Genomic DNA, 55,451 nt, shown 5'->3' with positions numbered 1-55,451 from the left:
GTCCTATCTCGATCTTTTCGGCAATCGCGTAACACGTCTGGAAGCGCCGCCGGGCCTGGTCACCTTCAGCAACCGCTTCGTGATCCACGATTCCGGCCAGCCGGATGAAACGCCGCCCGACACGGGTTTGACGCCAATCTCCTGTCTTCCCGATGATGTGTTGCTGTTTCTGGTTTCGAGCCGCTATTGCGACAGCGACAAGCTTGCTGATTTCGCATGGTCGACGTTTGGAACAATAGCTGGCGGCTACAGGCGCGTTCAGGCTGTCTGCGACTTTGTTCATTCGAAAATCCGCTTCAGTTATGCCGACGCGCGCCCGACGCGTAGCGCCAGCGACTCGATGCAGGAAGGCGTCGGCGTTTGTCGCGACTTCGCCCATCTGGCCATCGCGCTTTGCCGCTGCCTGAACATTCCCGCGCGTTATTGCACAGGCTATCTTGGCGACATCGGCGTGCCGCCCGACATCAGCCCGATGGATTTCAGCGGCTGGGCCGAGGTCTTTCTAGATGGGCGGTGGTGGACCATAGATCCGCGACACAACCATCCGCGCATCGGCCGCATCGTCATGGGACGCGGCCGCGACGCCGCGGACGTCCCCTTATCGACAGCCTTCGGCGTCGCAAATCTCGTGCGCTTTGAGATTCTGACCGACGAGCAGTCTCCGTCGCGCATTCCGTAAAGTGAATCGCCACTCATTCTTGACGCGGCGGCTTGAGTAACGCCGCCCCGACTTCACAGGTGCTGACATGAAAATTCTGATGGTTCTGACCTCCCACGACCAGCTTGGCGGAACCGGCCAAAAGACCGGGTTCTGGCTGGAGGAGTTCGCTGCTCCCTATTACGTGTTCGTGGATGCGGGCGCCGAAGTCACACTCGCTTCACCTCTCGGCGGGCAGCCGCCGGAAGACCCGAAAAGCGACGCGCCGGAGGCGCAGACCGACGCCACCCGGCGTTTCAGAGCAGATGCCGCCGCAAAAGCCGCTCTGGCGGGCACGCTCAAATTGAGCGACGTTTCCCCTAAAGGTTTCGACGCAATATTTTATCCCGGCGGTCATGGCCCACTCTGGGATCTCGCGGAGGACAAGATGTCCATCGCGCTCGTCGAAGGCGCACTTGCCGCAGACAAGCCGGTCGCCGCCGTTTGTCATGCGCCGGGTATTCTCCGCCATGTGCGAACGCCGCAGGGGCGATCCGTGGTGGAAGGCAGGAAGGTCACAGGCTTCACCAACAGCGAGGAGCAGGCGGTCGGGCTGACTGCGGTCGTTCCCTTTCTTGTCGAGGATATGCTTCAGGCAAACGGCGGAATTTATTCCAGGGCCGGCGACTGGCAGCCCTACGTCGTCGTCGATGGGCGGCTGATCACAGGGCAGAATCCGGCGTCATCGGAACTTGCGGCGAAGTCCTTGCTCAACGCGCTCGGCGCCGAACCGCTTGTCAAACCGTCGCCCTGATTCTGAATATGCCGGCGCCACATTTCAAGGGCGCCGGGCTGACGGTGGCGGCATAACCAACGTTATGGCACGATCATCTGCGATCTGGAATGGCGTCAAGCAATCGTCTTGCCACATGACCGAGAACCCGCGATTGGCCAATGTATACTTATCCTCCAGGCAGCTTCCCTTGAAGGCGCCTTGGCAAAGGGATTTTGATCGGAAGCAGCTTCCGTGTTTCGGCGAAGGATGGGGCCCAGCTTGACCATGCTGCAAATCCGCCACAAGACGACGTATCGCTACCGCCAGCCCGTGAGCCTCGGACCGCACCGCCTGATGCTGCGCCCGCGCGAAAGCCGCGAATTGCGGCTGATTTCGAGCGCGTTGAAAATCGAACCGCAGGCGACCGTGACTTTCGCGCATGACGTGTTCGGCAATTCCATTGCGACCGCCCATTTCAATGGCGTGGCCGACACGCTGACGATCGACTGCGTGACGCAGCTGACTCTCGACGCCGTCGCCTGGCCCATCTTCGATGTTGCGGCCTCGGCCATTTTCTATCCGTTTCATTATGCCGAAGACGAGCGAACCGATCTCGGCGCCCTGATGTTCCAGCAATATGCCGATCCGACCGGACGCCTGCGCGATTGGGCCTGGGCCTTCGTGCGCGGCGCGCAGACTGACACTTTGGCGCTGCTGAAGGACCTCAGCGTCGGCGTGTCGGCCTGGATCAATTATCAGAGCCGCGAAGACGAAGGCGTGCAATCTCCGGTCCAGACGCTCGATCGCGGCTGGGGCTCGTGCCGCGATTTCGCGGTGCTGTTCGTCGAGGCCGCCCGCTGTCTGGGCTTTGGCGCGCGGATCGTCTCCGGCTATCTCCATGGAGCCGAACCGGGGACCAACGGTTCAGCCGACGCCGGCTCGACGCATGCCTGGGCGGAAATCTACGTGCCGGGCGCGGGCTGGATCACGTTCGATCCGACCAACCGCAGCTTCGGCGGCTTTAATCTCATCCCCGTCGCGGTCGCGCGCGACATCCGCCAGGCCATGCCGGTGGCGGGCAGTTTCGTTGGCGCCAGCGACGCCTTTATCGGCATGGCGGTGCAAGTCGAGGTCGCGGCTCTGGCTTGAGTGCGATCCTGCCGCGATCGGAGGGGGAAATCGCGCAACGAAAAGGGCCGCCAGTCGGCGGCCCTGTTTTGCATAGCCTGAAGCCAAATCCCGCCCTTGACGGCAAATCCCGCACAACGTGGATAGACGGTTTCAGTAGTGGCGATAGTGGTGATGATAGTGGTGATGGTGATGGAACCCACGGGCAATGGACGGCCCCGCCACATAGCCAACCGCGCCACCCGCGACCGCGCCAACGGGTCCGCCGACAATGGCGCCGGCCCCAGCTCCCATCAATCCCTCATTCAGCCGTTCCCCGGCCATCGCCGGAGCTCCGGAGAGAGCGACTCCGAGAAGAAGCGCTAGAACAAAAAAAGTGTGTGTCATTTTATTTCCTCCGTGCATGGCGTTATAAAATAACTTACAGCACCGATTTAAATTACTAATAACACTTATATAACAATATTGCAATTATTTTATTAGAGCGATTGTGATATTTCGTAATTTACATGTTTGTTTTGTTACCAATATCATCGGTCACTTGTATTTTAAACAATCGTACCCAATTACGCTTTGCAGGCTTTTGCGATCTTTTTTAGCGCATAATATTCCTGACTGGCTTTCGAATAAGCCAAATGACGCACAAGAACACTGGGCGATCAGTCATCTATTTTGTGTGAAGCCCGGATCGGCGTACGCCAATCTGGAACCGTCAACACAGTGAGACTTCTTTCATGACCAATAGCCCTATGAAGTCCGACCCAGCCAAGCCCGCCGCGCCGCATGCCGCGCCGTCGCCCGCGAACAGTCCTGGCCGGCCTGCGACCCCCGCAGCCGCCCCGGCGGCCAAGCCGGCCGAAGTGAAGAAATAAGTTCCCTTTTGTCGGCTCGCCGGAACAAGGGACGATGATTTTGGGGCGCGGCGGTCATTCGCCGCCCGTCCCTTCAATTCGCCCGAAGCGCCCGGAATTCGGGCGTAATGGGAGTTCCAGACATGGCCCAGATCATTCGCTTCGGACGACGCGTTCCGCTTCCTGCAACCGTTCAGATCCTCCACGACCTTCTCGTCATGGAGCGCGACGAAAAAGCGCGGCTGAAGGCTGCCCCGGAGCCCAGGCTCAACGCCAGCCCGCCTGGCGTCACACTCGAAAATTAGCGCATCCGCTCATGTGGCTCAGCTGCGACGGTCCCCAATTCACGGGACCATCGCGGCTTATTCGTGCGAGCGGCCCAGCGAGCCGATGACTATGCCAACGCCAAGGGCGATCAGCACGGCCGTCAGCGGGTTCCGCTCGATGCCGCCCCAGAACTGGGAGCTCGCCGCTTTGACACTTTTCTGGGCGTCACCGGCGGCATTCGAAATCTTGCTCCGGGCGTCCTCAACCGCGTCGGAGACTTGAATCCCGGCGGCCTGGGCTCGATGTTCCGCCGTCCCGCGCATCGTTTCCGCCAAATGCGCGATGTCACGCCGGAGGGCCGCCAGATCGGCCCCGATTTCGGCGACGGAACCTGCAACATTGTTGGTCATTTTTACCTCCTGATCATTCGGTCGGCGACGCGAAACGGAAGGCTTCTCGCGCCTCCGTTCGCAGAAGTCGGCGGCAAGCGCCTTCGATGAGCCGCCGAAGCGCTCTGGGCTATATCCGGCCCATGAGCAGGAGGACGACAACGACAACGAGGACGAGGCCTATTCCGCCGCTTGGGAAATAACCCCAATCGGCGCTGTGCGACCAGGTCGGCAACGCGCCAACCAGAAACAGCACCAATAAGACGAGCAAGATTGTGCCGAGCATGGAAAAAACTCCTCAATGAGCGATTGGGGCGGCGGTTTGGACGGCTTCGAAGCCGCCGCGCGAAAATTGTTCGGGTTGACGATTGGAAGGCGGGGACAGCCTTCAACGAGACTTTGGCGGAGCATTGTCCATCGTTCGCCTTCTGAGCGTTTTCCGCGCCGCGACATTTTTTCGTGGCGACGCTCTGTCCCGGTCGTCAATTCTTCAGGCTTTTCCTCAGCACGTCCTTTGCGCCGCCAACGGCGTTCTGAATCTTGCCTTCAGCCTTGTCATGCTCGCCTTCCACGACGAGCTTGGCGTCGCCGAGGGCTTTGCCGGCGGCTTCCTTGATAGCGCCCTTGGCCTGTTTGGCGACTCCGGCGATGCGATCTTTGTCCATTTTGATGGCTCCAGTTTGTTGAAATCTTGCGAGCAAGTCGCGACGGCGAAGCGGTGGCGGTCGCTTGAGCGCGCATCGGTTCCGCTTGGGACGTCTTGCGTAACTCGTCAGGTGCGGCGGATTGTTTTGCGCCCCGTTCGACTTGCGAATTTACCGCTCCGGGAAGCCGACCGGACAGAATCGGAATATACTCACGCCGGCAACGCCCATGCGTTTTCCCCCCATGATTTGTGTGCGACGAGATCAGAATCCGTCAGCTCGGCACATCGATCTGGCCGTGTGAGGCAAAACGCGCCTCGTCAGCGAGGTCTCCGAACCAACCGGGTCTGAGTGTATTCCGACGCTGCCGGAGCACTTTGCGCCATGAGATGTTTTTCGCACGGGCTCAGGCGCTCCGCGAAAGGAAAGCTTGCGGCCGTCCCCGAGCGTCGACGCCATCGTCCGAGCCACGGTGAATTGTCGCGCGACGGCGCCCGCGTCGATTCCGCCTTTCGCAAGAATTCCTGGGAGCACGAGATGCGAAAATTTCTGATCACTGGCCTTGCCGGCTTAGCCCTGACAGGCGCCGCAGGCCTCAACGCTTTGCACGCCCAGACCAGCGACAAACCTCCGCCCCCGCAAGCGGAGCCGATGATGAAAACTTCACCTTTGCAAGCGGCGCCGACGACGGCGCCGGCGGACAACCAGATTGCTAATGACGTCGACGCCAGGGTTGCCCAGCTCAAGGCCAGCCTGCATCTGACCGTCGGCCAGGAAAAGAATTGGCCAGCCTTGCGGATCGCATTGCACGACGACGGGATCGCGCAGCTGAAAGCCGGCCTGGAAAGCGCGGAGCGCCCCCGTCGTCAGGAGCGCGGCGACCAGGACCGCAGCCAGCGCCCCAACGATGTCGCGCTCTTGCGCGAAATGGCGGCTAGCCTCACCGCGAGGGGCGCTTCGCTTAAGGAACTCGCCGACGCCGCTGATCCGCTCTATGTCAGCCTCGACGATCGGCAGAGACGCGAATTGTTCCAGTTCCTGCGGAGCGACTTTGAATTGCGCCGCCGCTGAAACAATTTCACCGCCATCAAGACGGTTGCGCGAGCCTGGACGACGAGACTAGGCTGGCGGCAAGCTTCAACGAGGCTCGACAAAGCCTCCCTTCAGGCAGGTCATGCGCCGGGCGCCCGAACGCCATCCGGCGGCAAGGAAACACCAGGAATGCGCGGACAGCACGGTGAACGCCATTGGACGGGAAATATCGGCTGGCTGCGGGCTTCGGTCCTGGGCGCCAATGATGGGCTGCTCTCAACAGCCAGCCTGGTGTTGGGCGTGGCGGCCGCGCACGGAACACGAAGCGCAATCCTGATCGCGGGCGTGGCGGGACTTGTCGCCGGGTCGATGTCGATGGCGGCGGGCGAGTATGTGTCGGTTCATTCGCAAGCCGACGCCGAAAAGGCCGATCTGGCGCGCGAGAGTCTCGAACTCAAGACGAACGATGATGGCGAACACCGTGAGCTTGCCGACATCTATGTCGAGCGCGGTCTCGATCCCGCGCTCGCCAAGACCGTCGCCGCGCAGCTCATGGCCCATGACGCCCTTGGGGCCCATGCGCGCGACGAGCTCGGCATTTCCGAAACGCTCAGGGCGCGGCCGATTCAGGCGGCCTTCGCATCGGCCGGAGCTTTCGCCGCCGGGGCGGCGGCGCCGCTCGTCATTGCCGCGATGGCGCCCATGGCAGAGCTGATCCTTTTCGTCGCCGCCGCGTCCCTGGTCTTTCTCGCCATTCTCGGCGCCCTGGCGGCGCGATCGGGCGGCGCGCCAATGGGGCCGAGCGTCTTGCGCGTCACATTCTGGGGCGCGCTGGCCATGGGGCTTACGACGGGCGTCGGGGCCTTGTTCGGCACGACAGTATGAACGCCCACGCTGTCCGTCGGCTCGACGACGCAGTCTCGTCGACCTCATCGTCACGTACCGCATAGGTAGTTTCCGGCGCTCCCGCGCGGAACTTCTCTTCGCTAGCATTTTCCCGACGCAATGATCTTTTGCGCCCCTCGCATATTGATTCAAGACGACCGGAAAAGTGTCGATCTTGACGGTGTCAGCGGCGAGGCCGAAGCTGGACCTGACGAAAGGGCGTCCCATGAGCACTCTTCTGATCATCATCATCCTGATCGTCTTGTTCGGCGCAGCCGGAGGCTATTACGCGCACGGCCGCTACGGCGGTGCGGGGCTTGGGGGCGTTCTCGGCACGGTTCTGGTGATCCTCGTCGTCGTCTGGCTCCTTGGCGGCCTCCACTGAACCTTTGCCTTCGGCGCAAAGCGGCACAGGATTTCGGCATGACTGACACGGATCGGGAGACCGAAACGAACGCCGAGGCCGAGCCGCCGTCGGAAATGCCGTTGCCGTCCGAACCGCAGGTGATTTTCCTTGGTGGCCTTTTCGCGCTCGCCGTGCTGACGGCTGCCTATGTTGCGCGGGAAATCGTCCTGCCCCTGGCCTTCGCCATAACGTTGAAACTCCTGCTGCAACCCCTGATGCGCCTGCTGGAGCGGGCGCACGTTCCCAGAACCGTCGCGTCCCTGCTGATCATCCTGGCCCTGTTGGGCGGGGTCGTCGCCCTGGGCGCAGCGATCGCCGGCCCGGCCAACGCCTGGGCGGCCAAGCTTCCCGAGGGCGTTTCCAGGCTGCAGGAACGGCTCGGATTTTTTCGAGGCCCGATCAATACGTTGCGTAACTTCCTTCAGCAGGTGGAAAATATCGGCTCGACCGGCGCGCCGAACGCCGCGAACGGCCCCCTGGTGGGCGCGGGATTGTTGTCTTTTCTTTTCGCGGGCGCCCGCAGCTTCGCGGACGCATTGTTCACCACAATATTGTTTCTGTATTTCCTGCTTTTGGCGGGCGACAGCTTCCTGCGGCGGCTGGTCGAAATTCTGCCGGGTTTCCGCGCCAAGCGCCAGGCAATCGCCATCTCGCAACAGATTGAAAGCGATATTTCCGCCTATCTGGCGACCATCACCGTCATGAACGCTCTCGTCGGCTTCGCCACGGCCCTGGTCATGCAACTTACGGGGGTAGGAGACCCGATCCTTTGGGGCACTTTGGCTTTTCTGTTGAATTACGCGCCGATCATCGGCCCCGCCCTCTGTACATTCGCCTTCCTCCTTGCCGGATTGCTGACCATCGACGGACTGTGGGGCGCGCTGGCGCCGGCCGGACTCTATCTGGCGATTCACATTGTAGAAGGCGAGACATTGACGCCGTTGATTCTGGCGAGACGATTCACCCTCAATCCGGTGCTCGTAATCTTCTCGTTCGTGTTCTGGTTCTGGATGTGGGGCATTCCCGGCGCGATCCTGTCCGTGCCGATGCTGGCGATCACGAAAATCGTCTGCGACGGAATCAGGCCCCTCGCCGCGCTTGGCCATTTTCTGTCTGGCTGATGTATTTGCTTATAGGAATTCGCAATATTTATTTTGGAGAACGCGAAATACAATTTATATTATACATTCATAATATTTCTTGCAAATGGCGTGAGTGCTTCCCGAGCCGATCGGCCCATGCCTGCCGGGGTCGTCAGCGGGGCTGTCGCTGGCGTGCTCGGCTTGGACCAGCGGCCCCGTTTCAGGGATTACGCGGTTCACGAACACCATCGCTCCTACGCCTATGGTCACGCGGTCTCGATCGGCGCCGAACACACCGATAGCAGGGTGAGCTATTATGAGGTTCCTTCCGAATATGGCGTGCAGGATTATCGCTACGCCATCGTCAACGATCAGACCGTGCTGGTCGATCCGCGGACCCATCGCATCCTCGATGTGATTCAATAGGTTCCGGTCATGCTTGATAGGAAAAGGCCGCCTCATCGGGCCGCTTTTTTTGACGTCGCGCGGGCGCCGATGTCTCAGTCGACCCGGCCGGCGTCCGAAAGCCTGGATGGCTCGGACCGGGCCTCCGCCGTCAGCCGGAAATAATGTTCGGCGTGCTGGAGAAGATTCTCCGCGGCGACAGGATCATTGCCAGTGAAAGCGTCGCGCGCCAGTTGAAGATATTTTTCCGCCACCTGTTGCGCGCCGCCACGGATCTTGACGTCCGGACCATTGGACTCATAGGAACGCTCGTGCGGGCTGGACTCGCGGCGGCCCTTGGGGAAACCGTTGCGAAACAGGCTGTTCTGATCGGATTTCATGCTCGTTTTCGGCCTTTCGAGGCTCATATTCGGAAGCAATTCAAGTTTTGGCGGAACGGTGGCGCATGATCGAGCCTATCGAACCACGAAACCGGCAGCAGCTCATACGAATTATGTTTCCTTTCAGCATGCCTCCGCCCGGAAAGGTCAAAAAATCCATGGCTGGACTGCGAACGCATTAGAGCGACAATTGTGCAAAAATATCGTTCTCCGGCCAGTCTCTAGTCGCATCCCGGCGAGTGGCTTTTTTATGATGGCGTCGAGCACGGATCGCCTATCGGCGGTTTGACCCATGGTTTCAGCTTCCGGGTCGAGCCGATCGCGAATTTTGGTCGGACGAGGCGATTTCGAGGCTTCCGATTGGCGCGAGCGGCGCTCAAGGAAGCCCGCGAGGGGCGCGAGATCGACATCGCCAAATATTTGCTGAGGCTTCCCATGTTGCCGGATTATCTGGAAGACGTCCTCTCCGCCTTCGATCAATCCTGCCGGGGCTTCGAGGAGCGGGAAGAGCCTGGAATCTGAACGTTTCCGCGCGCCCATTCCTATCAGGATGCCCCCGAAGCACCTGAAAACGATAGCGATATTTTCTCTGAGTAGTTTCCGAGTCTGTCGTCGCATGAGCGTCAACGCTTATCGTCCGACGGATAGAGAATGCAGAAGGCAAGGCCTCAACAATGCTCAAGCTCGGATCGACCCTGAAGGGATACGCCATAGAGGCGAGCGACGGAGCGATCGGAAGCATTTCCGATTTCCTGTTCGACGACAGGACATGGCTGGTGCGCTGGCTGGTCGTCGACACCGGAAATTGGCTGACGGGGCGCAAGGTCCTTTTGCTTCCGACGGCGCTCGGCAAAGCGGAGCACGACCGTCGGGAACTGCCGGCCGCCCTGACCCGGGCGCAGGTCGAGGCTAGCCCGGAGCTTTCCGAGCACGAACCGGTATCGACCCAGATGGAGCGCCATCTCTACGACTATTACAATTGGGAGCCGATTGTCGGCGACAGCTATTTCAGCGAGAATCCGATCGCCTCGCGCTTTTCCGCGCCGCCGCTTTTCGGGTCGCCGCCGGCCGCCGGGACTCCCGCTATCAGTCGCGACGACAGCGATCCACATCTGCGCAGCGTCGCCGCCATCGCCGGCTATCACATCCTCGCCAGCGACGGCGCGATCGGCAAGGTCGGGGACCTCCTGATCGACGATGACGGCTGGGGCATTCGGTTCCTGGTCGTCGATACTGGAAACTGGTGGTCAGGCGAGCATGTGCTCATATCACCCCATGCCGTGAAGGAAATCTCCTGGGCGGAACGAGAAATTCGCCTGAACGTCAGCCGGGATCAGGTCAGGTCGAGTCCGCCGTGGAGCCCGCTCGGGGACATCGATCCAGTCTATGAAGCGGATCTCCGCAAGCATTATGACTGGCCCGGCCGTTCCTGAGGAACCGATCAAAATCCGTTTGATGAAAGCCGGATGCTTCGTCGTCCGCGAACGCGCTTCGGCGCCCGAAACCCGTCGAGCGCGCTGAATTTGCGGCCGTATTCAGGCGTCGGCGGCAGGGGAGTTTTGATCGGAAGTTGCGACGGCATTGCTTTCATCAACGCCGCCCAACGCCCCCATCGAAGCGCGGGACGCCGACGCCGGCGGCCCGGAATCGAACGTCGATGGTCAGCGGAGAGGAACCATGGAGCCGCACGAATTCATCGGCCAGATCGGCGATACCCGCAAAGGTCGGGCGTTCGGATTTCTCCGCCCCCTCATCGCCTGACTTCGCCGCCGGCGCCGCCTTCATTCACCCAAGCGGCGATTTGCGCCTCGACTTGCGTTGAAGCCTCGCGCTCGTGCGAATTCGCGAATTGCAACGTGACCATGTGGCAGCGCCCCAGGCGCTCGACCGACACTTCAAAAGGCCTTCTGGCCGACAGGCGCTCGTTCATTGCGGAGCCATATGGGATTCGACGAGCCAGAGCTGTTGATCGACGCCGCGCGAAATCCCGGTGAACAGATCGGCTGTCTCCGGATCGCCGTATGTCGCCGCCTCGGTGATGGCGTCACGCGTCGATTCGCCAAAGGCCGCAAGGGCGCCCGAAACGGCGAAGACATGGTCCTTTTCATTTGCGATTCCGAACGGATAGCGCGTGAGAAAAGTGCGTTCCGCCGCATTCTGCACTGTGCCCTGCGCGGTCCCGCCCAACCCGCCGGCGCGCTCGGCGATGAGATCGGCATAGCCGGCGGCCTCAATGGCGACCTTGTCGAACAGCATGTGAATGGCGATGAAACCCGGCCCGCGCACGTTCCAATGCGCCTGTTTCATTTGCGCCTGCAGATCGATCGCCGCCGCCAGATGCTTGTTCAGGAGCCCAACGGATTGAGCGCGGATGTTTTCCGATAAAGTGTTGCGTGTCGGCTGCATGGCAGGGTCTCCAGATTGAGGGGCAAAGGCGCCGGCGGCGCGAGCAGCCCGGCATGACGTTCGGCAAGGGGCCGTAACGAGATCCTCTCGATGACGTCGGACCCTAGGCGACCGACGCCGCTGGCGGCAGCGTCGGAAATTACTCACGCCGCATGCGTCAGGCGAAAACACCGCTCGCGTTCAGGGCGCCGCAGTACCGAGCGCCGACTGGATGGCGAGCAGCAGATCGAGTTCGAAATAGGGCTTTTGCAGCACGGTTGCGTTTGGCTTCAAAAGCTTGACCGCGGACGGGTTCCCGCTGACGAAAATATGCGGAACGGGATCGATATCCGTGATCGTCTCGACGGCGCCGATGCCGCTGCCATCCTGCAAATGCGCGTCGACGATCATCAGATCCGGCTTGGATCGACGGGCGGCGGCTACGGCGCCGCTCTCGCCGGACTCGATGGCGCAAACCTCATGCCCGAGCGCCTCGATCAGTTCGGCGAGCAGCTTGGCGATAATTCCGTCGTCTTCCACGATCATCACGCGCAGTTTTTTCATGAGGCGATTCCCTCGGGTGCTGCGCTTGGGTTGGCGCGCGATCCCCATTCCGCGTCGGTGGCGATCCTGCCGATCCTCAGCATAGGCGGCGGGCCGGGCCCGCGCAGAGTCGGAAACTACTCATGCGCCGACGAGCAAAAAAATCGGCGGGGGAGGTGGCGTTTAGGTGATAATATCCACGAGTATTGGCTGCGCGGGCGATCGTCCGAGAAGGTTTCGCATGCGAGATGTTCGAAAGCGCTCCGCAAAAAAGTCCGAGGCGCCTTCAAGCGAGCCGGAACAGCGGCCCGCCGCCAAGGCCGAGTCGTTTCCGGTCGTGGCGGTCGGCGCCTCCGCCGGGGGGCTCGACGCCTGCAGGAAGGTGCTGGACGCGCTGCCTCCCCACGCCGGCTTTGCCTTCATTCTGGTCCAGCATCTCGATCCGACCCATGAAAGCATGCTGGTGGAGCTGCTGGCCGGCCATACCTCGATGCAAGTCTGTCAGGCGACCGACGGCCTGAAGATCGAGCGCGAGCATCTTTATGTCATTCCGCCGGGGTCCTATCTCTCGGTCAAGGCCGGCGCCTTGCGCCTTTCGCAACCGCGGGATCGTCACGGCGCGCGGCGGCCCTTCGATTTCCTGCTGCATTCCCTGGCCGAGGAATATGCCGCCCGCGCCATTTGCGTCGTCCTTTCGGGAACGGGCACCGACGGCAGTTCGGGCCTGAAGGCGATCATGGAACAAGGCGGGCTGGTCATTGCGCAGGACCCGGAAGAAGCCGGATATGACGGGATGCCGCGCAATGCGATCCTGACTGGCGCGGTGGATCTCGTGCTGCCGGCGGCGAAAATTCCCGAAGCGATCCTCAAATATGACGCGCGCGCGGGGAGAAATGCGCCGGCGCAGGAATCGGCACGGGATTGGCTGGCGGAGATCATCGACCTTTTGCACACAAAGACGGCGCATGATTTCAGGCCGTACAAGCAGGGGACGTTGCAGCGCCGGATCGAACGCCGGATGGCGCTCCAAACCGGCGGCATGGTTCTTTATCTGCAAAAGTTGCGTGGCGATCCGGAGGAGCTCGATCTTCTGGCCAAGGACCTGCTGATCAACGTCACACGTTTTTTCCGCGACCCGACAGTATTCGAATTTCTCGCCGAGAAAGTCATTCCAGGCCTCGTCGCCGATCAACCGGCGGACCAGCCATTGCGGATCTGGATCGCGGGATGCAGCTCCGGCGAGGAAACCTATTCCCTCGCCATGCTTTTCCGCGAGGCGATCGCCGCCGCCAACAAGAATGTCAAGCTTCAGGTCTTCGCCTCGGATATCGACGCCGACGCCGTGGCGCAAGCGCGCGAGGGCTTCTATCCGGCGTCGATCGAGGCCGACGTGTCGGCGGAGCGGCTGGCGCGTTTCTTCGTCAAGGAGGAGCGGGGCTACAGAATATTGCCCGAATTGCGCGCGGACGTGGTCTTCACCGTGCAGGATTTGCTGGCCGACCCACCGTTCTCGCGTCTCGATTTCGTGTCCTGCCGCAACCTGCTGATCTATCTGGGTCCGGAGGCGCAGGCGAAAGTCATGGCTTTGTTCCATTTCGCGCTGCGCGAGGGCGGCGTGCTGCTTCTTGGCGGCGCCGAGACGGTCGGCGAGCCGCATGGCTGTTTCACGGCGATTTCCAAGAGCGAGCGTATTTTCCGCCATACGGCGCGGGGGCGGCCGGGAGATTTCGGCTTTCTGGGCGGCGACGGCGTGCGCATTCCCGCGCGCCAGGGCCAGGGCCAGGGCCAGGGGCGGGCGCCGACGCGCGAAACAATTCTCGCCGAACTTTGCCGGCGGCTGGTGCTGGAGCATTACACGCCGGCGGCGGTGCTGATTAACCGCAAGAACGAGCGCCTGTTTTCGCTGGGGCCAACGGATCGCTATCTGTTTGTACCGCCCGGGCAGCCGACGCACGATCTTTTGGCCACGGCGCGACAAGGTCTGGGCGCCAAGCTCAGATCGGCGATCCAGAGGGTCTTTCAGGAAAACGCGCCCGTCACCGTCGCCGGCTGCCGTGTCGATCACGACGGCGGGACTATATGCTTCAGCCTGTCGGCGCGGCGGGTTGAAAGCGAGGGCGAGGAACTGGCGTTAATCTGTTTTCTCGACGAAGCGACGCAGGAGCGCCGGCAGGGCGGCGCTGTCGCGCCGGGCGACGTTTCGCGGATCGCCGAACTCGAGCAGGAGCTGGAAACGACGCGGATCGAGTTGCAGGGCGCGATTCGCAATCTGGAAATCTCGGGCGAGGAGCAGAAGGCGATCAACGAGGAAGCCTTGTCGGTCAATGAGGAACTCCAGTCGACCAATGAGGAGCTGCTGACCTCGAAGGAGGAGTTGCAATCGCTCAACGAGGAATTGACGGCCCTCAACAACCAGCTTCAGGAAACGCTCGATCGGCAGCGAACCACCGCCGACGATCTTCAGAATGTTCTGTATAGCACCGATGTCGCGACGATCTTTCTCGACGCGGCTCTCAAAATCCGTTTTTTCACGCCCGCGACCAGATCGCTGTTCAACGTGATTGCGAGCGATGTCGGCCGCCCGCTGGCGGACCTCGCCTCGCTCGTGGCCGACAGCGCGCTTCTGTCCGATGCGCGCGCGGTGCTGGCCAAGCATCTGCCGATCGAACGCCAGATCGAAGCGCGCAGCGGCGCCTGGTACATGCGACGAATCCTGCCCTATCGGACGCAGGGCGGCGGCGTGGAGGGCGTGGTCATCACCTTCGCCGACATCACGGATCGCAAAGACGCCAGCGACGCGCTCGAGGCCGCCAAGCGCAAGGCGGAAGCCGCCGACGCCGCGAAATCGCGCTTCCTCGCCGCCGCCAGCCATGACCTTCGCCAGCCGCTGCAAACGCTGGCCCTGCTGCAGGGGCTTCTGACACGAGCGGTGGAAAGCGAGCGAGAGCGGCAACTGGTGGCGCGGATCGGGGAGACCCTTGGCGGGATGACGGGCATGCTCAATGCGCTGCTCGACATCAACCAGATCGAGGCTGGCGCGATCCGCTCCGAGATGGCGCTGTTCCCGGTCAATGATCTGCTCGTGAAATTGCACGACGAGTTCACCTATCAGGCTCACGCGAAAGCGCTCGACCTGCGCGTGGTTTCCTGCGGCCTGTCGATTTTCAGCGATCCCCGCCTGCTCGAAACGATGGTGCGCAACCTGCTCTCGAATGCCTTGAAATACACCAAAAGCGGCAAGGTGCTGCTGGGCTGCCGTCGCCGCAAGGGGATGTTGAGCATCGAGGTCTGGGATACAGGGATCGGTATTCCCGACGAGGAAATTCAGGCAATTTTCGTGGAATATCATCAAGTCGGCAATGAGGCGCGCGAGCGCAGCCTTGGCCTTGGCCTCGGCCTCTCGATCGTGCGGCGGATCGGCAATCTGCTTGGCCATCGTGTGCGCGTGCGCTCACATGACGGCCACGGCTCGGTCTTCAGTATTGAAGTCGCGCTGCCGCAGGTTGCGGCGCCTCCAGAGCTTCCGGAGCCGGGTCCAGATTTCGGCCCCGCAAGCGGCGAAAAGGCGGCCCGCAAGGGCGCGATCCTGGTCGTCGAGGACGATCCAGAATTGCGCGAATTGCTCGCTGCTTCTCTCAGCGAAGAGGGGCATCGCATGGCGCGCGCCTACGACGGTTCCGAGGCGATGCAATTGATCGAGCGCGAGGATTTCCGGCCGGACGTCATCCTGGCGGATTTCAATCTGCCCAACCGCATGAACGGTCTCGAAGTGGTCGCCAAGGTGCGCGAAAAGCTTCATCGCGCCGTTCCCGCAATCATTCTGACCGGCGACATTTCGACCAGGACATTGCGCGCCATAGCGGACGCCGACTGCGTGCTGCTCAACAAGCCGGTGAAACTGGACGATGTGACGCGCGCCGTGCAGCGGGCGCTGGCGTCGAAGCACGCGCCGCCGCGCGCAAAACTTCAACGCCCTGTCGAAACGGTCGAGGTTCCCAGACCCCCGGTCATTTACGTCGTCGATGACGACAGCCACATTCGCGCGACGATCCGCAGCGTGCTTGAGGACGACGGAAGGACCGTCGAGGATTTTGCCGATTGCGAGGCCTTTCTCAAGGCCTACCGGCCGGGGCGGGAGGCCTGCCTGCTGATCGACGCCTATCTGCCCGGCATGAGCGGCCTCGAATTGTTGCGGCGGCTGAACGACGAGGGCCATCGGTTACCGGCCATCATGATCACCGGCAATGCTGACGTGACGATGGCGGTTCAGGCGATTAAAGCCGGCGCGTCGGATTTCATCGAGAAGCCGGTTGGCCGAGACGAACTGCTGGCCTGCGTCGAGCACGCGCTGGAGCATTCGCAGGATGAGAGCAAGCTGATCGCCTGGCGCGAAGACGCCGCGAGCCATCTGGAGGGCCTCACGCCGCGGCAGAAGCAGGTCATGGAAATGGTTCTGGCCGGTCATCCGAGCAAGAATATCGCGGCGGATCTTGGCATCAGTCAGCGCACCGTCGAAAACCATCGCGCCGCGATCATGAAACGGACCGGGGTGAAATCGCTTCCGGCGCTCGCGCGGCTGGCGGTCGCGGCGGAGAATTGATCGGCGCCGAAATCGAAAACCGCGATCGAGTCGAATGCGCGCATTGATGTGGGTAGATGCCGAGACCCTTCCGCTGACCCCGCCGTCGCGACAAAGCAACAGGCTCTGATCGGCGCGACGGCGCCCTGTGCTCGCAGCCAACCCTGTCGCGGCTTGAAAATGCCACGGGGCTGAAGGACGTGATCCGTCTGACCTAGAGCGGCCTCCGATCAAACTGGATTGTATCCGCAGGCTGTGAAATAGTTTTCGCATTCTGTGGGCTTGAAGATTTCGGCGCAAGTTTCGAGCGCGCGCATCAATCCGCCGACGGTTCGCTCGGCGATTTTGCGCAGATGCGCCTTGAGCTTGGAGAAGGCTTTCTCGATCGGATTCATGTCAGGGCTATAGGGTGTCGATTCCGACGAAGGCGCCCGGCAATTACGAGATAATGGCGCCCCCCAATTCCTGGATGATGGCGCCCCCGTGACGGAATGATCCTGCCCCCCATTCCGAGATGATGGCGCCCCCAATTACGAGATGATCCCGCCCGGGTGATTTCGTGAAGGACGGGGCCGCCGCTGGCATGTTCAAGTCGCTCTTTTGGCGATCCAAGGGAGCAATCGATGCCAGCGGAGCGAATTTCCATGCGCCAGGCGCGCGCAATCATTCGACTGAAATTTTCTTCTTTCTCGGCGCACGAAATCGCCCGGCGGCTCGGCATGGCGCGTTCGACGGTGCGCGAGATGCTGCAAAGAGCCGAAAGCGCGGGGCTTTCCTGGACGCAGGCGGAAGGCATGAGCGACATCGCATTGGAAGGCGCTCTCTACGCCAATCGCCGCAGCAGGCGGGGGCATCGGCGTGTCGCCGAGCCGGATTGGGTGATCGTCCATCGCGAGTTGAAACGCAAGCACGTCACCCTGACGATTCTTTGGGACGAATATATCGCCGTCAATCCGGGCGGCTACAGCTACTCGCGGTTTTGCGACCTCTACCGGGGCTTTGCGAAGACGCTATCGGTGACAATGCGGCAGACCTATGCCGCCGGCGAGCGGCTGTTTGTCGATTACGCCGGCGACACCGTGCCCGTCGTGATCGATCGTCTGACCGGAGAAGTTCGCGAGGCTCAGGTCTTTGTCGCCGTTCTCGGCGCGTCGAGCTTCACGTTCGCCTGCGCCGGCTGGACGCAGGCGCTGCCGGATTGGATCGACGCCCATGTCCGCGCTTTCTCGGCGATTGGCGGCGCCCCGAACTCCTCGTTCCGGACAACACGAAGACGGCGGTCATCAAGGCCTGCTTCTACGATCCCGACGTCAACCGAACCTACACTGAGATGGCGACCCACTACTCAACCGCCATTCTGCCGACGCGGCCCTACAAGCCGCGCGACAAGGCCAAGGTCGAGCGGGCGGTGCTGATCGTCGAGCGCTGGCTCCTGGGGCGGCTGCGGCGGCGCACCTTTACAGCCTGGCCGAACTGAACGCCGCCATCGTCGAAATGATGAGGCAACTCAATGACGAACGGGCGATCCGGCGCCTTGGCGTCACCCGACGGCAATTGCTGGAGGACGTCGATCGACCGGCGCTCAAGTCCTTGCCGGTCGAACCTTACGAGTTCGCGCAATGGAAAACCTGCCGCGTCGGCGTCGACTACCATGTCGAAGTCTCCAGCCATTATTACTCGGTTCCCCACCGCTTCGCCCGCGCCGAGGTCGAAGCCCGGATCACCGTCAGGACGGTGGAGATATTCCTCCGGGGCGAGCGGATCGCCGCCCATCTTCGCATGAGCGGCAATCACGGCCACACCACCGTGGCCGACCACATGCCTTCCAGCCATCGCCGCTACAAGAACTGGACGATCGACAAAATCCGCGCCGACGCCAAGCGGATCGGGCCGACGACGGCGGCCTTGTGCGAGCAGATCATCGAGCGTCGCCCCCATCCCGAACAGGGCTTCCGCGCCTGCCTGGGCATCGTTCGCCTGGCGAACTCCTATGGAGACGAGCGCGTCGAGGCGGCGGCCGAGCGCGCCATCGCCATCGGAGCGCGCACCTATTCCTCCGTCAAATCCATCCTCGACAAGAAGCTTGATCGTCGGCCCGCCGAAAAGCGCGCCGCGGAGGCGCCGACGATCCTGCACGCCAACATCCGCGGCCCGCGCTACTACAATTAGGAGAGAAGCTTTTGCTCAAACATCCAACCCTCGACCAACTCCACACCCTCGGCCTGCACGGCATGGCCAAGGCCTTCGTCGAAGTCGCGGCGTCCGATGAGGCCGGCGGCCTCAGTCATCCGGAATGGCTGGGCCTTTTGCTCGATCGCGAGGCCTCCCTGCGCCAGGACAAGCGACTGGCCGCACGGCTGCGCGTCGCGAAATTGCGCCAGCAGGCCTGCGTTGAAGACATTGATTATCGCAGCCCGCGCGGCCTCGACCGCGCCATGATGCAAAAACTCATCAACGGCGGCTGGATCGACGCCCACGACAATCTGGCCCTGATCGGTCCGACCGGGGTCGGCAAAGTTGGCTCGCCTCGGCGCTTGGCCATAAGGCTTGCCGGGATAATAAGTCCGTCATTTATCAGCGGGTCCCCCGGCTGTTCGAGGAACTCGCCCTGGCGCGCGGCGACGGTCGCCATGCACGCCTGCTGCGCTCGCTCGGGCGCGCCGATCTCCTGGTGCTGGACGACTGGGGCTTGAACCGCTCGACGCCGCGGCGCGCCATGACCTTCTGGAAATCCTCGAAGAGCGCTATGGCCGCAAATCCACCCTCGTCACTTCGCAGCTTCCCGTCGATCGCTGGCATGAAATCATCGGGGATCCGACTTATGCCGACGCCATCCTCGACCGACTGGTCCACAACGCCCACCGCATCGAACTGACCGGAGAAAGCATGCGGCGCGCTCGCGCCAAGAGCACGATCGCCTCTTGACCAGGCGCCGTCTCAGGCGCCAAGAAATTGTCAGCCAGCAAACCCCACGACCCGGGCGCCATCATCCCGTTACCGGGGGGGCGCCATCATCCAGGAATCGATGGGCGCCATTATCTCGTAATTGCCGGGCGCCTTCGTCGGAATCGACAGCGCGTCACGCCGGAGGGATACACAGCAGAAGGTCGTCGGCGCGATCGAGCGTGGCAACCGGCGAAATATCCACTCCGACCGAGGCGGCGATACCGAGACCCCCAAGCATCCCCGACAACGCGGGGCGGCGCCGGAGCCGACGACACAGGGCGTTATCCCCTGGATCAACCGCAGGCGCCATGTGGGCCAGGCGTGCGCCATGGCCAAGGCGGCGGCTATGTCAACCTGTCGCCGAGATAGCGCACAGCGCCGCCGAGCGTGACGAGGTTCGGATAGTCGAGTTCAGGAATATCGACGCCGAGGCGGCGATGAATCGCTGTCACGAGATTGAGGAAATCCATCGAGTCGATGTCGAGGGTTTCGCGCAGATCGGCGGCGGAATCGATTTGCACCAAATCCATTTCCGGGGCGATGTTCCCCAGCTCCTCCAGAAATATCGCGCGAATCTCGTTCTCGTTCATAATTTTTCCGGCTCCTGAAGAAGCTTGCCGATCTCGGCGAGGAACAAAGCGCCCGCGTGGCCGTCGCTCACTCGATGATCGCCGGCGAGCGTGACCGTGACGATGGGGCGCGCCTGAACGATATCCCCGACCAGCCAGGGCCGCCGCGTGATCGTCCCGAAACCAACGAGCGCGACCTGCGGCGGATAGATGATCCCGAACAAGGCCTCAACGCCGCGCTCGCCAAGGCTGGAAACCGTGATGGTCGCGTCGACGATCTCAGAGCCGCGGATGCGGCCGGCCCGCATTCTTTGCACGAGATCGCGAAGCCGGGTCATCAGTCCGTCCAACGAAAGCTTATCCACATTGTGAAGCGCGGGGGCAGCAAGCCCGCCACCGCGAATGGCGATCGCCGTTCCGACGTGAACGACGGAGGAGGGTTCGAACTTTCCTTCCCGCCAGAATCCGTTAAAATTTGGAAAGCGCTTCAACGCCAGAGCGACCGCTTTCATCGCCACGGCGACAAAAAGGAGCCGGTCGGCCGGCGGGCGCCCCGCGTTGCGTTGCGCAAGCCATTCTTCGGCCGGGGTGACGTCGATCTGGTGCTGGAGATAATAATGGGGAATCTCGCGTTTCGATCGCGCCATGGCGGCTGCGATGGCTTCACGCATCGCGCCCAGGTCAAGTCCGACCGGCCTCTTTCCCTCCGTGGCGGGTTGGCTTCGCAAGACATCCTCGCGAACGATTGCGCCGTCGGCGCCGCTGCCGGCGATCGTCGCAAGATCGACGCCCAGCGAGCGCGCGAGTTCGCGCGCGGCGGGTGAAGCGGGGACGCGGCCGCCGGTCTCGCGGGAGACGCCCGCGCGCACAGGCATAGCCGGCGGCCGTTCAGTAAGCGCTGCATGCGCGGCGGCGGGCGCGCTCGGCTCCCGGGCCGCCGCCTCCGCTGCAACGGCCACGCGAATGCGCGCCAGCGGCGTTCCGACCGGAACCTTCTCCCCCGGCTTGACCAGGATTTCCGCGATCTCGCCGCTTTCGAAAACCTCGATCTCGATAGCGCCCTTCTGGGTTTCGACGACAGCGACAATGTCACCGTGTTTGACGTTGTCGTTCGCCTTGACGCGCCATTCGACAAGCGTGCCCGCCTCCATGTCGGCGCCGAGCGACGGCATTCGGAAATCGATGACGCCGCCGGCCATCACGCTTTTCCGAAAATGGCTTTGACCGCGGAGACGATCTTCGGCGTCTGCGGGATCGCCGCCTCTTCAAGATGGCGGGCGTAGGGAATGGGAACCTCTTCGCTGCAGACGCGGCCGATGGGGGCGTCTAGCTCGAAAAAGGCGCCCTCGACGATGCGGGCGCAAATCTCCGCCGCGAGACTGCCGGAGCGCCAGGCTTCGTCGACGACGAGCGCCCGGCGCGTCTTGCGAACCGACGTCAAAATCGCGTCGTTGTCGAGCGGCCGCAGGCTGCGCAGATCGAGCACTTCCGCGCTTATGTTATCGCCCTCCAGCGCCGAGGCCGCCGCCAACGTCTTCCACAACGAGCCGCCATAAGTGACGAGGGTGATGTCCTCTCCATCCCGTCGAACGGCGGCCTTGTCGATATCGACGGCGCCCGCGTCGCCCTCAAGGCGACCCGTCATGTTGTAAAGCATGACATTCTCGAAAATCAGCACCGGGTCGGGGTCTTGCAGCGCCGTCCACAACATGCCCCGGGCGTCTTCGATGGTCGCCGGCGCCAAAACCTTGATGCCGGGGATGTGAGCATACCAGCCCTCAAGGCTGTGTGAATGCTGGGCCGCGAGCTGGCGGCCCGCGCCTGTCGCCATGCGGATCACCAGCGGGACGCCGAATTGATTGCCCGACATGTGGCGGACGGTCGCCGCAGTGTTGAGGATCTGGTCGAGCGCGAGCAGGCTGAAATTGACGGTCATCAATTCGACGATCGGCCGCATCCCCGCCATGGCCGCGCCAATCCCGGCGCCTGTGAACCCCGATTCCGAAAGCGGCGTGTCGCGAATCCGCTCGGGCCCGAATTCGGCCAGCAGCCCCTTGCTGACGGCATAGCAGCCACCGTAGCGGCCGACATCCTCTCCCATCAGGAAAACGCGATCGTCGCGGCGCAACGCGTCGCGGATCGCTTCCTTCACGGCCTCACGATAGGTCGTCTCGACCATTGCGGGAAGGTCCGATTCTTGTTTCGCGGCGTCGCCCATTTCGTTCATTTCGGCGTCTCCGCATAGACGAAACGCGTCAGATTTTTGACCGACTCCCATGTTCCCGCCTCGGCGAAGGCGACGGCTTGCTCGATCTCGCCGGCGGCAGCGCTCTCTATGCGCGCGATCTCTTCCGCGTGGACCATGTGATTGACTTGCAGCCATTCGCTGAAGCGCAGTATGGGCTCTCTGCGGCGCCAGGACTCCACCTCGGCCTTGTCGCGGTAAAGCTGGGCGTCGAACATGGAATGCGCGCGCAGCCGGTAGGTGCGGCATTCGAGAAAATAAGGCTTTCCGGTTTCGCGCACGGCCCGCACGGCGCGGCGCGCGGCGGCTTCGACGGCCACGACGTCCATTCCGTCCACCGCTTCGGATTCGATGCGATAGCAGGCGGCCTTGTGCTCGATGTCCGTCTCGGATTCCGTGAGCGCCAAGGCTGTGCCCATCGCATAGAGATTGTTCTCGCAGACGAACAGAATGGGCAGGGACCACAGCGCGGCGAGATTGAGGCTCTCGTGAAATTCTCCTTCGGCGACCGCCCCGTCGCCGAAGAAACATGCCGTGACCTTGTCCTCCCGCCTCATGTGGTCCGCGAGGCCGAGGCCGACCGCCAGCGGCAGTCCGCCGCCCACAATGGCGTTGCCGCCATAGAAATTCCTCGACCGGTCGAAAAGATGCATCGAGCCGCCGCGGCCGAGGCTGCAGCCCTCCTGTTTTCCGTACATTTCCGCGAGTACGGCGCCCATCGGCACGCCGCGCACCAGCGCGTGGCCGTGCTCCCGGTAGGTCGCCACGATCCGGTCGCGTTCTTGCAGAACGGGAATGACCCCGACGGCGACGGCCTCCTCGCCGTCGTAAAGATGCAGGAAGCCGCGGATCTTCTCCTGCGTGTAAAGCTCCGCGCATTTATCCTCAAATCGCCGGATGCGGATCATCTGCCCGAGAAGATTCAGCGCGTGTTCCCGTGTGATGTGCGGCTTGTCCATTGTCGCACTCATCGTTCCTCACTTTCCAGCGTCGAAAGGTCGCCTTCCGGCAGGCCGAGTTCGCGGGCCTTGAGCAGGCGGCGCATGATCTTGCCGCTGCGGGTTTTCGGCAAATTCTGGCGAAAGGCGATGTCCTTGGGGGCGACCGCCGGCCCGAGGCGTCGCCGCGCATGGCCAAGCAGTTCCTTACGCAAGCTCTCGCTCGGCTCATAGCCGTTCCTCAACGCGACGAAGGCTTTCACCACTTCGCCCACCGTCGGCTCGGGCACACCGATGACCCCCGCCTCGGCGACCGCCGGATGCTCCATGAGGGCGCTTTCGACCTCGAAAGGGCCGATGAGATGGCCGGCGCTCTTGATGACGTCGTCCCCGCGTCCGACGAACCAGAAATAGCCCTCGTCGTCCCGCATGGCGAGATCGCCAGTGAGATACCAGCCGCTGGCAAAACATTTGCGGTAGCGCTCCTCCTCGTGGAGATAGCCGCGCATCATTGAGGGCCAACCCGGGCGCAAGGCCAGTTCGCCCTTGGTCATCGGCGTTTCGATCTCTCGCACGGCGCCATCGCCGAGACGCTCGACGATCCCGGCGGCGACGCCGGGCAGCGGACGCCCCATGGAGCCCGGCTTGACGTCCATCGCGCGAAAATTGGAGATCATGATGCCGCCGGTCTCGGTCTGCCACCAATTGTCGTGAATCGGTTTGCCGAAGGCCTCGGCCCCCCAGGCGACCGCCTCGGGGTTCAGAGGTTCGCCGACACTGGCGATCAGGCGCAGGCGCGACAGGTCAAACCGCCGGGCGATATCGGCCCCGGCCTTCATCAGCATGCGGATCGCCGTCGGCGCCGTGTACCACACGGTCACTTGTTCCCGTTCGAGGGTCCTGTACCAGCGTTCGACCTCGAACTCGGCCTGATCGACAACTAGCGCGCATTGGTTGCTGAGGGGAGAAATGACGCCATAGGATATGCCCGTCACCCAGCCGGGGTCCGCCGTGCACCAGAAGACATCTCCCGGTTTCAGGTCGAGGGCGAGACGGCCGGTGACATGATGCGAAACCACCGCGTCGTGCACATGCACGGCACCCTTCGGCCGGCCGGTGGTTCCGCTGGTGAAGTGCAGCAGGGCCAGGTCTTCCGGCGCCGTCCGGACGGTTTCGAACGCCGCCAGACAGTCCGCCATGGCGGCCGAGAGGTCCATCGTCCCTTCCGGCGGTTCGCCCGAGCATTCGGTGAGGAAAACATGCTCCAGCGTCGCCAGTTCCCTGCGCCACGGCTCGACCTTGCGGCGATAGAAGGCTTCCGACGTGACCAGGACCCTGGCTTCGCCGATAGTCATGCGCGCCTTGATCGGCTCTGGTCCGAAGGCGGAGAACAGCGGCGAGAAAACGCTGCCGTTCTTGAGCGTCCCGAGCGCAACAACGTAAAGCTCCGGGACGCGCCCAAGTAGCGAAAAGACGCGATCGCCCTTAGATACGCCTCGGCGCGCCAGCACATTGGCGAAGCCATTGATCGCGGCGCCGAGCGCGGAATAAGTGAAATCCCGTATCTGGTCGTCGCGCCCGATCCAGCGCAGGGCGTGCTTTTCGCCGTGGCCAGCCACAATGTGCCTGTCGACAGCCTCATGGGCGATGTTCAGCCCGCCGCCCGGAAGTCCGTCGAGTTGGCCGCGGGCCTTGTCCCACGAGAATTCCCGAACGCCCTCTTCGTAATCGACAAGGTTGGCGTCCCGGCATTCCCCCGGAGGCTTGCGAATTCGCCGCCATTCCATCGAGGACCATCCACAAGTTGTTTGAAAATGATCTGCGCAAGGCCGAGAAAAAGCAATGACACGCGTCAATTGGCGGCCCGCCATGCCGTTTGAGCGTTCAATTCTCCGTGAGCGCCGCTTTTCAAGCGGGTTCGGCCCGCAACGACCCGCGTCGGGTTTTCTTGGGCGGCTCTATTCAGATTAGGGTCTGGACCCATAAAGTGGTTGGCATGATCATCGGTTTGTGATTCACGGCTTCCGAAGGAAGAACCGATGAATCGGGATCAATTTTGGCTGACGGACGAACAATTTTCGAAGATTGAGCCGCTTCTGCCGACCGACACGCGCCGCAAGCCTCGGGTTGATGACCGCCGCGTGATCAGCGGCATCGTTCAAGTTCTGAAGTCTGGCGGTCGATGGATCGACGCGCCACCGGAATATGGACCGAGGAAGACGCTCTACAATCGCTTCGTCCGATGGGCGGAAAAGGGCGTATGGGTAGCCTTGTTTCAAGCCCTTGCGCAAGCGGGTGGACCACCAGCCGAGGTTCTGATCGACAGTTCGGCGGTCAAGGCGCATCGCTCGGCCGCAGGCGGCAAAGGGGGGAGAAAAATTAGGCGGTTGGTCGCTCGCGGGGTGGCGAACGACAAAAATCCACACGCTGACCGATGCTCTGTGTCGCCCACTGGCCTTGATGCTCAGCGGCGGGCATGTCGCCGATTGCACCGTTGGCGCGGCGCTGCTCGAACAGCTTCCTGCCTGCAACATTCTACATGCCGACAAGGGCTATGACGCCAACGCCATCCGTCGTCAGGTCGAGGAGCGCGGCGCAATGCCGAACATCCCGCCCAAGGCGAACCGGAAATGGAAGAATTGCTTCTCGCCAGTCCTTTACCGAAACCGGAACGCCATCGAGCGCATGTTCTGTCGGCTAAAAGATTTTCGGCGCGTCGCAATGCGATATGACCGAAACGCCGCCAACTTTCTCGCCGCCGTCTTCATCGCTGCGACCGTCAGCTACTGGTTATGAGTCCGAACCCTAGCGTCATGACAAGAAATGCCCCATCGTTATATCAGCGATGGGGCGTTTTTTGCTGGCCTTCACTCGTATTTCTCTCCTGAAACATGGAGCATAAGATGGCTGTTTTGAGTTCGACCTCGAAGCCGAGGGCTGGAATTCGTTCGACGGGTTTCTGGGCGGCATAGGTGACCTTCGCCGAATTTTGTGACGGGCGGAATCTGACCGTGAACCAGCATTTCTAATCGCCGCACGACACAGAGGACGCCCGCCACGGATGAACTGGCGGGCGTTTTTCATATCGTCACGACGACGATCAGGGATCAAAAATCTTGCACGGCCGCATGTCCGCACGGTTCGGTCCCGCGTTTCCCTAAATGCCGTTTCGCCGTCGCTATGTGGTCCGCGCCCTCGCCTCGGTCTGGACGAACACGCCACGATTGCTTGCGTTACAGGTCGTGCTCGCCTCGCGCCGCGCAATGCCATTCTTTGACCGTCCAGTCCGGGTGTTGGCTCTGCCACTCTGCCATGCCAAACATGCCGGCGACGCTCTGGCACTGCATCCGCGTCGCGGCCTGGGTCCGCTGGCGGAACGAAGCACAGCGGCCGTCGGCGTTACACGCGATGCCTCGAATGTCAAAACCCTCCTCGATAGACGCTTGCTGCGCCATCAAGCGGGATGGGGAAGCGCCCCAGATGGGCACGGCGAGAGCCACGCCAGCCAGCAGCCTTACGAACATAGACCGCCCTCCCTGCAGCGGGAAAATTTCCGGCGCATATCTTCATAGAAGGCTGCGTCATTCTCAAGGCCGCCGATCCGGAGACAGGATCACGGCCGAAGGAGGGGGCGCCTACGGTTGCGCGGGCGTCGGCACCCAAACCTCAAATTCGCGCGTTCCGGATACGTTCCAATTTCAATTCTGCTTTCGCGCCCCAGCCGCTGACGTCATCGGGTACTTCGGGACGGAACCGCTCATAAAGGTGGAAGCCTAAGCGGTTAAGCTCATCGGGCGGATATGACGCCGCCAACGCCAACATCGCCGCGCGCACGGCGTCGAGATTAGCGCCAAAGGCCCGCCGGATATAGGTCAGGGTCGAGCGCTCGGAGGCCGGCTTGCCGTGATCCTCGGCGCGAATCTCGCCCTCGTCCGTCGCCATGATCGGAATGCGCCGCCCGAGCAAAAGGACGGTCTCGCGCGGGATGCGGGGCTGTTCCCTGCGCTCCGGCTCCCTCGCGCTTCTCGGCGAGCCCCAGGCGCCTCGCCTTGGCTTGGGCGCTGTAGCCAGCGACCGCGCGCCCAAGCGTCAGCGCCGTGGCGGCCGGAAGCCCAAGTCGCTCGGCGACGATCGAGGTCCAAAGTGTGAGCACCGGCGCGCGGTTGATGCGGATTACATCGCTGCTGGCCATCGCGGCTCCTTCGCCGCGCCGTTCCAATGGATCGGCGCTTTACCAGAAAGCGGGCAGGTGCGGCAGCTTGGAAAGGCGCTTACAGATACGCCGGGATTTGACGTCGGCAATTTTTCGCGATGGAGCCAAGGGGCCTCCGAGCGCTAATCGTTACCCTATGAGTTACCCGAAACATAAACGAGGGCGACGCGCCTCCGGCTTTTTTGTTCTAACTCATTGAATGTTATTGGTGCCGGTTGCAGGAATCGAACCCGCGACCTACTGATTACAAATCAGTTGCTCTACCAGCTGAGCTAAACCGGCCTGCGCGCTGGGGCGGTTCGGGTTTGCTAGCAGTCCGGGGCGGCAGGCGCAAGGGGTGGCCGCCGCGCCGTCCCTTGCCTATTGCCTCAGTCGCTGGCGTAGATGTTGCGATCCTTGGTTTCGGGCACCAGGAAGAAGCCGACCACCACGGTCATCAGCGCCACCGCGATCGGATACCACAGGCCGAAATAGATATTGCCGCTGGCGGCGACCATGGCGAAGGCGAGCGGCGGCAGGAAGCCGCCGAACCAGCCGTTGCCAATGTGATAGGGCAGCGACAGCGAGGTATAGCGGATGCGGGTCGGGAAAAGCTCGACCAGTTGCGCCGCGATCGGGCCATAGGCCATCGCCACGAGAATGATCAGCAAGGTCAGTAGGCCGAGCGCCGCCGGCTTGTTCATCCGCGCTGGATCTGCCGCCGCGGGATAGCCGGCGGCCTCGATCGCGGTCAGGACCTCAGCCTCGAACGCGGCGCGTTTCTGCGCCAGTTCCTCCTTGGACAGTTTGCTTCCGTCAAAGGCCGCGATCTGTTTGCCGCCGATCGTAATGTGCGCCACTGCGCCCGCCGGTCCCACGGCGTTGGAATAATTCACCGCCGCACTGGCCAGCGCGTTCTTGGCCAGATCGCAGGAGGTCACGAATTGGGTGCTCTCGATCGGGTCGAACTGGAACGAGCATTGCGCCGGATCGGCGACCACCGTCACCGGGGCGGTCGCCTGCGCATGGGCGAGCGCCGGATTGATCGCGACGGTCAGGCCTTTGAAGATGGGGAAATAGAGCAGGGCGGCGAGCAGGCAGCCGCCCAGGATCACCGGCTTACGGCCGATTTTGTCGGACAGCCAGCCGAAGAACAGGAAGAACGGGGCGCCGATGATCAGCGCGCCGGCGAGCAGCATGGTCGCTATGCCGAGATCGACCTTCAGGATGCGGGTGAGGAAGAACAGGGCATAGAACTGCCCCGTGTACCAGACTACCGCCTGGCCCGCGACGCCGCCAAACAAAGCGATCAGGGCGATCTTGGCGTTGCCCCATGTGCCGAAGGCCTCGGAAACCGGCGCGCGCGAGCCGCGCCCCTGAGCCTTCATCATGCGGAAGGCCGGAGTCTCTTTCAGCTGAAGGCGCATCCATACGGAGCCGACGAGCAAAGCGAAGGACATCAGGAACGGAAAGCGCCAGCCGTAGAGTTCGAAATCCTGCTCGCCGATCAGGGCGCGGAAGGCCAGGACGACGATCAGGGACAACAGGAACCCGAGCGTCGCCGTGGTCTGGATCCACGAGGTGTAATAGCCGCGCCGGCGCTGCGGCGAATGTTCGCCGACGAAAATCGCCGCGCCGCCATATTCGCCGCCGAGCGCCAGGCCCTGCAGAAGGCGCAACAGGACAAGCAGAATCGGCGCGACGAAACCGACGCCGTTGAAGGTGGGCAGCAGGCCGACCAGAAAGGTCGAAATGCCCATGATCAGAATGGTGATCAGGAAGGTATATTTGCGGCCAACCATGTCGCCGAGCCGGCCGAACAGGATGGCGCCCAGCGGACGCACCGCGAAGCCGGCGGAAAAGGCGAGCAAAGTGAAGATATAGGCGGCGGTCGGGTTGACGTTGGAGAAGAAATGCTTGGAGATGATCGAGGCCAGCGAGCCATAGAGGAAGAAATCATACCATTCGAAGATCGAACCCGCCGACGAGGCGAAAACGACGCGTTTTTCCTGCGCCGTCATGGGACGGCTACGGTCGTCCGCCCGTGCAAAGGCAGCCTGGGTCATATCTGCATTCCTCCCGCGAGAAAGTTCTTTGTTCGCTTTATGTTTTTTTTGATTCAGATCAATTACGCGACACTATGACGCGGTTGCGCGGGCGAGGGCAAGCCCTTGCCGAAGGCTGTTCGGCGCGATTCAGCAAAAAGTATAAGATCATTCTGAGAGTCTGGCGCGCGTCAAGGCGAGGGCGACGGCGCAGGCGTTGGAGACGTTCAGGCTTTTGATCGCGCCGGGCATGTCGAGCCGCGCCAGGACGTCGCATTTCTCGCGGGTGAGTCGGCGCAGGCCTTTTCCCTCGGCCCCGAGCACGAGGGCGACCGGGGCGCTGAGAACGGTCTGTTCGAGACTCGCCGGGCCGTCCGAATCGAGGCCGACGCGCAGATAGCCGGCCTCGCCCAATTGGTCGAGCGCGCGGGCGAGATTGACCACTTCGACGAGCGGCGCGTGTTCGAGCCCGCCGGAGGCGGTCTTGGCGAGCACGCCGGAAAGTTCCGGCGCATGGCGTTCGGTCACGATCACGGCGTCCACGGCGAAAGCGGCGGCGGTGCGCAGGATGGCGCCGACATTATGGGGGTCGGTGATCTGGTCGAGCGCGAGCACCAGCCCGGATTTTCGCGCGATCTCGCTCACATCGAGCGGCGGCAGCGGACGGGCTTCGAGTAAAACGCCCTGATGCACTGCCTCGGCCCCGAGCCGCGCGGTCAAAGCCTCCGGCTCGACGATATGAAGGGCGATTCCCCGCGCGGAAAGGTCCGGGCCGAGCTTTTCCGCCGCCGCCGGGGTCGCGAAAAGATCGAGGCAGTTGCGCTGCGGATTGCGCAAGGCCTCGCGCACGGCATGAAAGCCATAGAGCGCCGCGAGTTCGGCCGAGGGTCGCCGGAAAAGGCGCGCGCCGGGTTTATCCTCGCCGGCGCGGGGCTTGTCCTCGCGCGCGCGAGCTTTGGGCGCGGGCCGCGATTGAGGCGAATTTTTGGGGGCGCCCGGCCCAGTGCGGGAGGGGCTGGGACTCCTTTCCTGCCGACGTCCTCCGTGCTTTTTCATCCGCGCCTCCGCCCGCTTCGCCTCCGGTCTGTCGTGTCACGGGCGAAGGGCTTTGACAATCGCCCCGGCGCTCGCAGCGCGTTTTTGCAGTTGACATGAAAGGCGCGCGAACGCATAAGCGCCGCAACGAGCAGCCCCGTTGCACGGGGCTTTTTCGTCGCCGGAAAGAGAATTTTCGGTCAGGGAGAGTGTCCCGAGCGGCAAAGGGGGCGGACTGTAAATCCGCTGGCTATGCCTTCGTAGGTTCGAGTCCTACCTCTCCCACCATTCCCGATTTGTTCGGGAATATGCGCCAGAAATTAAACGTCATTTGGCGAGCGGCTCTCGCCTTCGCAGGGCGCTGATCATTCGAACCAGGAGCGGGGAACGTCTAGGGCGTTGGCTATCGCCTCCATCGTCTCCGGCGTCCCTTTGCGGCGGCCGGATTCGAGGTCGCTCAAATAGCCTTGCGACATGCCGAGCCGCCCCGCCAGATCTTGCTGGGTCAGCTTCTTCCATTTCCGAACGGCGGTGAGAAGGCTCGCGCCGCGCAGCACGGCGGCGCTGACGTCCTCCGGCAAGGCCGCGTGCGCATCGCGCGCCAGCTCGGCCTTGCGGGCGTCATAGATCGCCACGTCCGCGGCGTCTTCTTCCGCCTCCGCCAGCGCCGCGATCATGGCGTCATATTCAGCCCGAGGGATGACGACAAGTTCTTCGCCGCTGGGGGTTGTGATGATTTGGGGTTTCATCAATGCCTCCGATAAGTCGTGGTTTCACGTCTGCCGATATAGATGGCGAGGATCGTCTCTTGATCCTCGTCAAAAATAATCCTGTAGCGTCCGACGCGAAGCCTGAAGCCCTCGCGTCCTGAAAGCCGCTTCACGTCGCCGGCTCCCGAAACCGCGTAAGCGATCAGCCCTTCGCAAACTGCCGCGCGCGCGTCGGGCGGCAAGGCGTCGAGGTCCCTGGCGGCTCGATGCGTGAGGACGATCGTTTTCATAGCGATAAAGATAGCGATAATTTTGATCGAAGCAAGCGATATTATCGCAACTCGCGTTTAGTGCGCTATCAATAGAGGAAGCTCTAGTGGCCTGCCGCTGGTTTCGTGGACACTGAGAATGAGGTGTTTGATGAAACGGGCAACAGGCCAGGATCGCGGGATTATGATCCGCGCGGATCAGTCCTCGATCCGGGTCTGGATCGTCCAGATGTCGTAAGGCGGCGCGTCTGGGGCATTGGCGTAGGAGGTCGGCCCGAAAAGCGCCGCGCCTTCCGTGGTCAAAGTGTGACGCGGCGTTTTGCCGATATCGCCGCCGAAAACCTGAATGGCGATCGAGACGCGATCCGAATGCAGATTGGCGAGTTGCGCCGCGCCTTGCGCCCGCGAAGTCAGGACGGCTCCACGGTCGAGCTCTTGTTCCTTGTCGCTGCGCAAAACCTTGCCTTCGGCGTCGAAATCGAAGCTGCGGCGCGCGAAAGCGCCGCGCAGGACGCCGCAAATCTGCCAGAAGGGTTCGACGCCGACCGCCGTCGCCTGACCGGGCGCGAGAACCGTGCTGACAACCGTAAAGCGGTCCATGGCGTCGGCATAGAGCTGAAATTGTTGTCCGCAAGCGGGATCAGTAGCGGAAAAGGCGGACGGGAGCCAATCGTCCGCCGCGATCAGCCGGGTCATGAGATCGCGGCCGATCACAAGAATTTCCCGTTCGCTGTCGGCGAGTTCGACCATGGACTGAATGTCCCAGATGAATCTTTTCAGCGCTTCCGGCGGGGAATGGGTCACCAGGGTCTCCGATGCGAAAATGCGCGGCCGAATCGCCGGCCGCGCGTTTGTCCCGCGAAAGAAGCAAAAACCGCGCCCGCAGCGAGCATGGGCCAGCCCGACATCGATATTTGGATTTGCGCGAGATATCGCCTGCATTAATCTGACCGCCTGTCCCAAGGAGTCGCCATCGGGCGGCGCAATTGGCTGGCGCGGCAAGTCGTGCGGAATCGATGAAAGACTATATCCCCGAGCTGAGTGAAATTCGCATGGTCCGGCGCGCGCCGGACCATGCGGTCAAGCTTTCCACGGAGGACTCCGCTTACGTCGAAAATTGCCTGCGGCATGTCGAAAGGGCTTTTGGTTTCGACGCTTTTCCGGGGCTGAAATTCGGCCAGATTTCCGCCCGCGCGCTGATAAAGTCTTTCATCGATTGGTGGCGCGGTCTGGAGCCGGCGGACGAAGACCAGCGCGAAGCCCTGGCGAAATTGCCGTCCGCGATAAGGCTGCTCGACACTTTTTCCGCCTTGCTGGAAGAGCAGGCGCGACGATGATCGTGCTCGCCGGGGGGCAAGGCACGCGCTCGATCTCGGCAAGAGCGCACAAAACCCAGCCTTGCCCGGCCTCCGCCCTGAATCCGTGACGCATCCGGCGGCGCGGGAATTGCTCGAAACACGAAATCCGTATTCAAGATCGCGCGCATATCGGCTGGCTCCCAATTTTCGGATTCAATCATGCGGGCGTTTGTCGTCGGCAATTACATGAACGCCAATTTCCTCCATGTCCCGCATCTGCCCCGCGCCGGGCAGTCCATCGCGGCCGAGGGCGTTTTTCGCGAGCATGGCGGCAAGGGCCTCAACCTGGCGGCGGGGCTTTATCGGCTGGGCGTCAGGACCGATCTGCTGATGGCGGTCGGCCGCGACGACGTCGGCGCGGCGGCGACGGATTTTATTCGCGGCCTTGGCATGGCGACTGACTTCATCCGTCAGGTCGAGGCGCCGTCGGGCTTCGGTGTGGGGTTTATCGCGCCCGACGGGGCGAATTTTCTCTCCGCCTTCATGGGCGCAAATCTCTTGCTGTCCGCCGATCACGTCCGCGCGGCCGAACCAGCCGTGCGCGCGGCCGATTGGGTTCTGGCGCAATTCGAGGCGCCCGACGCCCCCATTCTCGAGGCGTTCCGCATCGCCCGTGCGGCAGGGCTGCGAACCTACCTCAATCCGTCGCCGTGGCGCGAGCCGGACGACCGGATGCTCGACCTCATTGATCTGCTCGTCGTCAACCAGACGGAGGCGGCGATGCTGTTCGCTGAACCGGACGCCGTCGATTGGACAGCGCGCGCCTGGATCGAGAAACTGCCGGCGCTCGGGCGCGAACGGATTGGCCGCGGGTGCTTGGTCGTCGTGACGCTTGCCGCCGAGGGCTCGGTGGCGCTGACGGGAGAAGGCGCGGTCCTCCATGCGCCGGCCTACAGGATCGAGCAGGTTGACGCGACCGGGGCGGGCGACGCCTTCGGCGCGGGTCTCGTCTGGTCGCTCGGGCGCGGGACCGAACTGGCGCGGGCGCTGCGCGAGGCCAACGCCTGCGGCGCCCTCGTCGCCCGCAGCCGAGGGATCCTCGACCGCCTCGCCGACGAGGCGACTTTGTCGCGGTTCATCCGCGAACGGACGCGTTGAGCCGGGTCCGGTAGGAATAGGCGTCGCCGCGAAAGACGCCTTCGACATATTCGACGATCTGGCCGCTGGCGGCGTGAGTCCGGCGCTTGATCAGCAGGCAGGGCTGTGGTTGCGAAAAGCCGAAGGCAGCGTTTTCTTCCGCCGAACTCAGCACTGCTTCGATCGTCTGCTCGGCGTCGCACAGCCTGATGCCGCAAACGTCGGAAATGAAATGATAGGCCGAGCCGCGCACGTCCCAGCCGGCGAGTTCGGGCGCGACCGTCAGGTCGAACCAGGCCGTCTCGCGCGACAGGGGCTCGCCGTCGCCCAGGCGCAGACGGACCAGTTTCAGGAATTGCGAGGATGACGGGCGGCCGAAAATCGAAGCGATCATGCGATCCTGGACGATCTCGCGCGAAAGCAGCCGGGTCGTCGGTTCGACGCCGAGTTCGAGCATTTCATCGGTGAACCCCTTGAGCGCGCCCATGCGCGGCGACAGGCGGGGCGGGGCGACCACCACCGGCCCCGAGCGCCGGTTCGACGTCAGGCCATGGTCGCGGCGCAATTCCTCGTAAAAACGGCGGATGGTAGTGCGGCTCAGATTGAGCCGTTCCGCGAGAATGCGCTCGGCCGGCAGGCTCTGGCCCTCGCGGATTTCGCCGGCCTCGACCATTTCCGCAAAGGCCCGCGCCATCTGTTGATAGACGGGTTCGGCCAATCCCCGGTCGGGCCTGAGCCGCTCGACAATCAACTCGCTGAAAGGCGGATCGAAACTTCCATTTTTCATCGTGCGATATTCGAACTGGGTCGCCAGCCGCATATTGCCGACGACTCACGAATCTAAGCGTAACTTTGGCCTGAACTCAACTCGATTCTTGCGAACATTATCGAAAGCTCGCGTTCAATAAACCAGAAACTTCACGCTCATATCGGCATGTGTTTCTCAGGAAAGCGGATTTTGTTTTCGGGACCACGATCGAGCCGCACCGCGCGCCCTCTTGCGGCGTCGCGACAGCCGTAATTTTCACTCATCCGAATTCGCGATCGCGGCGAGCCCCGGCTCGTCACGAACGACGACGCGCTGGCGGCCGCAGGCGACCAGCCCCTTTGCCTCCCAGGCGCTCATGGTCCGGCTGACCGTGTGCAGCGTCGCGCCGGTCATTTCGGCGAGGTCCTGACGCGAAAGCGGGAAGTCGATCAGCACGCCCTCGTCGGTCTTGCGCCCCGCCTGGCGCGCCAGTTTCAGCACCGCGCCGGCGATGCGCCGCTCGACGTTCCGGGTGGAGAGTTCGAGGACGCGGTCCTGCGTATCCTGCAGGCGCGCGCCGAGCGATTGCATCGCCTGGACCGCGAGGCTGGGATAGGTCGCGATCAGCTCCGCCCAGGAAGCATTGGGCCAGGCCAGCGCGAGCGATTCCGTCGCCGCTGTGGCCGTTCCCGGATAGGCCGCCGCGCCGATCGCCATGGCGACGCCGAACAGGTCGTTGGGCGCGATGAAGCGGACCAGAATCTGCGCGCCCTGCGCATTGACCCGGGTGACGCGCAGCCGTCCGTGCAGCAGCAGGAAGAAGCGGTCGGCCTTTTCGCCCTGGCGGAACGCGGTCTCGCCTTTGAGCAGACGCAGAATCTCCGCCCTGCTCAGGATTTCGTCGAGCGCTTCGGCGCTCAGTCCGGCGAAGGCCGACGCGCCTGCGATCAGGGATCGATCAAGCCTAGCCACGAAATTTTCTCCCTGCTTCCGCCAGTTGCTTGCGCCCGCGCAACGTCGGGGCGCGGAAAAAGATTTAGCAGGCGAGGGACGAACGACCAAGGAGCCGCCATGTCCCACGCCACGAGCTCTCACGCGACAAGCCGCCGCCGCGACGCCGGTCCCGCAATCCTGAGCAACGGATTCCGGCCGTTCTTCCTCGCGGGCGCTCTATGGGCGGTCGTCGCCGTGATGGTGTGGCTGCCGCAATATTTCGGCGAACTGACTCTTCCCAACGCCTTCACGCCGATGGACTGGCACGCCCATGAAACTTTGTTCGGCTATGGCGGCGCCGTGATCGCCGGCTTCCTGCTTACCGCCGTTCCGAACTGGACGGGGCGATTGCCGCTGCGCGGAACGCCCCTGCTGGCGCTCTTCGCCGTCTGGCTTGCGGGCCGCGTCGCGGTGGCCCTGTCGGGCGCGATCGGCTGGGCGCTGGCGGCGGCGGTCGATAGCGCGTTTCTCATCCTGTTTTGCGCGGCCATGGCGCGGGAGGTCGTTGCTGGCAAAAATTGGCGCAATATGCGGGTGCTGGCCGTCGTCGCACTCTATGCGCTCGCCAATGTGGCGTTCCATATCGAGTCGCATGTGACGGGCGATGCGGCCTATAGCCGGCGGTTCGCGGTGGCGGCGCTCATCGCTCTCATCATGCTGGTCGGCGGCCGTATCGTGCCGAGCTTCACCCACACTTTCCTCCAGAGGCGCGGCGCCGACCGTCTGCCGAAAAGCTTCGGACGTTTCGACGCCATCTGCATGGCGTTTTCGGCGCTGGCGCTGGTCGGATGGGTCGGCGCCCCGGAAAATAGAACGGTCGGCGTCGCCCTGATCTTCGCGGGCCTTCTCAACTTCGTGCGCCTCGGGCGCTGGGCGGGCGATCGGACCACGGGCGAGGCGCTGGTTCTCGTCCTCCATCTCGCCTTCGCCTTCATTCCGATCGGCTTCGTGCTCAGCGGGCTCGCCGCCTGGCTTCCGGGCTTATCGCCGAGCGCCGGGCTGCACGCCTGGGCGGTGGGCGGGATCGGCGGCATGACGCTTGCGGTCATGACCCGCGCGAGCCTCGGCCATACCGGCCGCGCGCTCCACGCGGGTCCGGGAACGAAACTGCTTTATACCGCTTTGGCGCTCGCGGCTTTGGCGCGGATCGCGGCGGCGCTGGCGCCGGAATGGAGTTTCGTTCTGCTCCATGTCGCGGCCTTCGCCTGGCTCGCGGCCTTTCTTGGCTTCGCCGCGATCTATGGCCCGGCGCTGTGCAGTTCCCGGATCGGAGCCTGATAGGATTTCCGTTCACGGAAATCCTATTCCGCTGGCGCGAAAATCCGCCCGCGATCTTAAGGATTTTCGCGCCATGACGTTTTCGCGGATTGCATGGCAATTTTGCGGAAACCGTATGATTCAGCCGGTGCTCCAGGCGCGCGGACGCTTCATGCCGGCCAGCTTGCAGGCCTGGCCGGCATAGCCATAAGGGAAAAGCTCGAACAGCCGGTTGCGGCCGGCGCCGCGCGTTTCGCTCAGGTGGCGCATGACGAATCGGGCGTCCGGCGCGACATGATGCTCCTCTTGAAAAGCGCGCATGAACCGGACGGCCGCCCAATGGTCCTCCGTCAGTTCTATGCCGAGTTCGCGGGCCTTTTCCCTGGCCCATTCCTCACTCCAATCGATGGGATCGATCAAATAGCCTTCCGCATCGGTCTCCGGTTTCAGCATTTTTCTTCCCTCGCGAGCAAAAAATTGGCGTTGCGCTTCAGGATAATGCGCGGCTTCGCCCTGCGCGCCGAAAAAATTGCCCGAATTTGCTCACGCGCAACAAGGACTTCGATTCTTCCTCCGGCGCTCAGGGCGAAAAGCGGGAGTATAGTGGCTTGCGCGCCTGTCCGGGCCGCCAATAAAATGGGAACGAGCGTCGAGCTGTCCGCCACGCGCGTTCGGCATTGCTTCGGCGGCGCCAGCAAAAGGAACCCGGCAGCCGGATGAAGCGTGTCCTCGCAGCAATTTTCTTCGAGTCGGCTTTTGCCGGCTCCGCCTCGGCCGGCGAGCAGGCCGCGCCTTCCTGTCTGAGCAGCTTCTGGAATTACCTGAATTCCTCGGCGCGGGATTGCCCGCTGCAATTTGGTCCGCTGACCCTCATCGGCAATATCGACGGCGGCTTCGGCTACGAGCAATGGGGCGCGCCGATCGGCCCCTATGCCGACAAGCCCAATTACGCCATTGTCCGCAACAGCGCCAACAGCCACTGGCTGCGGGCGCCTAACGGCGCCAGCACTTCGGTGATCGGCGTCACGCTCAATCAGAAGATTTTCGGCGAATGGAGCTTGATCGGCGTCGCCGAAGCCGGCTTCAATCCCTATTCATTCCGCCTGATCAACGGCCCGCAATCGCTCGCCGACAATAATTTCTACGCGGTACCCTACCAGCGGACGGCGTTCGATTCGAGCCGCGCCGGACAGTGGGACAATTCGCAGGGCTTCATCGGCCTGAGCCACCCGACTTTCGGCACGCTCACCTATGGCCGAACCAACACGCTGACCACTTCGGCTTTCGGCGCCTATGATCCGGTCGCCTCGGTCGCCTTTTCGCAACTCGGCTTTTCGGCCCTTTATTCCGGCTTCGGCGCCAGCCCGACGGCGCGCGTCAATACGGCTCTGACCTATCGCCTGACCTATCGGCGCGTGCATCTCGCCGCTCAGACCCAGATCGGCGGCTATGGCGGCGGTAACGCCGCCACCAACCAATCCCAGATCCAACTCGGCGCCCGTTTCGGCAATTTGTCGCTCGACGCCATCGCCGGATATGCTCGGAACGCCGTCATGCTGTCGAGCTTTTCGGGCGCGCCCTTACCGCCTGGCTACGATCCGAACGCGATCGTCCGGGCGACCCTGGCCGACACCGCCGGGATGGCGCTGCTCGCGCGCTATGATTGGAAACCGTTCAAATTCTATATGGGCTATGTCCATTCGCGCACCGGCAATCCGACCGACGGCGCCCCGTTCGGCCTGTCGACGATCGCCGAGGGGATCGTCGTTCCGCCCAGCGCCGTGACCTCCAACGCTTTTGAAGTCTCCCGCCTCCTCAACACGGTGTGGACGGGCGTGCGCTATGCGGCGACGAAGGACGTCGATCTCGCCGCGGGCGCCTATTGGGAAAGCCAGAACGATTATCTGGCCGCGCCCGCGACCTGCACCGGTTCGGGAACGGCGACCAGCAGCGGGAGGTGCGCCGGCGGACGCTATTCCTATTCGTTCAGGGTCAATTACCGCCCGGTGGACCGCGTCACCCTCTATGCGGGCGTGTTGGTGTCGAATGTTTATGGCGGCGTGGCGAGCGGCTTCCAACACAGCCAGAACATCGCGCCCACGGCGGGCGCCCGGCTCACGTTCTAGAACAGGATTCCAAAGGGCTGGATCGGCCTTTCGGAATCAATCGGCATTGCCGCCGATGCAGCCGGTGGCGCAATCGTCCGGATCGCGGCTCAGACCATTATTGTTTCCCTCGCCCGAACGCGCATAGGGCGTTAACGACGGGATGAGCGACTCCTCCGGCTGCGGCTGAACCGTGTGTTGCGTCCTGACGTCCGCGTGCGCGGGGCGATGATGGCGATGGCGCGTCGATCCGCCTTCCGCCGCAAGGGTCGCCGACGCTGCGAGAATGAAGCCGAGCGCCACGGCGATTTCGATTGTTTTCCGCACGCTTCCCTCCCGGTGAAAGAATGACGGTCTTAATATAGGAGCGCTTGCGGGTTTTTGGAAACGAACGCCGCCGCCTTGGGACGGGCCATGAAAATCTCAGGAATTCGCGGGTTCGGCGTCGAGCATCAGGGCGAGCATCGCCTTGGCGGCGCGCGACGTATAGAGCTGCCGGTGCGAAAGCACGTAAAAGGGCCGCTTGGGCAGGGCGAAGGGCAGTTGAACCAGCGCGCCGGCCTTGATCGAGGCGCGGGCGACGAGGCTCGACATGACCGCAAGGCCGGCGCCGGCTTCGACCGCCGCGCGCACGGCTTCGTTCGAGGGCAGTTCGAGCACGATGCGCCGCGTGCGTTCAATCGGCGCCAGGGATTGGATCGCCTCCTCGAAGGCCTCGCGCGTGCCGGAGCCTTTTTCGCGGGCGACCCAGGGGGCGTCGATCCACGCCGAGTCATAGATCTCGGCGCCCTGCGCGCCGCAGAAAGGCTCGGCGAGCGCAGGCGCGGCGACGACCAGAAGTTCGTCGTCGTAAATCCGGGTCACCGTGAGGAGCGGATCGGAGACGGCGCCCTCGACCAGGCCGAGGTCGATCTCGCCGCCGGCCGCCAGTTCGGCGACCTCATGGGTGTTGCCGATCGTCAGATGGACGCCGACGCCGGGGTAGTTTTCCGCGAAGCGCGCCAGGCGCGGCGGCAGCCAATAATTGCCGGTGGTCTGGCTCGCGGCGATGTTCAGCCGCCCGGTTTTCAGGCTGCCGATGTCGGTCAGCACCTTTTCGGTCCGCTGCGAGGCGATGAGCAGGGCGCGCGCCTCGACGAGAAAAATCCGGCCCTCCTGGGTCAGCGCGACCCGCCGCCCGATCCGGTCGAACAGCTTCATGTCGTGACGCTGCTCCAACGCGCCGATCGCCGCGCTGACCGCCGATTGCGTCAGATTGAGCTGCCGCGCCGCCCGCGTGACATGCTCAAGCTCCGCGACGGCGACAAAAATGCGCAACTGGTCGAGTGTCACGCCTCGTCCTCCCTTGCCTGCTTTGAATGAGCCGGCAGCGTGAATCAACGGAAATTTATGCGGGGCGCGGCGACGCCATTCCGTCGCGCGGCGCATGGAGCGTTGCGTCTACCAGCGCGGCAGCCTTGTTGGCTGCAAATTGTGCATACTGGAATTACGTAATTTTACGTAATCCACTTGTGGAATTTTTTACCGTAAACTGGGCAGGGCCGTTGGTCGATACGCTCGGCGGCCGGGTCGTCCGATGTCCCTTTCGCGCGTGGCCGGAAGGTCGCGCCGCGCCAGTTCGAAGCCGCCAGCCTGATCCACAGTGGAACAGGTGGAATAAGGTCGTGGGCGCACCACGGAATTTTCGGGAACGCGCCGCGCCGGCAAGCAGGTAAGCTAAAGCCCCAGGCCGGAAATTCGCGGCGCGGGAACCAAAATGCAGCAATGACAAGCATCGGCCGATGCTTGAAGACGCCCGGGGTGAAACGATGAGCGGAACTCTGAACACGACCCAATATGTCGGATCCGGCCCGGGCAATTCGGACAGCGACAGCGGGACCAATATTGTCTCCGGCGGCCTGCAATATGTCGGCTATGACTATGGAACCGGGACGGCGACGGACACGACGATCTCCAGCGGCGGCGAACAAGCCGTCGGCTACCTGAACGGGACCGGGTTCGCGACGAGCACGACGATCTTGAGCGGAGGCTATCAGGATGTCGGCGATGTTTATGGGACCGGTACGGCGACCTACACGTCGATCGGCAGCGGCGGCTCCCAATATGTCGGCTATCATTCCGGCGTCGGGTACGCGACGAGCACGACCATCGACGGCGGAACTCAGTACGTTGGCGAGAGCGGCGGGATTGGTTCGGCGGAAAGCACAATCATCAGTGGCGGAAGCCAATATGTCGGCATAAGCGGCGGAACCGGCACGGCCACGGACACGACGATTTACAGCGGCGGCTATCAAGGCGTCGGCGCTTTTAACGGAATCGGGACGGCGATCGGCACGACGATCAGCGGCGGCGAACAGGATGTCGGCGTCAGCGGCGGGACGGGCTATGCGACGAGCACGACGATCGCGAGCGGCGGCGTACAGGCCGTCGGCTATTATAGCGGGGTCGGGAGCGCGACGGGCACGACGATTCTGAGCGGCGGCGAACAGGATGTCGGCGACGTCAACGGGACCGGCACGGCGACGGACACGACGATCGACGCCGGCGCCATTCAATATGTCGGCTATAATTCCGGCGTCGGCTATGCGACCAACACAACGGTCGGCGGGACTCAATATGTCGGCGGTCAGAATGGGACCGGCTATGCGACCAGCACGACGGTCGACAGCGGCGGGATCCAGATCGTCGATTCCGGAGGAACGGCGACCGATACGACCGTCCTCAGCGGAGGGACGGCGAGCATTCTGTCCGGCGGCGTCGCCGACGCCCCGGTCATCAGCGGCGGAACGCTCATACTCGACGCAGGGGCGTCGATCGGATCCGGCGGAATCCAGTTCGCGGCAGTTTCCGGCGCCAATGGCGGAACGCTCGACCTTACCGGCCTGGGCGCCTTTTTGAGCAGCTTCACCGCCGCGATTTCGGGCTTTACCGGAACCGGCGACACGGCGGCGGCCAGCGACACCATCAAAGTCGCGGGCGCCGCCGGGATCGAGCATATCGTCTGGAGCCAAGACACGGCGAGCCAGGGAACGCTGCTGATCGAGGACGCGAGCAATGTCGTCCTCGAAAAACTGACGCTCGACGGAACCTATTCCCAGGACCAGTTCGTGCTGAATGAATCGACGAGCGTCGATGAGATCACTTACTTCTGTTTCATGGCCGGCACGCTGGTTCGTACGCCCGCGGGAGAAGCGGCGATCGAGACGCTCAAGCGCGGCGATCTAGTGTTGACGTGCGAAGGAATCGCCAAGCCGGTGAACTGGATCGGGCGCCAGACAATTTCCCTCCGTTTCGCCGATCCATTGCGCGTGCTGCCAATCCGGGTGCGCGCCGGCGCGCTCGACGAAAATGTTCCGGCTCGTGATCTGCTGGTTTCGCCGGATCATGCGCTGCTGGTCGACGACGTGTTGATCCACGCCGGCGCTCTGGTTAATGGGACGTCGATCACCCGCGAAACCAATGTTCCCAAGATTTTCGTCTATTACCATGTCGAACTCGACGAACATTCGCTGATCTTCGCGGAAAACACGCCGGCCGAAACCTTTGTCGATAATGTCGAGCGGTTGAATTTTGACAATTGGGCGGAATTTGAGGCGCTCTATCCCCAAGGCAAGGCCGTCGAAGAATTGCCCTATCCGCGCGCCAAGGCGCGCCGTCAGGTTCCGATGGCGCTGCGGGTCCGCCTCGCGGGCCGCGCGCAACAATTGGCGCCAGAGAAACTCGCGGGTTGAACGACAAGTCAATCGCCCGTTTCTTTCGGAAGAATGTCGAGAAGAGCATCCGGCGGGACGTGCCTAATCGCGATTCCGTTCCTTTGATCGGCCGCTTTTCGCCAACGATGGGCTAGCGCTGCGTGTCCAGCGAAAAGGTCTTCATTGATTATTCCGGCGCAGAGGCCTTTGGCGCGAGATTGAAAGCCAGGGAGAGCGGGTTTGGCGATGGACCGGCGGCGCGTCGGGTCGAGCTCAAGATCGGCCAAGCGCCACAATATTAGCGCGAAGCGGCGCCCTCGAAGGCCAGTCCGTGGACGCATGCGGCTTGAGTTTTGCCCGCCGCCGGAAAGCCTGAAGCGGACGGCGCGCCCATAAAAAAGACGGCCCATTTCCTCTCGGAAACAGGCCGAGTTTCTCTCCGACGGCGGCCTCCCCACGCAAGGACACGGCCGTTTTAGCAGGAGAGCGGAGGAATCCTATTCGGACTTGGTCCCTTCATCCTTGGCCCTTTCATGGGCCAAACCTCCGGCGAACACGCGGCTGCCGCGAATGTCCTCGGCCTTGATGGTGGAGAGCGCTGCGGCGTCGATCAGGCCGCCGCTCTCGAACAGGCGGTTCGCTTGGCGTAGCCGCGCGCGGTCGAGCGCGTTGCGGATCGAGCGGGCGTTGGCGAAATGCGGCTGGCTGCGCCGCGCCGCGATATATTCGGCAAAAGCCGCGCGGGCCTCGTCGTCGAAGTGATATTCCTGGCTCCCCAACATGCTGTCGGCGATGCGCAGCAGTTCCTGGTCGCTATAGTCGGGGAATTCGATGTGATGGGCGATGCGCGAGCGGAAGCCGGGATTTGAGGCGAAGAAACTCTCCATCCGGTCGGCATAGCCGGCGAGGATCACGACCAGGTCGTCGCGATGGTTCTCCATGACCTGGAGCAGGATTTCGATCGCCTCCTGGCCATAGTCGCGCTCGTTGTCGGGCTTGTAGAGATAATAGGCCTCGTCGATGAACAGCACGCCGCCCATCGCCTTTTTCAGCACTTCGCGGGTCTTGGGCGCGGTATGGCCGATATATTGGCCGACGAGGTCGTCGCGGGTGACCGAGACGAGATGGCCCTTGCGCACATAGCCGAGCCGGTGCAGCAGGTTCGCCATCTTCAGCGCCACCGTGGTCTTGCCGACCCCGGGATTGCCGGTGAAACTCATGTGCAGCGTCGGCGTCTCATGGGCGAGGCCGAGTTTGCGCCGCGCGCGGTCGACCAGCAGCAGCGCGGCGGTCTCGCGGATGCGTTGCTTGACCGGGGCGAGGCCGATCAATTCACGGTCGAGATCGGCCAGCACGTCGGCGACGCCTGACGAACGATAATCCTCGGCGAGATCGACCCGCGTCTCGGCCGCGGCGGGCGCTTCGTCTTCCGAAGCGGGAACATGTTCGTTCATTGTCCGATCCCCTGATTCGATCTTCTTGATTTGGGCTTCTTCACATGGGGTGCGGAGCCGGAGGGGGAGAGTTCCGGCTCCGCGTTGTCGTCACGAGTTCCACAAGATCGCCTTGCGATCCATGGAAACGCCCAAGCGCGAAATTCCAGGACCAGAAAGCGGTTTTCCGCGCCGGCGGAACGCGATTTCAGCGAGAGCTGAAAATCGCGTCACCTCGTGGGCGACAGGGTGTAATGCATCGACCGGCCCTGCACGTCTGTGCGGGTCATGGTGAAATTCGGCTCGACCTTGGGCCGCTGGACGATGAAGGCGGTGCGCACCGTTTCGAAACCACGCGTGGAGTCGAAGGCGATGAGCTTGATATAGACATCCGGAAGGGCCTTGCGGCAGGCGTTCAGCTCCATCATCACGCCGGCAGCGTCCTTCAGGTCGAACATGGGATTGCCCCACATTTCCCAATAGGTGTTGCGCGGGTGCGGATCGTCGGTGAATTCGATGCCGATGGCCCAGTCGTTGCGCAGGCAATATTCGATCTGCGCCTTGATCTGCTCGTCGTCGAGATCGGGCAGGAAAGAGAAACAGCCTTGAGTGATACGCATGTCAGTGCTCCTGAATTCGGTTCGATGGCTGTCGCCGTCATCGCCGGCCACAGGGCGCGCCAAGCACGCCCTGTCGGCTCCTCGCAATGACGGCGAGGCTGGTCCGGGCGGGCCTTACTGCGCGGCGACAGGCGTCGGCGTGAAGTCCGACGTGTCCGTCGAGGCGTAATTGAAGGTGATGTTGCCCCAGGTGTCGAGCGCGGCTTCGAGCGGCTTGCACCATTTGGCGGCGGCGCGGAGAATTTCCGGACCTTCCGTCTTGATGTCTCGGCCTTCGTTGCGCGCCAGCACCATGGCTTCGAGCGCCACGCGATTGGCGGTCGCGCCGGCCTGGATGCCCATCGGATGCCCGATGGTCCCGCCGCCGAACTGCAACACCGCGTCGTCGCCGAACAGGTCGAGCAGCTGGTGCATCTGCCCGGCGTGGATGCCGCCGGACGCCACCGGCATCATCTTGCGGATATCGCACCAGTCCTGGTCGAAATAGATGCCGCGCTGCAGGTCCATTTTCGTCACCGCCTCGCGGCAGGTGTTGTAATAGCCCTGCACGGTCATCGGGTCGCCCTCGAGCTTGCCGACGGCGGTGCCGGCATGGATGTGGTCGACGCCGGCGAGGCGCATCCATTTGGCGATGACGCGGAACGACACGCCATGGTTCTTCTGCCGCGTATAGGTGCCGTGGCCAGCGCGATGCAGATGCAGGATCATGTCGTTCTGGCGGCACCATTCCGAGATCGACTGGATCGCGGTATAGCCGATGATCAGGTCGATCATGACGATGACCGAACCCAGTTCCTTGGCGAATTCGGCGCGGCGGTACATCTCCTCCATCGTGCCGGCGGTGATGTTGAGGTAATGGCCCTTGACCTCGCCAGTGACGGCGGTCGCCTTGTTCACCGCCTCCATGCAGTAGAGGAAGCGGTCGCGCCAGTGCATGAAGGGCTGCGAGTTGATGTTCTCGTCGTCCTTCATGAAGTCGAGGCCGCCCTTGAGGCCTTCATAGACCACGCGGCCGTAGTTCTTGCCCGAGAGGCCGAGCTTAGGCTTGGTGGTCGCGCCGAGCAGCGGGCGGCCGAACTTGTCGAGGCGCTCGCGCTCGACGACGATGCCGGTCGGCGGGCCCTTGAACGTCTTCACATAAGCCGGCGGGAAATACATGTCTTCGAGGCGCGCCGCCTTGAGCGGCTTGAACGAGAAGACATTGCCGATGATCGAGGCCGTGAGGTTGGCGATTGAGCCTTCCTCGAACAGGATGTAATCATAGGCCACGTAAACGAAATACTGGCCGGGATTGCCGGGAACCGGATCGACGCGATAGGCCTTGGCGCGATAGGAATCGCAGGCGGTGAGGCGGTCGGTCCAGACCACGGTCCAGGTGGCGGTCGAGGATTCGCCGGCGACGGCGGCGGCCGCTTCGATCGGGTCCACGCCTTCCTGCGGGGTGATGCGGAAAAGGGCGATGATGTCGGTGGCCTTCGGCTCGTATTCGCCGTTCCAGTAACCCATCTGGGCATATTTCAGAACGCCGGACTTGTAGCGCTCCTTGCCTTTGAGTTCCTTCATCTTGGTTTCCATGGGCTTTCTCTCCCTCCTTGGCTGACGTTCACGCCAGTCCGTAAGCGATGCCCCTGTTTACGCCGCTATAACCTTTGAGATAAGTTCATTGTTTAGAACGTTATCTCATAGTGGAGTATATGGATGCTGCGGCGGATCACGCTCCACCAGTTGCGCCTGATCGAATCCCTCGCGCGCCATCTCAACATGACGCGGGCGGCCGAGGAGATGAACATGACGCCCTCGGCTTTTTCAATTCAGATCAAGTCCTTGACCGAAAGCATCGGCCTGGCCCTGCACGAGCAGACCGGCAAGAAGCTGAGCCTCACCGAGGCTGGCCGCGCCGCCGCCGCCGCCAGCCGCGACATTTTGCAAAGGCTGGAGGCGCTGGGCATGGAACTGTCCGAGATGCGCGGATTGGAGAGCGGCGAATTGCGCCTCGCGATGATCACCTCCGCCCGCTATTTCGTCACCAAAATGATCGGCGATTTCTGCCGCGCCCATCCGGGAATCGATCTGGTGATGGAGGTGGTCAACCGCGACCAGATGCTGGAGCGCATGGCCCAGAACCGCGACGATCTCTACATCATGGGCCGCGTGCCGCAGGACATGGAGGTCGAAGCCTTTCCCTTCATCGAAAACCCTTTGGTCGTGGTGGCGGCGCCCGACCATCCCTTGAGCCGCGAGCGCGGAATCGCCGCGAAAAGGCTGGAGAACGAGCCCTTCATCCTGCGCGAGCCGGGCTCCGGCACCCGGCAGGCGACCGAGCGCTATTTCGCCGAGCACGAGATTCCCTTGCGGGGGCGGATGACGCTGGGCAGCGACGAGACGATCAAGCAGGCGGTGGCCGCCGGCCTGGGCCTCGCCGTCCTGTCGCGCCATGTGCTGACGCTCGAACTCGCCACCGGCGCGCTGCGCGAGCTGGACGTGACGGGCTTTCCCCTGATGCGCCACTGGTATGTCACGCATCTGAAAGCGAAAAAACTGTCGCCGGCGGCTTCGGCCTTTCTGAATGTGTTGAAGCAGGGGCGAAGCTGATCGCCCTCGAAAACAGCCTTCTCAACGGCAATGGCCGATATTGAAGTAGCGCTTCGCCAGCTTGACGCCGCGAAGTCCCAGATTGTGCCGGCTGTCCCCGATCGTCCGAGGTTGAACCGGGCTTTTCCCGCGCGTCGGGCTTGCGGCGAGCATACTCGCGCTGAAACGTATCGATAATTCACGGCGCGTCTCAACGACATTTCAGTCTTGCCAAAGCTGTGCATTAGGCCCAGCTTCACCGTCCTCAGGGCTGTCATCTGACGAATGTTGGTTCGAATGGCGGAGGGAGTGACCAGAAATGTGCGAAACGTGCGATCGCAAAGCAATGGTCCGGAGGGATCTCCTCAAGTTCGCGGCCACGGGTTTGGCCGGGGTTACGCTCGCCGGCGCGATGAAACCGGCGCAGGCGGCCGAAGGCGCGCCGACATCGCTCTCGCCGGACGAGGCGCTCGCCGCGCTCAAGGATGGCAACGCGCGCTATGTCAGCCAACCGGAACTCTGCTCGATCAACCTGGCCGCGAAGCGTGCCTCTGTCGTTGGAGGGCAGGCGCCATGGGCGACGGTGATCTCCTGCGCCGACAGCCGCGTCCCCCCGGAGCTCATCTTTGGCGGCCAAGGGGTCGGCCAGCTATTCGTCGCCCGCAACGCCGGCAACCTCGTCGATACGGCTACGCTTGGCACGGTCGAGTACGGCGCGGCGGTGTTGGGGTCGCCGCTCATCGTCGTCCTCGCCCATACCAGCTGCGGCGCGGTGAAGGCGGCATGCGACGTGGTAAAAAAGAACGCGACCTATCCCGGCGCGATTATGCCGATGATCGAGCCGATACTGCCCGCCGCGCTCGCCGCGCGGGATGACCCGGGCGACTACGTCAACGCCGCCGCCAAGCGCAGCGCGCGACAAACGGCGGCGCGGCTGACCGCGACGAGCACGCTCATCTCGGGCCTCGTCGCCGAGGGCAAGCTCAAGATCGTCGCGGCGATCTACGATATTGAGACTGGGGAGGTGAGCTATCTCAGTTAATGAAGGGCGGCCGAAAAACACGGGCGGGGTCAAGGATGACGGCTTCGTGCCGTTCCTTGACTGGCGGGCAATGACGGCAGTCCGCCGTTCCGGGCCTTTCGCCAACGGGAACCAGGCGTCGGATTTCGGCCACGAGGCGAGAAATCCGCGTCCCGGGTGTGGTAAAGTCCGTCTGGGCAAGGGTGCGCCAAGGGTGCGATCATGCGACAGATTTGGATCACAAAGGCCGGGGCGCCCGAAGTCCTGGTCGTCAAACAGGCCGCCGATCCCGAGCCGAAAGCCGGCGAACTTCGGATTCGCGTCGAGGCCAGCGGCGTCAATTTCGCGGATGTTCTCGGCCGCCTTGGGATTTATCCCGACCTTCCGCCCATGCCGGTCGTGCCTGGCTACGAGGTGAGCGGCCGCGTCGACGCGGTCGGCGCCGGCGTCGATGCCGGCTGGATCGGGCGCGACGTGTTGGCGATGACCCGTTTCGGCGGCTATGCGGATGTGGTCTGCGTCCCCGTCAAACAGGCCTTTGTCCGGCCCCACGGCATGTCGGTGGAGGAGGGCGCGGCGATCCCCGTCAATTATTTCACCGCCTGGCAGCTCATCGTCGTCATGGGCGCGCTGAAGCCCGGCGAGACGGTTCTCATCCATTCCATCGGCGGCGGCGTCGGCATTGCCGCGACCCAGATCGCCAAAAAAATTGGCGCGCGCGTAATCGGCACGGCCTCCGCGATCAAGCATGCGGAATTGCGTGCGCTCGGCGTCGACGAACTGATCGACTATCGCACCGAGGATTTCGAACAGCGCGTGCGTGAAATGACCGGTGGAGGTGGCGTCGAACTCATTCTCGACGCGGTTGGCGGCGACTCGTTCAAAAAGGGCTATCGGCTGCTGGCGCCGACCGGGCGCCTCGGCATGTTCGGCGTTTCCTCCGCCGCGACGGGCAAGGAACGCAGCCTGCCCGGCCTGTTGCGGATGTTGGCCTCGACGCCCTGGCTGCAATTCAATCCCATGGCGCTGATCAACGACAACAAGGGCGTGTTCGGCGTCAATCTCGGCCATATGTGGAGCGAAATCGACGCGCTCCGCGGCTGGGGCGAGCAATTGCTGGAGCTATGGCGCGAGGGCGCGATCAAACCAAAAATCGCCCGCGTCTTCAAATTCGACGAGGCCCCGCAGGCGCATCATTTTTTGCAGGACCGGCGGAATATCGGGAAGGTGCTGTTGAGGGCGTGAGCGGTAAGGTCAGATGCTTGTCGCCTTTGCCGGGATGCCGGGAAGTGGCTCGAAGCGGCAAATCGGCTGCGAACCGCCAAGGCAAGGGAGTGCGATATGGCGATAAGAGCGAAACACCGAATTTGACTTAGACGAGACGTGCATGTGGAGAATCCCGGCTCAAGCTTAAGCCGCCAAAGCCCGTCTTTGCAGAATTTGGGCAAAGCGCTTGGATGCAACATCGAAATTTGGATCGGAAACGAGATTCCGACCGGCTTGGGCGGCAGCGGAGATTCTTTCGAAATAGCGGTCTGAACCCGCGGATTGCCCTTGACACATTCGCGCGGGCCGCCTTACATTACAATAATTGGAATATTCGAATGTACGAAATAAGCGACCGATAGAACTTCAAAACAAAATATCGTTAACGGTCGCTCCAACATAAATCGGCATCAGTCGAGCGCGGAAACGGGCGCTCTGGAACCTATCGGGCATTCAGTTCTAACTGCTGCGACAAATCGAGCGCGCTTGGCGTGGCGTCCCTGCCATCCGCCTGGGCTTCGGCAAATCAATTCTACGACAGATTCGATCAATTCCCGGATCTGATTACGCCTTTCATGTTTGCTCCGTGGAGCGTTCCTCTTCCAGGACCGACCAATGCGCGAACTTGGAAGTGGCGGCGCGAAGGCGCTGGCGTTCAGCCGCCCCAATTGCGGGACCGCGTTCGCGACCCCGAAACACAAGTATTAGGGAGCAAAAAGATGAAAAGTTTGATCAGACTGGGACTCGTCCTCGGCGCGGGCGTCATAGCCAGCACTGCCTTCGCCCAGCAAACCCCTCCGCCGGCCGGTCCTTATTCCGGTCAGGAGCACCAGGCGCAGAACCCCAATTGGGCCCCCCCGCCGCCGCCGCCGGCTGGCTACGGCGCACCGCCTCCGCCGCCGGCTTATGGCCCCGGCTACGCCTATGGCCCCGGCTACGGTCCCGGCCCGGGCTATGGCCGCGGCTATGGCTACGGGGATGATGATTATTACGGTCGCGGCTATGGTCGTGGTTATGGCTCCGGACGGGGCCATGCCCGGGGCAACTTCAGCTTCGGCGGCGACTCTGACATGAGTGGCAATGGCTGGGGCAACGGCGATGGCTATGATCGCGGCAGGGGAAACAGCTGGGGTCCCGGCTGGTGGTGAGCCTGAACTGAAACGGCGGCGCGGTTTTCACGGACGAAAAACGCGCCGTTCCGAAAATATGCGATCGCGACGTGTTCGCGGTCGCGTCGATCGACTCTGCCGACCGCAGTCGTCGCACAGGCGCAACATTTCGACGCCTGCTTCCGCAAATTGTCACGCCGCGTTCTTCACCCTTGCCGCTTCGCCGGCCGCGCGGATGGCGGCGATGTTGCGGCCGTAGACCTCCGGATTGTCCACCGAGCCGCCCTTGAACACGGCGGAGCCCGCGACCAGCACGTCGGCGCCGGCCGCCGTCACCAGCGGCGCGGTCTCGGGGGTGATGCCGCCGTCGATTTCGATATGGATCGGGCGGTCGCCGATCATGGCGCGGATCTGTTTTACCTTCTCGACCTGGCTTTCAATGAAGCTCTGGCCGCCGAAGCCGGGATTGACCGTCATGATCAGGACGAGGTCGATGCGGTCGAGCACGAATTCCAATGCCGAGGCGGGGGTCGAGGGGTTGAGCGACACGCCGGCCTTGGCGCCGAAGGACCGCACCAGCTGCAGCGAGCGGTCGAGATGCGGACCGGCCTCGGCGTGGACGGTGACGATGTCCGAGCCCGCCTTGACGAAGGCCTCGATATAGGGATCGACCGGAGCGATCATCAGATGGACGTCCATCACGCCCTTGATGTGCTTGCGGATGGCGGCGCAGGTCGCCGGGCCGAAAGTGATGTTGGGGACGTAATGGCCGTCCATCACGTCGACATGGACCCAATCCGCGCCCTGAGCCTCGATGGCGCGGCATTCCGCGCCGAAATTGGCGAAATCGGCGGAAAGGATCGAAGGCGCGATCTTGATGCTGCGGTCGAAGGCGGTCATGGGGCGTCTCCTTTTTGTATGGGCCGGCGGTGTTCCGCCGGCCCTTTTTTAAGCGTCAGGCCGCGGCCTGGCCGAGCCTGTCGCGCCAGCCGGGGAACAGCTTGTCCGCGTCCTGCGGGAAGCTGACGAAGGCGCGGGCGAATTCGCGGTGGTCCTTGGCGAATTCGATCGGGTCCGCGCCGGCGCGCCAGCACATTTCCGCCTGACGCAGCGAGGTCGCGCCTGCCACGCCGCCGTCGACATGGCCGAAGGCGCCGCCGCCCGCGGTCATGATCAGGTTGGAGTGGCCGAGATTGGTGAAGAAGCCCGGCATGCGCAGGGCGTTCATGCCGCCCGAGATGATCGGCGTGGTCGGGTTCATTCCCAGCCATTCCTGATGGTAGAACGGACCGTCCGCGCTGTCCTGGGTGATCATGTAGGCCATGTCCTTGTCGGCCGCCTCGCCTTCCATCTTGCCGAAGCCCATGGTGCCGGTGTGGATGCCGGAAGCGCCCTGGAGGCGGGCCATTTTCGACAGGACGAAGGCGGTATAGCCGCGCTTCGAATTCGGCGAGGTCACGGCGCCGTGGCCGGCGCGGTGATAGTGCAGGTACTGCTTGGGGAACTGGCGGCGCGCGGTGGTGATCGCCGCCGGGCCAGCGACATAGCCGTCCACCAGGAAGGCGACATGATCGGCGTTGGGGCCGAAGGTCTCCAGGATATATTCGCCGCGGGCGATCATCTCGTGATAGTCGTCGGCGGTGATGTTGAAGGAGAACAGCTTGGCCTGGCCGGTCTTGTCCTGGGCGCGGACCATGGCGTCATTGACGAGGCGCACCGCTTCCTTGAACGGCGCGAAGGTCTGGTTGCCCTGGGGCTCGTCGTTCTTGATGAAATCGCCGCCCAGCCAGAAATCATAGCAGGCGTCGGCGAAAGGCTGCGGGCGCAGGCCGAGCTTCGGCTTGATGATGGTGCCGACGATGAAGCCGCCGTCGACCACCGGGCGGCCGAGCACGCGCCACAGATCCTTGATCGTGGTCGAGGGGCCGTCGAACAGGCGGAGATATTGCGGCGGCACATAGAAATCGTGCATCTTGCCGTATTCGATGTCGCCCATGCCCTGGTTGTTGCCGATGGTCAGGGTCAGGAAGGAGGCGATCATCGCGCGGCCGTCGATGATGTTGCGGTCGAACAGTTCGACCGGATAGGCGATCTTCATGACCTCCTGGGCTTCGTCGATCTCATAGACCAGCGCATCGACGCCACGGGTGAAATCGTCGGTGGTCGAGACCTCGACATTGGTGCCGGTCGAGGATTCCGCGGCGAAATGCGCGGCGGAGGCGAGATAGTTCCCGAAGCCGGGCTTCGGCTTCATCTTGTAGGCGACGAGCACATGCTTGCCGTCGGCGATGAGATCGGCTTCCTTGAGGTTCAGATTGGCGTAGCGCGCTGACTGGTCCATTTTTTCTTCCTGCGTGGTTGTTGTTGCAGTTGCGCCGACTCCCCAGACGGCGGTGGGTAGTGTTGGCGACGCGCCGGCCCGGCGCGTCGCCCGCTAGGACGAAGCGAGAAGTTTCGCGTCGCAGAAAAGCCGGCGCATTTGCCGCGCCGGGAAGGATCAGGCCGCCGACTTGACCGGGATGACCGGGTCCAGCGCGCCGCCGGCGTAGAGCTTGGCCATTTCGGCCATCGGCTTGACCTTGATGGCTTGAGCCTTGCCGGCGCAGCCGAAAGCCTCGAAGCGGTCGCGGCAGACCTTGCTCATGGCGTCCATTGCGGGCTTGAGGAACTTGCGCGGGTCGAATTCCGACTTGTTCTTGTTGGCGACGCGACGGAATTCCGCCGCCGCGGCGAGGCGCAGGTCGGTGTCGATATTCACCTTGCGCACGCCGAACTTGATGCCGCGCACGATCTCTTCGACCGGCACGCCATAGGTCTCGCGCATTTCGCCGCCGTTCTCGTTGAACAGATTGCGATATTCCTCCGGGACCGAGGAGGAGCCGTGCATGACCAGATGGGTGTTCGGCAGTTTGGCGTGGATTTCCGCGATGCGGTCGATCGCCAGGACGTCGGCGGTCGGCTTTTTCGTGAACTTGTAAGCGCCGTGCGACGTGCCGATGGCCACCGCGAGCGCGTCCACCTTGGTCGCTGCGACGAAGCGCTGGGCCTCGTCGGGGTCGGTCAGCAGGCTCGCCCTGTCGAGCTTGCCTTCAAAGCCGTGGCCGTCCTCGGCTTCGCCATGGCCGGTTTCGAGCGAGCCGAGGCAGCCGAGTTCACCTTCGACCGAGGCGCCGACCATATGGGCGAGGCGGGCGACTTCGGCGGTGATGTTGACGTTATAGTCGTAGGTCGCGGGCGACTTGCCGTCCTCCATCAGCGAGCCGTCCATCATCACCGAGGTGAAGCCGTTCTGGATGGCCGACAGGCAGGTGGAGACGCGCTCGCCGTGGTCCTGATGGATGCAGAGCGGAATTTCCGGATACATCGCCTCAAGGGCTTCCATCATCTTCGAGAACATGATGTCGCCGGCATAGGCGCGGGCGCCGCGGCTCGCCTGGATGATGACCGGCGCGTTGACCGCGCGGGCCGCCTCCATGATGGCGAGGGCCTGTTCCATATTGTTCACGTTGAAAGCGGGAACGCCGTAGCTTTGTTCGGCGGCGCTGTCCAGCAATTGTCTAAGCGTGATCCGGGCCATTACGTCACTCCTTCGAGATCAGGGATTGGGCGGCGGCGGCCACGGCTTCCGCCGTGATGCCGAAGTGCTTGTAAAGTTCGGGCGCGGGCGCGGAGGCGCCGAAGCCCGTCATGCCGATGAAGGCGGAGCGCTCGCCGAGCCAGCGGTCCCAGCCGAAACGCAGGGCCGCCTCGACGCCGACGCGCGGCGCGGTTCCGAGAACTTCGCGCTGATAGGCGTCGCTCTGGCGCTCGAACAGCTCCCAGCAGGGCATGGAGACGACGGCGGCCTTCACCCCGACCATGCCGAGTTCATGGGCGGCGGCGACCGCGACCTCGACTTCAGATCCGGTCGCCAGAATGGTCACGTCGCGCGGGCCTTCCGTCTCGCGCAGGACATAGGCGCCCTTGGCGGTAAGGTTCTCGCCCGTATCTTCGGTGCGCAGCGCGGTAAGGCCCTGGCGGCTGAGGGCGAGCGCCGATGGCGTCCTCTTTTCGGCAAGCGCCACAGCCCAGGCCTCGGCCGTCTCGACCGCGTCGCAGGGACGGAAGACGAGCAGATTGGGCATGGCGCGCAGGGCGGCGACGGTTTCGACCGGCTGATGGGTCGGGCCGTCCTCGCCGAGGCCGATGGAATCATGGGTCAGGACATAGACGACCCGCACGCCCATCAGCGCCGACAGGCGGATCGCGCCGCGCGCGTAATCGGAGAACACCAGGAAGGTGCCGCCATAGGGGATGAACCCGCCATGGAGCGCGATGCCGTTCATCGCCGCGGCCATGCCATGTTCGCGCACGCCGTAATGGATATAGCGTCCGCCGAAGGCGCCGGTCTTGACCGATTCCATGCCCTTGGTGATGGTCAGGTTGGAATGGGTCAGGTCGGCCGAGCCGCCGATCGTGATGTCAGTGGCGCCATTGATCGCCGCGAGCGCGATCTCCGAAGACTTGCGGGTGGCGATCTTCGGCCGCTCCGCGACATGCTTGGCGATCAGTTCTTTGAGCGCGGCGTCAACCGCGGCCGGAACTTCGCCGGAGACCTGGGCGTTGAAGGCGGCCGCCTTGGGGGTGGCGGCGAGGCGCGCCTTCCATTGCGCTTCGGCGGCGGCGCCGCGCGCGGCGACCTTGCGCCATTCGATCAGCACCGGCTCCGGCACGACGAAGGCCGTGTGGGGCCAGTCGAGCTTTTCGCGGGCGCCGGCGATTTCCTCGGCGCCGAGGGCTTCGCCATGGGCCTTGGAGGTGCCGGCGCGCGTCGGCGCGCCATAACCGATGATGGTGTTGCAGGCGATCAGCCAGGGCTTGTCGC

52 protein-coding genes, 2 tRNA genes and 4 pseudogenes (2 of these 58 only partly in view) are annotated in these 55,451 nt (G+C 63.0%); 25 read left to right on the top strand and 33 right to left on the bottom strand.

Annotated features, from left to right (window positions below):
* From K2U94_RS13235 to K2U94_RS13220, 4 genes are all read left to right on the top strand, one after another.
* On the top strand, positions 1-679 hold the 3' portion of the coding sequence (locus K2U94_RS13235) for a transglutaminase-like domain-containing protein (RefSeq protein ID WP_243067658.1). It extends 143 nt beyond the left edge of the window; 679 of the gene's 822 nt are visible here — the last part of the coding sequence; its start codon lies off the left edge, out of view; it ends in the stop codon at positions 677-679.
* 67 nt (positions 680-746) lie between these two features.
* Positions 747-1,451, top strand: a complete 705-nt coding sequence (locus tag K2U94_RS13230; RefSeq protein ID WP_243067657.1) for a type 1 glutamine amidotransferase domain-containing protein — start codon at positions 747-749, stop codon at positions 1,449-1,451.
* 228 nt (positions 1,452-1,679) lie between these two features.
* The gene (locus tag K2U94_RS13225) at positions 1,680-2,561 is read left to right on the top strand and encodes a transglutaminase family protein (RefSeq protein ID WP_425332522.1); all 882 of its coding nucleotides are present in this window, start codon (positions 1,680-1,682) and stop codon (positions 2,559-2,561) included.
* Positions 2,562-3,534: 973 nt separating this feature from the next.
* The gene (locus K2U94_RS13220) at positions 3,535-3,696 is read left to right on the top strand and encodes a hypothetical protein (protein ID WP_243067656.1); all 162 of its coding nucleotides are present in this window, start codon (positions 3,535-3,537) and stop codon (positions 3,694-3,696) included.
* A 57-nt stretch (positions 3,697-3,753) separates the two neighbouring features.
* On the opposite strand, the gene K2U94_RS13215 is transcribed toward K2U94_RS13220, so the two are convergent.
* The 3 genes from K2U94_RS13215 to K2U94_RS13205 form a co-directional block, all read right to left on the bottom strand.
* Positions 3,754-4,068: an ElaB/YgaM/YqjD family protein gene (locus K2U94_RS13215; protein WP_243067655.1), complete on the bottom strand. Its 315-nt coding sequence runs from the start codon at positions 4,066-4,068 to the stop codon at positions 3,754-3,756.
* Positions 4,069-4,177: 109 nt separating this feature from the next.
* Positions 4,178-4,333, bottom strand: a complete 156-nt coding sequence (locus K2U94_RS13210; protein ID WP_243067654.1) for a DUF3309 family protein — start codon at positions 4,331-4,333, stop codon at positions 4,178-4,180.
* 196 nt (positions 4,334-4,529) lie between these two features.
* A complete protein-coding gene (locus tag K2U94_RS13205) occupies positions 4,530-4,712 on the bottom strand; it encodes a CsbD family protein (RefSeq protein WP_243067653.1) in 183 nt (60 codons plus the stop codon).
* Positions 4,713-5,168: 456 nt separating this feature from the next.
* Between K2U94_RS13205 and K2U94_RS13200 the strand changes: the two genes are divergently transcribed.
* The 5 genes from K2U94_RS13200 to K2U94_RS13180 all read left to right on the top strand — a co-directional run bounded on the left by K2U94_RS13200 (position 5,169) and on the right by K2U94_RS13180 (position 8,522).
* Positions 5,169-5,762 carry a Spy/CpxP family protein refolding chaperone gene (locus K2U94_RS13200; protein ID WP_243067652.1) on the top strand — a complete coding sequence of 198 codons (594 nt, stop codon included), beginning with the start codon at positions 5,169-5,171 and terminating at the stop codon, positions 5,760-5,762.
* 150 nt (positions 5,763-5,912) lie between these two features.
* Positions 5,913-6,608 (top strand): VIT1/CCC1 transporter family protein, encoded by a 696-nt coding sequence (locus tag K2U94_RS13195; protein ID WP_243067651.1) that lies wholly within the window; start codon positions 5,913-5,915, stop codon positions 6,606-6,608.
* A 226-nt stretch (positions 6,609-6,834) separates the two neighbouring features.
* On the top strand, positions 6,835-6,993 hold the full coding sequence (locus tag K2U94_RS13190; RefSeq protein ID WP_243067650.1) for a DUF3309 family protein: 159 nt from the start codon (positions 6,835-6,837) through the stop codon (positions 6,991-6,993).
* A 38-nt stretch (positions 6,994-7,031) separates the two neighbouring features.
* Positions 7,032-8,135, top strand: a complete 1,104-nt coding sequence (locus K2U94_RS13185; RefSeq protein WP_243067649.1) for an AI-2E family transporter — start codon at positions 7,032-7,034, stop codon at positions 8,133-8,135.
* 117 nt (positions 8,136-8,252) lie between these two features.
* Positions 8,253-8,522 (top strand): DUF1236 domain-containing protein, encoded by a 270-nt coding sequence (locus tag K2U94_RS13180; protein ID WP_243067648.1) that lies wholly within the window; start codon positions 8,253-8,255, stop codon positions 8,520-8,522.
* 110 nt (positions 8,523-8,632) lie between these two features.
* Here the strand turns inward: K2U94_RS13180 and K2U94_RS13175 are convergent.
* Positions 8,633-8,881 (bottom strand): annotated as a pseudogene (locus K2U94_RS13175) (DUF4167 domain-containing protein); the annotation flags it as partial.
* A gap of 360 nt (positions 8,882-9,241) precedes the next feature.
* On the opposite strand from K2U94_RS13175, the gene K2U94_RS13170 reads away from it, so the two are divergent.
* Complete coding sequence (locus tag K2U94_RS13170; RefSeq protein WP_243067647.1) at positions 9,242-9,403, top strand: DUF3775 domain-containing protein; 162 nt, start codon at positions 9,242-9,244, stop codon at positions 9,401-9,403.
* A gap of 152 nt (positions 9,404-9,555) precedes the next feature.
* Positions 9,556-10,314, top strand: coding sequence for a PRC-barrel domain-containing protein (locus K2U94_RS13165; RefSeq protein ID WP_243067646.1), 759 nt, complete (start codon positions 9,556-9,558; stop codon positions 10,312-10,314).
* Between the two features lie 157 nt (positions 10,315-10,471).
* On the opposite strand, the gene K2U94_RS13160 is transcribed toward K2U94_RS13165, so the two are convergent.
* The 3 genes from K2U94_RS13160 to K2U94_RS13150 form a co-directional block, all read right to left on the bottom strand.
* The gene (locus K2U94_RS13160; RefSeq protein ID WP_243067645.1) at positions 10,472-10,666 is read right to left on the bottom strand and encodes a hypothetical protein; all 195 of its coding nucleotides are present in this window, start codon (positions 10,664-10,666) and stop codon (positions 10,472-10,474) included.
* 141 nt (positions 10,667-10,807) lie between these two features.
* On the bottom strand, positions 10,808-11,287 hold the full coding sequence (gene dps, locus K2U94_RS13155) for a DNA starvation/stationary phase protection protein Dps (protein ID WP_243067644.1): 480 nt from the start codon (positions 11,285-11,287) through the stop codon (positions 10,808-10,810).
* A gap of 180 nt (positions 11,288-11,467) precedes the next feature.
* Positions 11,468-11,830: a response regulator gene (locus tag K2U94_RS13150; protein WP_243067643.1), complete on the bottom strand. Its 363-nt coding sequence runs from the start codon at positions 11,828-11,830 to the stop codon at positions 11,468-11,470.
* A 220-nt stretch (positions 11,831-12,050) separates the two neighbouring features.
* On the opposite strand from K2U94_RS13150, the gene K2U94_RS13145 reads away from it, so the two are divergent.
* A complete protein-coding gene (locus tag K2U94_RS13145) occupies positions 12,051-16,409 on the top strand; it encodes a chemotaxis protein CheB (RefSeq protein ID WP_243067642.1) in 4,359 nt (1,452 codons plus the stop codon).
* Between the two features lie 209 nt (positions 16,410-16,618).
* Here the strand turns inward: K2U94_RS13145 and K2U94_RS13140 are convergent.
* A pseudogene (locus tag K2U94_RS13140) lies at positions 16,619-16,798 on the bottom strand (IS630 family transposase); the annotation flags it as partial.
* Between the two features lie 234 nt (positions 16,799-17,032).
* Here K2U94_RS13140 and istA point away from each other — a divergent pair.
* Positions 17,033-18,557, top strand: a pseudogene (gene istA, locus K2U94_RS13135) (IS21 family transposase).
* A gap of 11 nt (positions 18,558-18,568) precedes the next feature.
* Positions 18,569-19,313 (top strand): annotated as a pseudogene (istB, locus tag K2U94_RS13130) (IS21-like element helper ATPase IstB).
* 365 nt (positions 19,314-19,678) lie between these two features.
* Here istB and K2U94_RS13125 read toward each other — a convergent pair.
* The 5 genes from K2U94_RS13125 to acsA are packed head-to-tail and all read right to left on the bottom strand — an operon-like array spanning position 19,679 to position 24,873.
* Complete coding sequence (locus K2U94_RS13125; RefSeq protein ID WP_243067641.1) at positions 19,679-19,924, bottom strand: acyl carrier protein; 246 nt, start codon at positions 19,922-19,924, stop codon at positions 19,679-19,681.
* The gene (locus tag K2U94_RS13120) at positions 19,921-21,102 is read right to left on the bottom strand and encodes a dihydrolipoamide acetyltransferase family protein (protein ID WP_243067640.1); all 1,182 of its coding nucleotides are present in this window, start codon (positions 21,100-21,102) and stop codon (positions 19,921-19,923) included. Before K2U94_RS13120 ends, K2U94_RS13125 begins: the two co-directional genes overlap by 4 nt.
* The gene (locus K2U94_RS13115; RefSeq protein ID WP_243067639.1) at positions 21,102-22,130 is read right to left on the bottom strand and encodes an alpha-ketoacid dehydrogenase subunit beta; all 1,029 of its coding nucleotides are present in this window, start codon (positions 22,128-22,130) and stop codon (positions 21,102-21,104) included. Before K2U94_RS13115 ends, K2U94_RS13120 begins: the two co-directional genes overlap by 1 nt.
* Positions 22,127-23,107, bottom strand: coding sequence for a pyruvate dehydrogenase (acetyl-transferring) E1 component subunit alpha (gene pdhA / locus K2U94_RS13110; RefSeq protein ID WP_243067638.1), 981 nt, complete (start codon positions 23,105-23,107; stop codon positions 22,127-22,129). The genes K2U94_RS13115 and pdhA overlap by 4 nt, the downstream gene beginning before the upstream one ends.
* An 8-nt stretch (positions 23,108-23,115) precedes the next feature.
* Positions 23,116-24,873 (bottom strand): acetate--CoA ligase, encoded by a 1,758-nt coding sequence (acsA, locus tag K2U94_RS13105; protein ID WP_243067637.1) that lies wholly within the window; start codon positions 24,871-24,873, stop codon positions 23,116-23,118.
* A 252-nt stretch (positions 24,874-25,125) separates the two neighbouring features.
* Between acsA and K2U94_RS13100 the strand changes: the two genes are divergently transcribed.
* Positions 25,126-25,882 (top strand): IS5 family transposase gene (locus tag K2U94_RS13100; RefSeq protein WP_302850646.1). Its coding sequence is split into 2 segments (ribosomal slippage): positions 25,126-25,449 and positions 25,451-25,882, totalling 756 coding nucleotides; the frame shifts between segments, so codons are not numbered across the junction.
* Positions 25,883-26,319: 437 nt separating this feature from the next.
* Here K2U94_RS13100 and K2U94_RS13095 read toward each other — a convergent pair.
* The 5 genes from K2U94_RS13095 to rlmB all read right to left on the bottom strand — a co-directional run bounded on the left by K2U94_RS13095 (position 26,320) and on the right by rlmB (position 30,379).
* Positions 26,320-26,610 (bottom strand): hypothetical protein, encoded by a 291-nt coding sequence (locus K2U94_RS13095; RefSeq protein WP_243067636.1) that lies wholly within the window; start codon positions 26,608-26,610, stop codon positions 26,320-26,322.
* Between the two features lie 142 nt (positions 26,611-26,752).
* Positions 26,753-27,028, bottom strand: a complete 276-nt coding sequence (locus K2U94_RS13090; RefSeq protein ID WP_243067635.1) for a hypothetical protein — start codon at positions 27,026-27,028, stop codon at positions 26,753-26,755.
* Between the two features lie 477 nt (positions 27,029-27,505).
* Positions 27,506-27,581: transfer RNA gene (locus K2U94_RS13085), tRNA-Thr, on the bottom strand.
* Positions 27,582-27,667: 86 nt separating this feature from the next.
* The gene (locus K2U94_RS13080; protein ID WP_243067634.1) at positions 27,668-29,344 is read right to left on the bottom strand and encodes an MFS transporter; all 1,677 of its coding nucleotides are present in this window, start codon (positions 29,342-29,344) and stop codon (positions 27,668-27,670) included.
* Between the two features lie 147 nt (positions 29,345-29,491).
* A complete protein-coding gene (rlmB, locus tag K2U94_RS13075; RefSeq protein ID WP_243067633.1) occupies positions 29,492-30,379 on the bottom strand; it encodes a 23S rRNA (guanosine(2251)-2'-O)-methyltransferase RlmB in 888 nt (295 codons plus the stop codon).
* A 182-nt stretch (positions 30,380-30,561) separates the two neighbouring features.
* Here rlmB and K2U94_RS13070 point away from each other — a divergent pair.
* Positions 30,562-30,646 (top strand) — tRNA-Tyr (locus K2U94_RS13070).
* A gap of 77 nt (positions 30,647-30,723) precedes the next feature.
* Here K2U94_RS13070 and K2U94_RS13065 read toward each other — a convergent pair.
* The 3 genes from K2U94_RS13065 to K2U94_RS13055 all read right to left on the bottom strand — a co-directional run bounded on the left by K2U94_RS13065 (position 30,724) and on the right by K2U94_RS13055 (position 32,141).
* The gene (locus K2U94_RS13065; protein ID WP_243067632.1) at positions 30,724-31,107 is read right to left on the bottom strand and encodes a helix-turn-helix domain-containing protein; all 384 of its coding nucleotides are present in this window, start codon (positions 31,105-31,107) and stop codon (positions 30,724-30,726) included.
* A complete protein-coding gene (locus K2U94_RS13060) occupies positions 31,107-31,310 on the bottom strand; it encodes a type II toxin-antitoxin system RelE family toxin (RefSeq protein WP_336606162.1) in 204 nt (67 codons plus the stop codon). Before K2U94_RS13060 ends, K2U94_RS13065 begins: the two co-directional genes overlap by 1 nt.
* A 225-nt stretch (positions 31,311-31,535) precedes the next feature.
* Positions 31,536-32,141 (bottom strand): cysteine dioxygenase family protein, encoded by a 606-nt coding sequence (locus K2U94_RS13055; RefSeq protein WP_243067630.1) that lies wholly within the window; start codon positions 32,139-32,141, stop codon positions 31,536-31,538.
* A 212-nt stretch (positions 32,142-32,353) separates the two neighbouring features.
* On the opposite strand from K2U94_RS13055, the gene K2U94_RS13050 reads away from it, so the two are divergent.
* Complete coding sequence (locus K2U94_RS13050; RefSeq protein ID WP_243067629.1) at positions 32,354-32,674, top strand: hypothetical protein; 321 nt, start codon at positions 32,354-32,356, stop codon at positions 32,672-32,674.
* Positions 32,675-32,854: 180 nt separating this feature from the next.
* Positions 32,855-33,793 (top strand): ribokinase, encoded by a 939-nt coding sequence (locus tag K2U94_RS13045; RefSeq protein WP_243067628.1) that lies wholly within the window; start codon positions 32,855-32,857, stop codon positions 33,791-33,793.
* Here the strand turns inward: K2U94_RS13045 and K2U94_RS13040 are convergent.
* Positions 33,771-34,592 (bottom strand): GntR family transcriptional regulator, encoded by an 822-nt coding sequence (locus K2U94_RS13040; protein ID WP_243067627.1) that lies wholly within the window; start codon positions 34,590-34,592, stop codon positions 33,771-33,773. The genes K2U94_RS13045 and K2U94_RS13040 overlap by 23 nt on opposite strands.
* A gap of 204 nt (positions 34,593-34,796) precedes the next feature.
* Positions 34,797-35,492, bottom strand: a complete 696-nt coding sequence (locus K2U94_RS13035) for a Crp/Fnr family transcriptional regulator (RefSeq protein ID WP_243067626.1) — start codon at positions 35,490-35,492, stop codon at positions 34,797-34,799.
* Between the two features lie 99 nt (positions 35,493-35,591).
* On the opposite strand from K2U94_RS13035, the gene K2U94_RS13030 reads away from it, so the two are divergent.
* A complete protein-coding gene (locus K2U94_RS13030) occupies positions 35,592-36,791 on the top strand; it encodes an NnrS family protein (protein WP_243067625.1) in 1,200 nt (399 codons plus the stop codon).
* A gap of 120 nt (positions 36,792-36,911) precedes the next feature.
* Here K2U94_RS13030 and K2U94_RS13025 read toward each other — a convergent pair whose 3' ends face one another.
* On the bottom strand, positions 36,912-37,223 hold the full coding sequence (locus K2U94_RS13025) for a TusE/DsrC/DsvC family sulfur relay protein (protein WP_243067624.1): 312 nt from the start codon (positions 37,221-37,223) through the stop codon (positions 36,912-36,914).
* Between the two features lie 263 nt (positions 37,224-37,486).
* On the opposite strand from K2U94_RS13025, the gene K2U94_RS13020 reads away from it, so the two are divergent.
* Positions 37,487-38,896, top strand: a complete 1,410-nt coding sequence (locus tag K2U94_RS13020; protein WP_243067623.1) for a porin — start codon at positions 37,487-37,489, stop codon at positions 38,894-38,896.
* 36 nt (positions 38,897-38,932) lie between these two features.
* On the opposite strand, the gene K2U94_RS13015 is transcribed toward K2U94_RS13020, so the two are convergent.
* Both K2U94_RS13015 and K2U94_RS13010 read right to left on the bottom strand, forming a co-directional pair.
* Complete coding sequence (locus K2U94_RS13015) at positions 38,933-39,202, bottom strand: hypothetical protein (RefSeq protein WP_243067622.1); 270 nt, start codon at positions 39,200-39,202, stop codon at positions 38,933-38,935.
* Positions 39,203-39,298: 96 nt separating this feature from the next.
* Positions 39,299-40,207, bottom strand: a complete 909-nt coding sequence (locus tag K2U94_RS13010; protein WP_243067621.1) for a LysR substrate-binding domain-containing protein — start codon at positions 40,205-40,207, stop codon at positions 39,299-39,301.
* 476 nt (positions 40,208-40,683) lie between these two features.
* On the opposite strand from K2U94_RS13010, the gene K2U94_RS13005 reads away from it, so the two are divergent.
* Entirely contained in the window at positions 40,684-42,606 is a 1,923-nt protein-coding gene (locus tag K2U94_RS13005) for a Hint domain-containing protein (RefSeq protein WP_243067620.1), read from the top strand.
* A 458-nt stretch (positions 42,607-43,064) separates the two neighbouring features.
* Here K2U94_RS13005 and cbbX read toward each other — a convergent pair whose 3' ends face one another.
* From cbbX to K2U94_RS12990, 3 genes are all read right to left on the bottom strand, one after another.
* A complete protein-coding gene (gene cbbX, locus K2U94_RS13000) occupies positions 43,065-44,021 on the bottom strand; it encodes a CbbX protein (protein ID WP_243067619.1) in 957 nt (318 codons plus the stop codon).
* Between the two features lie 209 nt (positions 44,022-44,230).
* Positions 44,231-44,620, bottom strand: a complete 390-nt coding sequence (locus K2U94_RS12995) for a ribulose bisphosphate carboxylase small subunit (protein WP_243067618.1) — start codon at positions 44,618-44,620, stop codon at positions 44,231-44,233.
* Positions 44,621-44,734: 114 nt separating this feature from the next.
* Positions 44,735-46,183, bottom strand: a complete 1,449-nt coding sequence (locus K2U94_RS12990) for a form I ribulose bisphosphate carboxylase large subunit (RefSeq protein WP_243067617.1) — start codon at positions 46,181-46,183, stop codon at positions 44,735-44,737.
* A 135-nt stretch (positions 46,184-46,318) separates the two neighbouring features.
* Here K2U94_RS12990 and K2U94_RS12985 point away from each other — a divergent pair, with 135 nt between their 5' ends.
* The 4 genes from K2U94_RS12985 to K2U94_RS12970 all read left to right on the top strand — a co-directional run bounded on the left by K2U94_RS12985 (position 46,319) and on the right by K2U94_RS12970 (position 50,626).
* Positions 46,319-47,212: a LysR family transcriptional regulator gene (locus K2U94_RS12985; protein WP_243067616.1), complete on the top strand. Its 894-nt coding sequence runs from the start codon at positions 46,319-46,321 to the stop codon at positions 47,210-47,212.
* A 298-nt stretch (positions 47,213-47,510) separates the two neighbouring features.
* Positions 47,511-48,233: a carbonic anhydrase gene (locus tag K2U94_RS12980; protein ID WP_243067615.1), complete on the top strand. Its 723-nt coding sequence runs from the start codon at positions 47,511-47,513 to the stop codon at positions 48,231-48,233.
* Between the two features lie 201 nt (positions 48,234-48,434).
* Positions 48,435-49,457 (top strand): synaptic vesicle VAT-1 family membrane protein, encoded by a 1,023-nt coding sequence (locus K2U94_RS12975; RefSeq protein WP_243067614.1) that lies wholly within the window; start codon positions 48,435-48,437, stop codon positions 49,455-49,457.
* A gap of 740 nt (positions 49,458-50,197) precedes the next feature.
* A complete protein-coding gene (locus tag K2U94_RS12970; protein ID WP_243067613.1) occupies positions 50,198-50,626 on the top strand; it encodes a hypothetical protein in 429 nt (142 codons plus the stop codon).
* Positions 50,627-50,779: 153 nt separating this feature from the next.
* On the opposite strand, the gene rpe is transcribed toward K2U94_RS12970, so the two are convergent.
* The 4 genes from rpe to tkt all read right to left on the bottom strand — a co-directional run.
* Positions 50,780-51,487, bottom strand: coding sequence for a ribulose-phosphate 3-epimerase (gene rpe, locus K2U94_RS12965; RefSeq protein ID WP_243067612.1), 708 nt, complete (start codon positions 51,485-51,487; stop codon positions 50,780-50,782).
* Between the two features lie 55 nt (positions 51,488-51,542).
* The gene (locus K2U94_RS12960) at positions 51,543-52,928 is read right to left on the bottom strand and encodes a ribulose-bisphosphate carboxylase (RefSeq protein WP_243067611.1); all 1,386 of its coding nucleotides are present in this window, start codon (positions 52,926-52,928) and stop codon (positions 51,543-51,545) included.
* 156 nt (positions 52,929-53,084) lie between these two features.
* Positions 53,085-54,164 (bottom strand): class II fructose-bisphosphate aldolase, encoded by a 1,080-nt coding sequence (gene fba / locus K2U94_RS12955; RefSeq protein ID WP_243067610.1) that lies wholly within the window; start codon positions 54,162-54,164, stop codon positions 53,085-53,087.
* Positions 54,165-54,168: 4 nt separating this feature from the next.
* Positions 54,169-55,451, bottom strand: the 3' portion of a protein-coding gene (gene tkt / locus K2U94_RS12950; protein WP_243067609.1) for a transketolase. 733 nt of this gene lie beyond the right edge of the window; only the last 1,283 of its 2,016 coding nucleotides appear in the window; the start codon falls outside the window, past its right edge; it ends in the stop codon at positions 54,169-54,171.

The organism is Candidatus Rhodoblastus alkanivorans, from assembly GCF_022760755.1.
GTDB classification, from domain to species: domain Bacteria; phylum Pseudomonadota; class Alphaproteobacteria; order Rhizobiales; family Beijerinckiaceae; genus Rhodoblastus; species Rhodoblastus alkanivorans.
The sequence above is the reverse complement of the archived record's forward strand: the minus strand, read 5'-3'. Positions and strand labels throughout refer to the sequence as shown.

What these genes read in the sequence shown, in the direction of transcription:
- acsA (WP_243067637.1), bottom strand. Translation starts at nt 24,873, where the DNA reads ATGGAATGGCGGCGAATTCGCAAGCCTCCGGGGGAATGCCGGGACGCC.
- K2U94_RS13205 (WP_243067653.1), bottom strand. Translation starts at nt 4,712, where the DNA reads ATGGACAAAGATCGCATCGCCGGAGTCGCCAAACAGGCCAAGGGCGCT.
- K2U94_RS13230 (WP_243067657.1), top strand. Translation starts at nt 747, where the DNA reads ATGAAAATTCTGATGGTTCTGACCTCCCACGACCAGCTTGGCGGAACC.
- dps (WP_243067644.1), bottom strand. Translation starts at nt 11,287, where the DNA reads ATGCAGCCGACACGCAACACTTTATCGGAAAACATCCGCGCTCAATCC.
- K2U94_RS12995 (WP_243067618.1), bottom strand. Translation starts at nt 44,620, where the DNA reads ATGCGTATCACTCAAGGCTGTTTCTCTTTCCTGCCCGATCTCGACGAC.
- K2U94_RS13020 (WP_243067623.1), top strand. Translation starts at nt 37,487, where the DNA reads ATGAAGCGTGTCCTCGCAGCAATTTTCTTCGAGTCGGCTTTTGCCGGC.
- rpe (WP_243067612.1), bottom strand. Translation starts at nt 51,487, where the DNA reads ATGACCGCCTTCGACCGCAGCATCAAGATCGCGCCTTCGATCCTTTCC.
- K2U94_RS13215 (WP_243067655.1), bottom strand. Translation starts at nt 4,068, where the DNA reads ATGACCAACAATGTTGCAGGTTCCGTCGCCGAAATCGGGGCCGATCTG.
- K2U94_RS13005 (WP_243067620.1), top strand. Translation starts at nt 40,684, where the DNA reads ATGAGCGGAACTCTGAACACGACCCAATATGTCGGATCCGGCCCGGGC.
- K2U94_RS13115 (WP_243067639.1), bottom strand. Translation starts at nt 22,130, where the DNA reads ATGAACGAAATGGGCGACGCCGCGAAACAAGAATCGGACCTTCCCGCA.
- K2U94_RS13090 (WP_243067635.1), bottom strand. Translation starts at nt 27,028, where the DNA reads ATGGCGACGGACGAGGGCGAGATTCGCGCCGAGGATCACGGCAAGCCG.
- fba (WP_243067610.1), bottom strand. Translation starts at nt 54,164, where the DNA reads ATGGCCCGGATCACGCTTAGACAATTGCTGGACAGCGCCGCCGAACAA.
- pdhA (WP_243067638.1), bottom strand. Translation starts at nt 23,107, where the DNA reads ATGGACAAGCCGCACATCACACGGGAACACGCGCTGAATCTTCTCGGG.
- K2U94_RS13030 (WP_243067625.1), top strand. Translation starts at nt 35,592, where the DNA reads ATGTCCCACGCCACGAGCTCTCACGCGACAAGCCGCCGCCGCGACGCC.
- K2U94_RS13045 (WP_243067628.1), top strand. Translation starts at nt 32,855, where the DNA reads ATGCGGGCGTTTGTCGTCGGCAATTACATGAACGCCAATTTCCTCCAT.
- K2U94_RS13145 (WP_243067642.1), top strand. Translation starts at nt 12,051, where the DNA reads ATGCGAGATGTTCGAAAGCGCTCCGCAAAAAAGTCCGAGGCGCCTTCA.
- K2U94_RS13095 (WP_243067636.1), bottom strand. Translation starts at nt 26,610, where the DNA reads ATGTTCGTAAGGCTGCTGGCTGGCGTGGCTCTCGCCGTGCCCATCTGG.
- K2U94_RS13185 (WP_243067649.1), top strand. Translation starts at nt 7,032, where the DNA reads ATGACTGACACGGATCGGGAGACCGAAACGAACGCCGAGGCCGAGCCG.
- K2U94_RS13190 (WP_243067650.1), top strand. Translation starts at nt 6,835, where the DNA reads ATGAGCACTCTTCTGATCATCATCATCCTGATCGTCTTGTTCGGCGCA.
- K2U94_RS13065 (WP_243067632.1), bottom strand. Translation starts at nt 31,107, where the DNA reads ATGAAACCCCAAATCATCACAACCCCCAGCGGCGAAGAACTTGTCGTC.
- K2U94_RS13040 (WP_243067627.1), bottom strand. Translation starts at nt 34,592, where the DNA reads ATGCGGCTGGCGACCCAGTTCGAATATCGCACGATGAAAAATGGAAGT.
- K2U94_RS12980 (WP_243067615.1), top strand. Translation starts at nt 47,511, where the DNA reads ATGTGCGAAACGTGCGATCGCAAAGCAATGGTCCGGAGGGATCTCCTC.
- K2U94_RS13050 (WP_243067629.1), top strand. Translation starts at nt 32,354, where the DNA reads ATGAAAGACTATATCCCCGAGCTGAGTGAAATTCGCATGGTCCGGCGC.
- K2U94_RS12985 (WP_243067616.1), top strand. Translation starts at nt 46,319, where the DNA reads ATGCTGCGGCGGATCACGCTCCACCAGTTGCGCCTGATCGAATCCCTC.
- K2U94_RS13180 (WP_243067648.1), top strand. Translation starts at nt 8,253, where the DNA reads ATGCCTGCCGGGGTCGTCAGCGGGGCTGTCGCTGGCGTGCTCGGCTTG.
- K2U94_RS12990 (WP_243067617.1), bottom strand. Translation starts at nt 46,183, where the DNA reads ATGAAGGAACTCAAAGGCAAGGAGCGCTACAAGTCCGGCGTTCTGAAA.
- K2U94_RS12970 (WP_243067613.1), top strand. Translation starts at nt 50,198, where the DNA reads ATGAAAAGTTTGATCAGACTGGGACTCGTCCTCGGCGCGGGCGTCATA.
- K2U94_RS13165 (WP_243067646.1), top strand. Translation starts at nt 9,556, where the DNA reads ATGCTCAAGCTCGGATCGACCCTGAAGGGATACGCCATAGAGGCGAGC.
- K2U94_RS13125 (WP_243067641.1), bottom strand. Translation starts at nt 19,924, where the DNA reads ATGAACGAGAACGAGATTCGCGCGATATTTCTGGAGGAGCTGGGGAAC.
- K2U94_RS12975 (WP_243067614.1), top strand. Translation starts at nt 48,435, where the DNA reads ATGCGACAGATTTGGATCACAAAGGCCGGGGCGCCCGAAGTCCTGGTC.
- cbbX (WP_243067619.1), bottom strand. Translation starts at nt 44,021, where the DNA reads ATGAACGAACATGTTCCCGCTTCGGAAGACGAAGCGCCCGCCGCGGCC.
- K2U94_RS13120 (WP_243067640.1), bottom strand. Translation starts at nt 21,102, where the DNA reads ATGGCCGGCGGCGTCATCGATTTCCGAATGCCGTCGCTCGGCGCCGAC.
- rlmB (WP_243067633.1), bottom strand. Translation starts at nt 30,379, where the DNA reads ATGAAAAAGCACGGAGGACGTCGGCAGGAAAGGAGTCCCAGCCCCTCC.
- K2U94_RS13160 (WP_243067645.1), bottom strand. Translation starts at nt 10,666, where the DNA reads ATGAAGGCGGCGCCGGCGGCGAAGTCAGGCGATGAGGGGGCGGAGAAA.
- K2U94_RS13150 (WP_243067643.1), bottom strand. Translation starts at nt 11,830, where the DNA reads ATGAAAAAACTGCGCGTGATGATCGTGGAAGACGACGGAATTATCGCC.
- K2U94_RS12960 (WP_243067611.1), bottom strand. Translation starts at nt 52,928, where the DNA reads ATGGACCAGTCAGCGCGCTACGCCAATCTGAACCTCAAGGAAGCCGAT.
- K2U94_RS13210 (WP_243067654.1), bottom strand. Translation starts at nt 4,333, where the DNA reads ATGCTCGGCACAATCTTGCTCGTCTTATTGGTGCTGTTTCTGGTTGGC.
- K2U94_RS13025 (WP_243067624.1), bottom strand. Translation starts at nt 37,223, where the DNA reads ATGCTGAAACCGGAGACCGATGCGGAAGGCTATTTGATCGATCCCATC.
- K2U94_RS13225 (WP_425332522.1), top strand. Translation starts at nt 1,680, where the DNA reads ATGGGGCCCAGCTTGACCATGCTGCAAATCCGCCACAAGACGACGTAT.
- K2U94_RS13220 (WP_243067656.1), top strand. Translation starts at nt 3,535, where the DNA reads ATGGCCCAGATCATTCGCTTCGGACGACGCGTTCCGCTTCCTGCAACC.
- K2U94_RS13080 (WP_243067634.1), bottom strand. Translation starts at nt 29,344, where the DNA reads ATGACCCAGGCTGCCTTTGCACGGGCGGACGACCGTAGCCGTCCCATG.
- K2U94_RS13195 (WP_243067651.1), top strand. Translation starts at nt 5,913, where the DNA reads ATGCGCGGACAGCACGGTGAACGCCATTGGACGGGAAATATCGGCTGG.